52 protein-coding genes (1 of these 52 only partly in view) are annotated in these 55,661 nt (G+C 74.7%); 28 read left to right on the top strand and 24 right to left on the bottom strand.

The genetic code is table 11. The annotated features are described in order from the left end of the window. Window positions 1-667: the 5' portion of a GntR family transcriptional regulator gene (locus ACTJIY_RS03000; protein ID WP_439158530.1), read on the bottom strand. Its footprint begins 173 nt before the window's first position; 667 of the gene's 840 nt are visible here — the first part of the coding sequence; the start codon lies at window positions 665-667; the stop codon falls past the left edge of the window. Window positions 668-1,043: 376 nt separating this feature from the next. Here ACTJIY_RS03000 and ACTJIY_RS02995 point away from each other — a divergent pair, with 376 nt between their 5' ends. Next, a complete protein-coding gene (locus tag ACTJIY_RS02995; RefSeq protein ID WP_440673378.1) occupies window positions 1,044-2,441 on the top strand; it encodes a PTS transporter subunit EIIC in 1,398 nt (465 codons plus the stop codon). Further along, a complete protein-coding gene (gene ptsP, locus ACTJIY_RS02990) occupies window positions 2,438-4,171 on the top strand; it encodes a phosphoenolpyruvate--protein phosphotransferase (RefSeq protein WP_353707308.1) in 1,734 nt (577 codons plus the stop codon). The genes ACTJIY_RS02995 and ptsP overlap by 4 nt, the downstream gene beginning before the upstream one ends. A 169-nt stretch (window positions 4,172-4,340) precedes the next feature. On the opposite strand, the gene ACTJIY_RS02985 is transcribed toward ptsP, so the two are convergent. The 3 genes from ACTJIY_RS02985 to ACTJIY_RS02975 all read right to left on the bottom strand — a co-directional run bounded on the left by ACTJIY_RS02985 (window position 4,341) and on the right by ACTJIY_RS02975 (window position 8,426). Further along, the gene (locus ACTJIY_RS02985) at window positions 4,341-4,610 is read right to left on the bottom strand and encodes an HPr family phosphocarrier protein (RefSeq protein WP_253052202.1); all 270 of its coding nucleotides are present in this window, start codon (window positions 4,608-4,610) and stop codon (window positions 4,341-4,343) included. 97 nt (window positions 4,611-4,707) lie between these two features. Next, window positions 4,708-7,449, bottom strand: coding sequence for a pyruvate, phosphate dikinase (gene ppdK, locus ACTJIY_RS02980; RefSeq protein WP_440673379.1), 2,742 nt, complete (start codon window positions 7,447-7,449; stop codon window positions 4,708-4,710). Continuing rightward, window positions 7,446-8,426, bottom strand: coding sequence for a pyruvate, water dikinase regulatory protein (locus tag ACTJIY_RS02975; RefSeq protein WP_253052206.1), 981 nt, complete (start codon window positions 8,424-8,426; stop codon window positions 7,446-7,448). Before ACTJIY_RS02975 ends, ppdK begins: the two co-directional genes overlap by 4 nt. An 87-nt stretch (window positions 8,427-8,513) precedes the next feature. On the opposite strand from ACTJIY_RS02975, the gene ACTJIY_RS02970 reads away from it, so the two are divergent. From ACTJIY_RS02970 to ACTJIY_RS02955, 4 genes are all read left to right on the top strand, one after another. Beyond that, entirely contained in the window at window positions 8,514-9,476 is a 963-nt protein-coding gene (locus tag ACTJIY_RS02970; protein WP_440673380.1) for a sugar phosphate isomerase/epimerase family protein, read from the top strand. A gap of 102 nt (window positions 9,477-9,578) precedes the next feature. Continuing rightward, the gene (locus tag ACTJIY_RS02965) at window positions 9,579-10,898 is read left to right on the top strand and encodes an MFS transporter (RefSeq protein ID WP_440673381.1); all 1,320 of its coding nucleotides are present in this window, start codon (window positions 9,579-9,581) and stop codon (window positions 10,896-10,898) included. Between the two features lie 59 nt (window positions 10,899-10,957). Beyond that, the gene (locus tag ACTJIY_RS02960) at window positions 10,958-11,623 is read left to right on the top strand and encodes a pentapeptide repeat-containing protein (RefSeq protein WP_353707312.1); all 666 of its coding nucleotides are present in this window, start codon (window positions 10,958-10,960) and stop codon (window positions 11,621-11,623) included. A gap of 21 nt (window positions 11,624-11,644) precedes the next feature. After that, window positions 11,645-12,541, top strand: coding sequence for a carbohydrate kinase family protein (locus tag ACTJIY_RS02955; protein ID WP_439158524.1), 897 nt, complete (start codon window positions 11,645-11,647; stop codon window positions 12,539-12,541). A gap of 46 nt (window positions 12,542-12,587) precedes the next feature. Here ACTJIY_RS02955 and ACTJIY_RS02950 read toward each other — a convergent pair whose 3' ends face one another. Beyond that, window positions 12,588-13,652: an ABC transporter permease gene (locus ACTJIY_RS02950; RefSeq protein ID WP_440673382.1), complete on the bottom strand. Its 1,065-nt coding sequence runs from the start codon at window positions 13,650-13,652 to the stop codon at window positions 12,588-12,590. Between the two features lie 95 nt (window positions 13,653-13,747). Between ACTJIY_RS02950 and ACTJIY_RS02945 the strand changes: the two genes are divergently transcribed. Further along, window positions 13,748-14,341, top strand: a complete 594-nt coding sequence (locus ACTJIY_RS02945) for a TetR/AcrR family transcriptional regulator (RefSeq protein WP_353707315.1) — start codon at window positions 13,748-13,750, stop codon at window positions 14,339-14,341. A 12-nt stretch (window positions 14,342-14,353) separates the two neighbouring features. Here the strand turns inward: ACTJIY_RS02945 and ACTJIY_RS02940 are convergent, their stop codons facing one another. Both ACTJIY_RS02940 and ACTJIY_RS02935 read right to left on the bottom strand, forming a co-directional pair. Beyond that, window positions 14,354-15,133, bottom strand: a complete 780-nt coding sequence (locus ACTJIY_RS02940) for a response regulator (protein WP_253052220.1) — start codon at window positions 15,131-15,133, stop codon at window positions 14,354-14,356. After that, window positions 15,130-16,500 (bottom strand): sensor histidine kinase, encoded by a 1,371-nt coding sequence (locus tag ACTJIY_RS02935; protein ID WP_440673384.1) that lies wholly within the window; start codon window positions 16,498-16,500, stop codon window positions 15,130-15,132. Before ACTJIY_RS02935 ends, ACTJIY_RS02940 begins: the two co-directional genes overlap by 4 nt. 150 nt (window positions 16,501-16,650) lie before the next feature. Between ACTJIY_RS02935 and ACTJIY_RS02930 the strand changes: the two genes are divergently transcribed. Then, complete coding sequence (locus ACTJIY_RS02930) at window positions 16,651-17,529, top strand: GAP family protein (RefSeq protein WP_440673385.1); 879 nt, start codon at window positions 16,651-16,653, stop codon at window positions 17,527-17,529. A 95-nt stretch (window positions 17,530-17,624) separates the two neighbouring features. Here the strand turns inward: ACTJIY_RS02930 and ACTJIY_RS02925 are convergent, their stop codons facing one another. From ACTJIY_RS02925 to ACTJIY_RS02910, 4 genes are all read right to left on the bottom strand, one after another. Next, the gene (locus tag ACTJIY_RS02925) at window positions 17,625-19,094 is read right to left on the bottom strand and encodes a flotillin family protein (RefSeq protein WP_253052226.1); all 1,470 of its coding nucleotides are present in this window, start codon (window positions 19,092-19,094) and stop codon (window positions 17,625-17,627) included. A 168-nt stretch (window positions 19,095-19,262) separates the two neighbouring features. Continuing rightward, complete coding sequence (locus ACTJIY_RS02920) at window positions 19,263-19,733, bottom strand: NfeD family protein (RefSeq protein WP_440673386.1); 471 nt, start codon at window positions 19,731-19,733, stop codon at window positions 19,263-19,265. Between the two features lie 204 nt (window positions 19,734-19,937). Beyond that, window positions 19,938-21,260 (bottom strand): ATP-binding protein, encoded by a 1,323-nt coding sequence (locus ACTJIY_RS02915; RefSeq protein ID WP_440673387.1) that lies wholly within the window; start codon window positions 21,258-21,260, stop codon window positions 19,938-19,940. Continuing rightward, a complete protein-coding gene (locus ACTJIY_RS02910; protein ID WP_439158517.1) occupies window positions 21,257-21,913 on the bottom strand; it encodes a response regulator transcription factor in 657 nt (218 codons plus the stop codon). Before ACTJIY_RS02910 ends, ACTJIY_RS02915 begins: the two co-directional genes overlap by 4 nt. Window positions 21,914-22,033: 120 nt before the next feature. On the opposite strand from ACTJIY_RS02910, the gene ACTJIY_RS02905 reads away from it, so the two are divergent. The 4 genes from ACTJIY_RS02905 to ACTJIY_RS02890 are packed head-to-tail and all read left to right on the top strand — an operon-like array spanning window position 22,034 to window position 25,594. After that, entirely contained in the window at window positions 22,034-22,606 is a 573-nt protein-coding gene (locus ACTJIY_RS02905; RefSeq protein WP_440673388.1) for a hypothetical protein, read from the top strand. Between the two features lie 53 nt (window positions 22,607-22,659). Then, window positions 22,660-23,679, top strand: a complete 1,020-nt coding sequence (locus tag ACTJIY_RS02900) for a peptidoglycan-binding protein (protein WP_440673389.1) — start codon at window positions 22,660-22,662, stop codon at window positions 23,677-23,679. Beyond that, window positions 23,676-24,410 carry an ABC transporter ATP-binding protein gene (locus ACTJIY_RS02895; protein WP_440673390.1) on the top strand — a complete coding sequence of 245 codons (735 nt, stop codon included), beginning with the start codon at window positions 23,676-23,678 and terminating at the stop codon, window positions 24,408-24,410. The genes ACTJIY_RS02900 and ACTJIY_RS02895 overlap by 4 nt, the downstream gene beginning before the upstream one ends. Continuing rightward, entirely contained in the window at window positions 24,404-25,594 is a 1,191-nt protein-coding gene (locus tag ACTJIY_RS02890; RefSeq protein WP_440673391.1) for an ABC transporter permease, read from the top strand. The genes ACTJIY_RS02895 and ACTJIY_RS02890 overlap by 7 nt, the downstream gene beginning before the upstream one ends. A 63-nt stretch (window positions 25,595-25,657) precedes the next feature. On the opposite strand, the gene ACTJIY_RS02885 is transcribed toward ACTJIY_RS02890, so the two are convergent. The 4 genes from ACTJIY_RS02885 to ACTJIY_RS02870 form a co-directional block, all read right to left on the bottom strand. Then, window positions 25,658-26,713 carry a phosphotransferase family protein gene (locus tag ACTJIY_RS02885; protein WP_440673392.1) on the bottom strand — a complete coding sequence of 352 codons (1,056 nt, stop codon included), beginning with the start codon at window positions 26,711-26,713 and terminating at the stop codon, window positions 25,658-25,660. A 73-nt stretch (window positions 26,714-26,786) separates the two neighbouring features. Continuing rightward, window positions 26,787-28,583, bottom strand: a complete 1,797-nt coding sequence (locus tag ACTJIY_RS02880) for a pyruvate dehydrogenase (protein WP_440673393.1) — start codon at window positions 28,581-28,583, stop codon at window positions 26,787-26,789. A 203-nt stretch (window positions 28,584-28,786) separates the two neighbouring features. Next, window positions 28,787-29,779 (bottom strand): NAD(P)/FAD-dependent oxidoreductase, encoded by a 993-nt coding sequence (locus tag ACTJIY_RS02875; RefSeq protein WP_440673394.1) that lies wholly within the window; start codon window positions 29,777-29,779, stop codon window positions 28,787-28,789. An 84-nt stretch (window positions 29,780-29,863) separates the two neighbouring features. Then, window positions 29,864-30,763, bottom strand: a complete 900-nt coding sequence (locus ACTJIY_RS02870; RefSeq protein WP_440673395.1) for a class I SAM-dependent methyltransferase — start codon at window positions 30,761-30,763, stop codon at window positions 29,864-29,866. A 47-nt stretch (window positions 30,764-30,810) separates the two neighbouring features. Here ACTJIY_RS02870 and ACTJIY_RS02865 point away from each other — a divergent pair, with 47 nt between their 5' ends. The 3 genes from ACTJIY_RS02865 to ACTJIY_RS02855 all read left to right on the top strand — a co-directional run bounded on the left by ACTJIY_RS02865 (window position 30,811) and on the right by ACTJIY_RS02855 (window position 32,175). Next, a complete protein-coding gene (locus ACTJIY_RS02865) occupies window positions 30,811-31,386 on the top strand; it encodes a helix-turn-helix domain-containing protein (RefSeq protein WP_253052238.1) in 576 nt (191 codons plus the stop codon). A 148-nt stretch (window positions 31,387-31,534) separates the two neighbouring features. Further along, complete coding sequence (locus tag ACTJIY_RS02860; protein WP_253052240.1) at window positions 31,535-31,861, top strand: hypothetical protein; 327 nt, start codon at window positions 31,535-31,537, stop codon at window positions 31,859-31,861. Beyond that, window positions 31,858-32,175, top strand: coding sequence for a type II toxin-antitoxin system PemK/MazF family toxin (locus tag ACTJIY_RS02855; protein WP_353707332.1), 318 nt, complete (start codon window positions 31,858-31,860; stop codon window positions 32,173-32,175). The genes ACTJIY_RS02860 and ACTJIY_RS02855 overlap by 4 nt, the downstream gene beginning before the upstream one ends. A 64-nt stretch (window positions 32,176-32,239) precedes the next feature. On the opposite strand, the gene ACTJIY_RS02850 is transcribed toward ACTJIY_RS02855, so the two are convergent. Beyond that, on the bottom strand, window positions 32,240-33,514 hold the full coding sequence (locus ACTJIY_RS02850) for an MFS transporter (RefSeq protein WP_440673405.1): 1,275 nt from the start codon (window positions 33,512-33,514) through the stop codon (window positions 32,240-32,242). A 203-nt stretch (window positions 33,515-33,717) separates the two neighbouring features. Between ACTJIY_RS02850 and ACTJIY_RS02845 the strand changes: the two genes are divergently transcribed. Continuing rightward, on the top strand, window positions 33,718-34,023 hold the full coding sequence (locus ACTJIY_RS02845) for a GNAT family N-acetyltransferase (RefSeq protein ID WP_440673396.1): 306 nt from the start codon (window positions 33,718-33,720) through the stop codon (window positions 34,021-34,023). Between the two features lie 111 nt (window positions 34,024-34,134). Here ACTJIY_RS02845 and ACTJIY_RS02840 read toward each other — a convergent pair whose 3' ends face one another. After that, entirely contained in the window at window positions 34,135-34,863 is a 729-nt protein-coding gene (locus ACTJIY_RS02840; protein WP_440673397.1) for a hypothetical protein, read from the bottom strand. Window positions 34,864-35,091: 228 nt separating this feature from the next. On the opposite strand from ACTJIY_RS02840, the gene ACTJIY_RS02835 reads away from it, so the two are divergent. Then, window positions 35,092-36,996, top strand: a complete 1,905-nt coding sequence (locus ACTJIY_RS02835) for an FAD-binding protein (RefSeq protein WP_440673398.1) — start codon at window positions 35,092-35,094, stop codon at window positions 36,994-36,996. After that, window positions 36,993-37,907, top strand: a complete 915-nt coding sequence (locus tag ACTJIY_RS02830; RefSeq protein ID WP_440673399.1) for a 2Fe-2S iron-sulfur cluster-binding protein — start codon at window positions 36,993-36,995, stop codon at window positions 37,905-37,907. The genes ACTJIY_RS02835 and ACTJIY_RS02830 overlap by 4 nt, the downstream gene beginning before the upstream one ends. Before the next feature lie 39 nt (window positions 37,908-37,946). Here ACTJIY_RS02830 and pgm read toward each other — a convergent pair whose 3' ends face one another. Together pgm and ACTJIY_RS02820 are read right to left on the bottom strand one after the other, a co-directional pair. Further along, entirely contained in the window at window positions 37,947-39,641 is a 1,695-nt protein-coding gene (gene pgm, locus ACTJIY_RS02825; RefSeq protein ID WP_253052250.1) for a phosphoglucomutase (alpha-D-glucose-1,6-bisphosphate-dependent), read from the bottom strand. Window positions 39,642-39,786: 145 nt separating this feature from the next. Continuing rightward, window positions 39,787-40,716 (bottom strand): TetR/AcrR family transcriptional regulator, encoded by a 930-nt coding sequence (locus ACTJIY_RS02820; protein ID WP_253052252.1) that lies wholly within the window; start codon window positions 40,714-40,716, stop codon window positions 39,787-39,789. Between the two features lie 132 nt (window positions 40,717-40,848). Here ACTJIY_RS02820 and ACTJIY_RS02815 point away from each other — a divergent pair, with 132 nt between their 5' ends. From ACTJIY_RS02815 to ACTJIY_RS02805, 3 genes are all read left to right on the top strand, one after another. Further along, the gene (locus tag ACTJIY_RS02815) at window positions 40,849-41,859 is read left to right on the top strand and encodes an ABC transporter ATP-binding protein (RefSeq protein WP_253052257.1); all 1,011 of its coding nucleotides are present in this window, start codon (window positions 40,849-40,851) and stop codon (window positions 41,857-41,859) included. Beyond that, window positions 41,856-42,716 (top strand): ABC transporter permease, encoded by an 861-nt coding sequence (locus tag ACTJIY_RS02810; protein WP_374614844.1) that lies wholly within the window; start codon window positions 41,856-41,858, stop codon window positions 42,714-42,716. Before ACTJIY_RS02815 ends, ACTJIY_RS02810 begins: the two co-directional genes overlap by 4 nt. Before the next feature lie 200 nt (window positions 42,717-42,916). Beyond that, the gene (locus tag ACTJIY_RS02805) at window positions 42,917-44,041 is read left to right on the top strand and encodes a cytochrome P450 (protein WP_353707340.1); all 1,125 of its coding nucleotides are present in this window, start codon (window positions 42,917-42,919) and stop codon (window positions 44,039-44,041) included. A gap of 97 nt (window positions 44,042-44,138) precedes the next feature. Here the strand turns inward: ACTJIY_RS02805 and nrdG are convergent, their stop codons facing one another. Together nrdG and nrdD are read right to left on the bottom strand one after the other, a co-directional pair. Next, complete coding sequence (gene nrdG / locus ACTJIY_RS02800) at window positions 44,139-44,732, bottom strand: anaerobic ribonucleoside-triphosphate reductase activating protein (RefSeq protein ID WP_253052263.1); 594 nt, start codon at window positions 44,730-44,732, stop codon at window positions 44,139-44,141. Window positions 44,733-44,740: 8 nt separating this feature from the next. Next, complete coding sequence (gene nrdD, locus ACTJIY_RS02795; protein ID WP_440675021.1) at window positions 44,741-46,996, bottom strand: anaerobic ribonucleoside-triphosphate reductase; 2,256 nt, start codon at window positions 46,994-46,996, stop codon at window positions 44,741-44,743. Between the two features lie 258 nt (window positions 46,997-47,254). On the opposite strand from nrdD, the gene ACTJIY_RS02790 reads away from it, so the two are divergent. The 5 genes from ACTJIY_RS02790 to ACTJIY_RS02770 all read left to right on the top strand — a co-directional run bounded on the left by ACTJIY_RS02790 (window position 47,255) and on the right by ACTJIY_RS02770 (window position 50,279). Beyond that, on the top strand, window positions 47,255-48,028 hold the full coding sequence (locus ACTJIY_RS02790) for a YwiC-like family protein (RefSeq protein ID WP_440675020.1): 774 nt from the start codon (window positions 47,255-47,257) through the stop codon (window positions 48,026-48,028). Window positions 48,029-48,125: 97 nt separating this feature from the next. Further along, window positions 48,126-48,494, top strand: coding sequence for a MazG nucleotide pyrophosphohydrolase domain-containing protein (locus ACTJIY_RS02785; protein ID WP_253052269.1), 369 nt, complete (start codon window positions 48,126-48,128; stop codon window positions 48,492-48,494). A 59-nt stretch (window positions 48,495-48,553) separates the two neighbouring features. Next, the gene (locus ACTJIY_RS02780) at window positions 48,554-49,084 is read left to right on the top strand and encodes a DinB family protein (RefSeq protein ID WP_440675019.1); all 531 of its coding nucleotides are present in this window, start codon (window positions 48,554-48,556) and stop codon (window positions 49,082-49,084) included. A 122-nt stretch (window positions 49,085-49,206) separates the two neighbouring features. Next, entirely contained in the window at window positions 49,207-49,605 is a 399-nt protein-coding gene (locus ACTJIY_RS02775; protein WP_253052272.1) for a hypothetical protein, read from the top strand. Continuing rightward, window positions 49,602-50,279, top strand: a complete 678-nt coding sequence (locus ACTJIY_RS02770) for an HAD family hydrolase (protein ID WP_440675018.1) — start codon at window positions 49,602-49,604, stop codon at window positions 50,277-50,279. Before ACTJIY_RS02775 ends, ACTJIY_RS02770 begins: the two co-directional genes overlap by 4 nt. Window positions 50,280-50,342: 63 nt before the next feature. On the opposite strand, the gene ACTJIY_RS02765 is transcribed toward ACTJIY_RS02770, so the two are convergent. Then, window positions 50,343-51,128 carry an SAM-dependent methyltransferase gene (locus ACTJIY_RS02765; RefSeq protein WP_440675017.1) on the bottom strand — a complete coding sequence of 262 codons (786 nt, stop codon included), beginning with the start codon at window positions 51,126-51,128 and terminating at the stop codon, window positions 50,343-50,345. A 195-nt stretch (window positions 51,129-51,323) separates the two neighbouring features. On the opposite strand from ACTJIY_RS02765, the gene ACTJIY_RS02760 reads away from it, so the two are divergent. Together ACTJIY_RS02760 and ACTJIY_RS02755 are read left to right on the top strand one after the other, a co-directional pair. Then, window positions 51,324-52,148, top strand: coding sequence for a MerR family transcriptional regulator (locus ACTJIY_RS02760; protein WP_439158601.1), 825 nt, complete (start codon window positions 51,324-51,326; stop codon window positions 52,146-52,148). A 104-nt stretch (window positions 52,149-52,252) separates the two neighbouring features. Continuing rightward, complete coding sequence (locus tag ACTJIY_RS02755; protein WP_440675016.1) at window positions 52,253-54,370, top strand: elongation factor G; 2,118 nt, start codon at window positions 52,253-52,255, stop codon at window positions 54,368-54,370. Between the two features lie 23 nt (window positions 54,371-54,393). Here ACTJIY_RS02755 and ACTJIY_RS02750 read toward each other — a convergent pair whose 3' ends face one another. Next, entirely contained in the window at window positions 54,394-54,645 is a 252-nt protein-coding gene (locus tag ACTJIY_RS02750; protein WP_440675015.1) for a hypothetical protein, read from the bottom strand. A gap of 316 nt (window positions 54,646-54,961) precedes the next feature. After that, window positions 54,962-55,489 carry a hypothetical protein gene (locus tag ACTJIY_RS02745; protein ID WP_440675014.1) on the bottom strand — a complete coding sequence of 176 codons (528 nt, stop codon included), beginning with the start codon at window positions 55,487-55,489 and terminating at the stop codon, window positions 54,962-54,964. Window positions 55,490-55,661: the final 172 nt, after the last annotated feature.

The raw sequence follows: 55,661 nt of genomic DNA, 5'->3' as shown, positions 1-55,661 counted from the left end.
ACCGGGAGTACATGAGCGGCGCGTCGCCTGCGAACGTGCGGCGCACCGTGCGCATGACGGCTCGCGAGGCACGCAGCCCGAGGAGCTTCTGCTCCTGCACCGTGGCGTCGGACGCGGTGATGGTGTCCTCGCCCCAGGTGGGGGCCAGGCCGCGCTCGCGCAGGGCGCCGTAGAGGCTCTCGGGGACGCCGTCGTCGAGCAGGTCCGGGGCGAGGTCGACGGGGATCCACGCCTCCTCGACGCTCATGGGGGACCCGTCGGCGGAGCGCAGGCGCACCACGTGGTGCATGGGGTCGCCCGTCGCACGCCCGAGCGACTCGGCGACCGACGCCGGCGCGGGCGCCGTGCCGACCTCGAGCACCTCGCTCCCCGGCTCCATGCCACGGCGTCGCGCCTCCTCGCCGAACGTCGTGAGGCGCATCTCGAAGTCCGCGCGGGGCGGGGCGACGAACGTCCCGCGACCCTGCGCGCGCTCGAGCACGCCCTCGGTGACGAGCGCGTCGATCGCCTGGCGCACGGTCATGCGCGAGACGCCGAACTTCTCGGTCAGGCTGCGCTCCGAGGGCACCGCGTCGCCGACCGAGAGCTCGCTCGCCACGAGGTCGGCGAGGTAGGCGCGCACCGTGAGGTACTTGTGCTCGCTCGCCTGCGATCGTGACCTGCTCATCGTCGTGCCGCGTCCTCGTCGTCGTCCTGGTCCTTCGTCCGCGTCCGTGCCCTGGCCGGACGGACGACCCTGCGTCGGTGCCTCGATCTCCACGGGTGCATTGTCCGTCGTGCGACCTGCGGCGACGCGGGTCCTGGACCTGTCCGTGTGTCCCGGGTCACCTCCGGGGGTTGACACATCATGAGGTCTAGACCACTCTTCCTGCAAGTGGTCCAGACAACCTGGACCGGATGTCCGGCACGACGAGCCAGGAACGACCCCAGTCGTCCTCGGCGTGCCCGGAGACCGGCAACGACGCCCGTACGACGTCGCGCCACCGCTGCCGCACGACGCACCTCGGCCTGCGCCCCAGGCCCACCCAGGAGGAGAACGACACATGACCACCGTCGCCGAACCGACGAGGACGAAGAAGGGGGTGCCCGGCTTCGCGCAGCTCCAGCGCGTCGGGCGCTCCCTCATGCTGCCCATCGCGTCCCTGCCCGCCGCCGCGCTGCTGCTGCGGCTCGGGCAGCCCGACATGCTCGGCGCCGACGGGGTCGCCGGGACGTTCGCGTGGATGCAGCCCGTCGCCGACGTGCTCGGCGCGGCGGGCAACGCGCTGTTCGCCAACCTGCCGATCATCTTCGCCCTCGGCGTCGCGGTCGGGTACGCGAAGAAGTCCGACGGGACGACGGGCCTCGCGGCCCTCATCGGCTACCTCGTCTTCAAGGGCGTCAGCGACTCGCTCTCGCCCTACGTGCTCGGCAAGCCCGCCGAGGGAGACGCGCAGGAGCTCATCAACTACGGCGTGCTCGGTGGCATCGTCATCGGTCTCACCGCGGCTCTGCTCTACCAGAAGTACTACCGGATCAAGCTGCCCCCGTACCTCGCGTTCTTCGGCGGGCGACGCTTCGTCCCCATCATCACCGCGGGTGTGTCGGTCCTCATCGCCGTCGTCGGCGCCCTGATCTACCCGGCCTTCGACTGGCTGATCAACGACACGATCGGCGGGTTCGTCACAGGGTCGACGATCCTCGGGGCGTTCATCTTCGGCACGCTCAACCGCCTGCTCGTCCCGATCGGTCTGCACCACCTGCTCAACTCGCTGCCGTGGTTCCAGTTCGGCGAGTACACCTCGGCCGACGGCACGGTCGCGCAGGGAGACATCTTCCGCTTCCTCGCGGGCGACCCCACGGCGGGCACGTTCCTCACCGGCTTCTTCCCGATCATGATGTTCGCCCTCCCGGCCGCGGCGCTCGCGATCGTCCACACCGCCAAGCCGGCCCAGCGCAAGGTCGTCGCGGGCATCATGGGCTCCGCCGCGCTCGTCTCCTTCGTCACGGGCGTCACCGAGCCGCTGGAGTTCGCGTTCGTCTTCGTGGCCTACCCCCTGTACGTCATCCACGCGGTCCTCACCGGGACGTCGCTCGCCCTCGTCAACGCGCTCGGCATCCGCGACGGCTTCGGGTTCTCGGCGGGCGCGATCGACTACCTGCTGAACTTCCGGATCGCGGAGATGCCGCTCCTGCTCATCCCGATCGGGCTCGGGTACGCGGCGATCTACTACTTCCTCTTCCGCTTCGTCATCACGCGCTGGAACCTGCGGACCCCCGGCCGTGAGGACGACACCGACGGCGCCGTCGAGGCGACGGGTGCCGCGGGCGCGGTCGACGCCCCTGTGGTCGAGGGGTCGGCGTCCGACGTCCCGGCGACCGGGCGCGGCGACCGCGCTGCCGGAGGCACCGAGGCCGACGTCCCCAGCCGCACCGGCTCGGGCGGCGGAGGCACGGCGTGACCGTCGCCGACGACGCGACGCGCGCACCCGCGCGGGTCTCCGACCCGGGGCTGACCGGCGTGCCGGTCAGCCCCGGGCGGGGGGCGGGGACGGTCGTGCGCATGCCCGACCCGGTCCCCGAGCCCGACCCGGCCCCGCTCGCCGCGGACAGCACGGACGCCGACGTGGACCTCGCGGTGACGCAGGTCCTCGCGGCGGTCACCACCGTCCAGGAGGACCTCACGGCCCGCGCCGCGCGGGCCGAGGGCACCGCGGCGGAGGTGCTCGGCGTGACCGCCGCGATGGCGGCGGACCCGGCCCTGGCGCGCGACGCCGTCGGGCGGGTGCGCGAGCAGCGCTCCACCCCGGCGCGTGCGGTGTGGGACGCGGCGGGCGTCGTCGTCGGGCAGCTCGAAGCCCTGGGCGGGCTCATGGCCGAGCGGGCCCGAGACGTGCGCGACGTGCGCGACCGGATCGTCGCGACGCTGCTCGGCCTGCCTGCCCCGGGCGTGCCCGACCCGGGGTTCGCGTTCGTGCTCGTCGCGGACGACCTCGCGCCCGCGGACACCGCGCAGCTCGACCCCGAGCGCGTGCTTGCGGTCGTGACGCGCGGCGGCGGGCCGACGTCGCACACGGCGATCCTCGCGCGCTCCCTCGGCATCCCGGCCGTCGTGGCGGTCGAGGACGCGCTGACGCTGCACGACGGCGAGACGGTGCTCGTGGACGGCGGGCTCGGCACGGTCGAGCGCGAGCCGTCCGCCGAGGACGTGGCCGCCGTCGTCGCCGCGCGGGGCGCCCGGGGCGAGCGCCGCCGGTTCGACGGCGAGGGCCGGACGGCGGACGGTCGTCGCGTCGAGCTCCTCGCCAACGTCGCGAACGGGGAGGACGCGCGGGCCGCCGCGGAGGCGGGTGCGGAGGGCGTGGGGCTCTTCCGCACCGAGGTGTGCTTCCTGGGCCGCACGGTCGAGCCGACGATCGACGAGCAGGTCGCGGCCTACCGCGAGGTGCTCGCGGCGTTCGGCGGGCGCAAGGTCGTCGTGCGCACGCTCGACGCGGGCGCGGACAAGCCGCTCCCGTTCGTCACGCCCGAGGCCGAGCCCAACCCGGCGCTCGGCGTGCGCGGGCTGCGTACCGCCCGCCGGCACCCCGAGGTGCTCGACCGCCAGCTCACGGCGATCGCGCGCGCCGCGGCGGCGGAGTCAGCTGACGTGTGGGTCATGGCGCCGATGATCGCGACGCCGGACGAGGCGGAGTCGTTCGTCGCGCTGTGCGCGGAGCACGGCCTCGGCACCGCGGGCGTGATGATCGAGGTGCCGGCCGCGGCCCTCGGTGCGCGCTGGGTGCTCGCCAAGGCGTCGTTCGCGAGCATCGGCACGAACGACCTCACGCAGTACACGATGGCCGCGGACCGCGAGGTCTCCGACCTGGCGCGCCTGTCGACGGCCTGGCAGCCGACGGTCCTCGCGCTCGTCGGGGCCACGGGATCGGGAGCGGCGCTCAACGGTCGCCCGCTCGGCGTCTGCGGCGAGGCGGCCGCCGACCCGGTGCTCGCGCCGGTGCTGGTGGGGCTCGGCGTGACGTCGCTGTCCATGACGCCCCGAGCGCTCGCGGACGTCGCCGCGGTGCTGGCCGCGACGACGTCGGAGCAGTGCGAGGAGCTCGCGTTCCTCGCGCTCCAGCAGCCCACGCCCGACGCCGCCCGCGCGGCCGTGCGCGCCCGCCTCCCGATCCTCGCGGAGCTGGGCCTCTAGCCCGCGCCCGGCCTCGCTGCCGAACCCGGGGTTGTTCCTCACCGACTCGTCACGGTGGGGAGCAACCCCGGGTTCGGCGCACCCGGGGGTGTTCGTGCACCGCTGCAGCACCAGGTGGGCGTCGTTTCTCCTGAGCCTCGAGGCGCTCGCGGAGACGGGCCCGACCGGCTCAGGCGACCTCGGTCTGCTCCAGGAAGGACGCGAGCGCGTCGATCGACGCGCTCGCGTCGTCGCCGTCGGCGTCGGTCGACAGCACGACCTCGTCCCCGGCGGTCACGCCGAGCGTCATGACGCTGAGGATGCTCGCGGCCTCCACGGGGTCGCCGCCCTGCTTGGCGATGCGCACGGGGGCGGGCTGGGCGGCCGCGGCCTTGACGAACAGGGCGGCGGGTCGGGCGTGAAGGCCTTCGGTGATCGCGACGACGACGGCACGGTCCATGGGTGCTCCTCCGGCAGACAAGTGGTCTGGACCAGTGCATCCTAGGGGATCGCACGCCGAAAAGGGAGGGTCTGACGTCCTTCCGTGCCCGCGAGCCTCACACGTCCCGAGCGGCCCCTGCTCCGTCGCGCCGGTCGAGCGTCGAGCGCGCGGCCGCGAGCCGCGCGATCGGGACGCGGTACGGCGAGCACGACACGTAGTCGAGCCCGATCTCGTCGAACAGCGCGACGGACGCCGGGTCGCCCCCGTGCTCGCCGCACACCCCGGCGTGCAGCCCCGGCCGGGCGCGGCGCCCGCGCTCGAGCCCGACGTGCACGAGCTCCCCGACCCCGTCCCGGTCGATCGTCGCGAACGGGTTCGTGCCGACGACGCCCGCCTCCAAGTAGGCGGTGAGGAACGACCCCTCCGCGTCGTCGCGCGAGATGCCGAGCGTCGTCTGCGTGAGGTCGTTCGTGCCGAACGAGAAGAACTCCGCGTGCTCGGCGATGCGGTCGGCGACGAGCGCCGCGCGCGGCAGCTCGATCATCGTCCCGACGGCGTACGGCAGCGGGGCGTCCGCCCCCGCGAGCTCCTCCGCCATCGTCGCGTCGACGACCTCGCGCATGCGCCGGAGCTCCTCGGAGAACCCGACGAGCGGCACCATGATCTCGACGCGCGGGTCGTGCCCGGCCGCGCGCACCGCGAGCGCCGCGCGGGCGATCGCCCGCACCTGCATCGCGGCGATCTCCGGGTGCAGCAGCGCGAGCCGCACGCCCCGCGTGCCGAGCATGGGATTCGTCTCGCTCAGCCTGCGCACCTGCGCGAGGAGGCGACGTGCCCGGGCGAGTCGCGCCGTCGTCTCCCCGCCGCCCGCCGCGGCGGCCCAGCCCTCGGCGACGGCGTCCGTCCCGTGCAGGGGCGCGCCGGGGTCCCCGACCTCGTCCTCGAGCCGCTGCACGAGGAGGGACTGCTCGACGAGGTCGGGCAGGAACTCGTGCAGGGGCGGGTCGAGGAGCCGGATCGTCACGGGCAGCCCGGACATCGCGGCGAAGATCTCCTCGAAGTCGGCCTGCTGCATGGGCAGCAGGCGGTCGAGGGCCGCGGCGCGCGCGGCGTCGGTCTCGGCGAGGATCATCTCGCGCACCACGGGCAGCCGGTCGGGCGCCATGAACATGTGCTCGGTGCGGCACAGCCCGATGCCCTCGGCCCCGAGCTCGCGGGCCTTCGCCGCGTCCTCGCCGGTGTCGGCGTTCGCGCGCACGCCGAGGCGCCGCACGTCGTCCGCCCACCCGAGCACGGTCCGGAAGTCGTCGGTGACCTGGGGCGGCACGAGCGGCAGCGCGCCCGCGTAGACGTCGCCGGTCGTGCCGTCGAGCGTGATCGTGTCGTCCTCGGTGAGCACGTGGTCCCCGACGTGGACGCGCCGCCCCTCGACGTCGATCCGCAGCGCGCCGGCACCTGCGACGCACGGCTTGCCCATGCCGCGTGCGACGACCGCGGCGTGCGACGTCATGCCGCCGTGCGCCGTGAGCACACCCTGGGCGGCGATGACGCCCGCGATGTCGTCCGGGTTCGTCTCCCACCGCACGAGCACGACGGCCTCGCCGGCCTTGCCCCGCTCGGCCGCGGTCTCGGCGTCGAGCACCACGCGCCCGACGGCGGCCCCCGGCGACGCGTTGAGCCCGCGCGTGAGCGGGGTCGCGCCGTGGCCGGGGTCGAGCGCCGGGTGCAGCAGCTGGTCGAGCTGCGCCGGGTCCAGGCGCCGCAGGGCGGTGTCCCGGTCGATCACGCCCTCCTCGACGAGCTCGCGCGCGATGCGCAGCGCGGCCTGCGCGGTGCGCTTCCCGGTGCGCGTCTGGAGGAGGTAGAGCGCGCCGTCGTCCACCGTGAACTCGATGTCCTGCAGGTCGCCGTAGTGCTGCTCGAGCCGGTCCATGGTCGCGCGCAGCTCGCGGAACGCGTCCGGCAGCACGGTCTCCATCTCCGCGAGGGGCCGGGGCGTGCGGATGCCGGCGACGACGTCCTCGCCCTGCGCGTCCACGAGGAACTCGCCGTAGAGCTCCTTGGCGCCCGTGGCGGGGTTGCGCGTGAAGCACACGCCGGTCGCCGAGGTCGCGCCCTTGTTGCCGAACACCATCTGCATGACGTTCACGGCCGTGCCGAGGTCGTCGGGGATGCCGTTCGCCTTCCGGTAGACGGCCGCGCGCGGGTTGCCCCACGACGCGAAGACCGCGTCGACCGACTGCCGGAGCTGCTCGCGCGGGTCCGTCGGCAGGTCCTCGCCCGTGTGCTGCCGCGCGACGGCGCGGAACGTCGCGACGAGCCCGCGCAGGTCGTCCGCGTCGAGGTCGGTGTCCTGCGCGACGCCGCGGCGCGCCTTGAGCGCGTCGAGCTCGTCCGCGAACGCGTGGGCGGGCACGCCCTCGACCACCTCGCCGTACATCTGCACGAACCGCCGGTAGGAGTCCCACGCGAAGCGCGCGTTGCCGGACTCGGCCGCGAGCCCCTCGACCGAGTCGTCCGAGATTCCCAGGTTGAGGATCGTGTCCATCATCCCGGGCATCGAGAACACGGCTCCCGAGCGCACCGACACGAGCAGCGGGCGCTCGCGCGCGCCGAGGCGTCGCCCCGTGCGCTCCTCGAGCGCGTCGAGGTGCGCGACGACCTCGTCCCACAGGCCGTCCGGCCACGACCCGCCGCGCTCCATGGCCGCGACGCACGCCGTCGTCGTCACGGTGAAGCCGTCCGGCACGGGCACGCCGATGCGCCGCATCTCCGCGACGCCCGCGCCCTTGCCGCCCAGCAGGGCCCGCATGTCTGCGCGGCCCTCCGCGAGGTCGTAGACGTACCGGTCGCTCATGGCTGCTCCTCGTGGTCGGCGGCGGTGGCCGCGCTGTCTCCTGCCCGACGGCGGTCCGCCGGCCGGGTCTGGGGGGTCGCCCGGGCGAGGTCGTCTCCCGGGGGCCGTGCCGCGTCGTCGGGCGCGAGGGCACGACGGCGCGCGGCGACGAGCTCGACGACGCGCCCCGCCGCCTCCTCGAGCGCGAGCGTCGTCGTGTCGAGCACCGGGCAGCCGAGCCGCCGCTGCAGCCGGGCGACCTCGTCGAGCTCGTCGTGGATGCGCGCGAGGTCGGCGTACCCGCCGAGGGCTGTGCCGCCCGGGCCACCGCGGCCCGCGACGCCCATGGCATGCACGCGGCGCTGCCGGATCTCGAGCAGGCGCCCGGGGTCGATCGTCAGGCCCACGACCTTCCAGCGCTCGGCCTCGAACAGCTCGCGCGGGGGCGCGACGCCCGGGACGAGCGGGATGTTGGCGGTCGGGTAGCCGAGATAGCCGAGGTACATCGAGAGCGGAGTCTTGCCGGTGCGCGACGCCCCGACGAGCACGACCTGCGCCTCGTCGAGCCCGTCGGTGAGGTGGCCGTCGTCGTTCGCGACCGCGAACTCCATCGCGTGGATGCGGTCGAAGTAGTCCGCGGCGAGCCCGACGGGCTGCACGACCCGTGCCGGCTGCGCGCCCGTGCGCGCGGTGAACGCGTCGAGCGCGGGGGCCAGCAGGTCGGCGCACGGGACGTCGAGCGCCGCGCACGCCTCCAGCACGCGCGTGCGCAGCGCGTCGTCGACGACGGTGCAGAACACCACGGCCGCGGCGGGGTCGGCGCGCAGCTGGGCCACGACGTCGTCCACGCCTCGCGCGCTGTGCAGCCGCGGGTGCCGCACGACCCGGACCTGCTGCCCGGGGAACTGCGCCTGCGTGGCGCGCGCGACGCGGGTCCCGGTGTCTCCCGTCGAGTCCGCGACCACGTGGATGTCGATGACGCGCGCCGTCGCCGCCATGACCTCAGGCTAGGTCGGGCCGCGGGTTCTCCCCAGCGGAAGGCCTGCTGGGTGTGGGGCACAGCCGACGGGTCTAGGGTGACCGGCATGTCCGACGCGACGACGCCGCGCGCGGCGTCCCCCGAGGCGTCCCCGGTCCCCGGGGAGGCGCAGCGCATCCACGTCACGCTCTCGACGGCCAGCGTCTACCCGCGCAAGGCTCCGTACGCCTTCGAGGTGGCGGCCGACCTCGGGTACGACGGCGTCGAGGTCATGGTGTGGTCCGACGAGACGACCCAGGACGCCGCGACGCTCCGACGGCTCGCCGCCGAGCACGACGTCCCCATCCGCAGCATCCACGCGCCCACGCTCCTCGTGAGCCAGCGCGTGTGGGGGCGCTCGCCCGGACCCAAGCTCCGGCGCAGCGTCCGGCTCGCGCAGGAGGTCGGCGCGAGCACCGTCGTCGTGCACCCGCCGTTCCGCTGGCAGTACCGGTACGCCCGCGAGTTCGAGGACCTCGTCGGCGAGCTCGACGAGACCGACGGCGTGACCATCGCGGTCGAGAACATGTACCCCTGGCGCAGCCGCAAGCGCGAGATGCAGGCCTACCTCCCGGGCTGGGACCCGTCCGAGCACGGCTACGAGCACGTGACGCTCGACCTGTCGCACGCCGCCGTCGCGCAGCAGGACGCGCTCGCGCTGCTCGACGTGTTCGACGGCCGCCTCGCGCACGTCCACCTCGCCGACGGGTCGTCGTCGATCACCGACGAGCACCTCGTCCCCGGCCGCGGCGACCAGCCGTGCGACCGGGTCCTCGCCGAGCTCGTGCGGCGAGGGTGGGCGGGGGACGTCGTCGTCGAGATCTCGACCCGTCGAGCCCGGACCGCGGCCGAGCGCCGCGAGGACCTCGCCGCGTCGCTGTTCTTCGCGCGCACCTACCTCACGCCCGGGCCGCACCCGGGCTACGAGCCGCCGCCCGGGCACCCGCACCGCCACGCCGACGCCTGGGGCGAGGCCGACGCGCGCGAGGGCGCGGCGGACAGCACCCCGGACGACGCGGGGACGGCCTGACGCCCGACAGGACCGTCACGAGCCGAGGGACCCGCGCAGGGCCTCCGAGCCGCGTCGCCCGACGGACACGGGCGCGGCAGCGCTGACGTAGGCTCGGCGATCGTGGCTCGCGTCAACGGTCTCCTCGCCGACACGACGCCGCTGCGCACCTCCCCGCCGTTCCGTCGCCTCTGGTGGGGCCTCGGCGTCTCGAACCTCGGCTCGCAGCTCACGGTCGTCGCCGTCGGCCTCCAGGTCTACGCGCTCACGGGGTCGTCGCTCGCGGTCGGCGTGCTCGGCATCTGTGCCCTCGTCCCCCTCGTCGTGCTCGGCCTGTACGGCGGCGCGCTCGTCGACGCGTACGACCGTCGCAAGGTCGCGCTCGCGGCGTCGACCGCGCTCTGGGTCGTCACCGCGCTCATCGCGGTCCAGGCGTGGCTGCACCTCGACTCCGTCGGCGTGCTCTACGGCCTCGTCGCCGCGCAGTCCGCGGCGTTCGCCATCAACAACCCGGCACGCTCGGCGATCATCCCGCGGCTCGTCGAGCCACGGCTCCTGCCGGCCGCGAACGCGCTCCAGACGATCGCCTGGAACGTCGCGCTCACCGTCGGCCCGCTGGGCGGTGCGTTCCTCGTCGCGCTGTGGGGCTACCAGGTCGCGTACACGATCGACGCCGTCCTCTTCACCGCGGCCCTGTGGGCGGTGTGGCGGCTCCCCGACATCCCGCCCCTGACCGGCGACGACGCCCCGCGGCCCGCGGAGGCGGGGCGGCGACGTCGGGTCGCGGGGTGGCGGTCCGTCGTCGACGGCCTGCGGTACCTGGCGACGCAGCCCAACGTCCGCACGACCTTCCTCGTCGACCTCGCGGCGATGGTGCTCGCGTCGCCGCGCGTGCTCCTGCCCGCGGCCGGGGTCGTGTTCCTCGGCGGGGGCGAGGCGACGACGGGCGTCCTCACCGCGGCGTTCGCGGTCGGGGCCGTGCTCGCGGGGGTGTTCTCCGGCGGGCTCTCGCGCGTGCGCTGGCAGGGTCGCGTGATCGTCTGGGCGGTCACGGCGTACGGGGTGTCGATCGTGCTGTTCGGGCTCGTGCTCGTGGGGGTCGGGGCGACCACCCCGACGGCCGTCCTCGTCGGCGGTGTCGTCGCGGCGAGCGTCGCGCTGGCGCTCGCCGGCGCGTCCGACGCCGTGAGCTCGGTCTTCCGGCAGACCATCCTCCAGACCGCGACGCCCGACGACATGCGAGGGCGCCTCCAGGGCGTGTTCATCGTCGTCGTCGCGGGCGGGCCGCGGCTCGGCGAGCTCGTGCTCGGCGCCCAGGCGACGTGGGTGGGCGAGGCCTGGGCCGCCGTCGCCGGGGGAGTGGCGTGCGTCGTCGTGCTGTGGCTCGTCGTGCGGTCGCAACGGAAGTTCTGGCGCTACGACGCCCTGCACCCCGAGCCCTGAGGCGGGCTCAGCCGACGCGCTCACGGCAGCGCGTCGGTGGGGCGCCCTAGGCTCGGGGCGTGCCTCCGAAGAAGCCGACGACCGAGCCGCCCGTGATCGATCCCGTCGTGCTGGACGACCTCCAGCGCGGCGACGCCTACGACCTCGAGGCGGAGGCCGACCTCGAGGGGTTCGAGCTGGTCGACCTCCGCCTCGACCGGCTCGACCTGCACGGCGCGAGCGTGTTCTCGACGCGGCTCGACCAGGTGCGCGCCGACGAGGCGGACCTCGGGGCGGTGACGCTCACGGAGGTGGTGCTCGACCGGCTCGACGTGCCCGTGCTGCGCGGCACGCGCGGCCGGTGGCGTGAGGTCGAGGTGCGCGGCGCGCGTCTCGGGTCGGCCGAGCTCTACGAGTCGTCGTGGGCGGGGGTCCGGTTCGTCGGCTGCAAGCTCGGCTTCGTCAACCTGCGCGGCGCGACGCTGCGCGACGTGATGTTCACCGACTGCACGATCGACGAGCTCGACCTCGTCGCCGCGGACGCGCTGCGCGTCGCGTTCGAGGGGACGCGCGTCCGCCGCCTCGACGTGCAGGCCTCGACGCTGGCGCACGTGGACCTGCGCGGTGCGGAGATCGACGAGCTGAGCGGGATCGAGTCCCTGCGCGGCTCGACGATCGACTCCGCGCAGCTCGGGCGCCTCGCCGCGACGTTCGCGCACAGCCTGGGCATCACGGTCACCGACTGACCGGGGGATAGGGTGCGCGACGTGACCGACGCGACACACCCGTCCACCGCCCTGCCCGACCCTGCTGGGGCCGAAGTCCTCGTCGCCGGGCCGGCGTCGTGGAACCTCGTCGTGCAGCTCGACGAGCTGCCTGCCCCCACGCCCCACACGGTGTTCGCCCGCTCCCACCGCGACACCGTGGGCGGGACGTCGGCGGGCAAGGCGCTCAACCTCGCGCGCCTCGGCCGGTCGGTGCTGCTGCGCACCGTGCTCGGCGCGGACGACGAGGCCGCGCGCGTCCGGTCCGTGCTCGAGGGTGCGGGTGTCCGCGTGCTCGCCGAGCCGTCGCCGGACGGGCGTACCGAGAGCCACCTCAACCTCATGGACGACGACGGCGGGCGCGTCTCGGTCTACCTGCGCGCCCCCGGCGAGGTCCCGGCCCGGGGCTCGTCGTGGGACGTCGCCGTCGCGGCGCTCGACGCGGCGCGGGCCGTCGTCGTCGACCTCGCGCTCCCCGCGCTGCCCGTGCTCGACCTCGCCGTGTCGCGCGGACGCGACGTCTGGGTCGACCTGCACGACTACGACGGCGAGTCCGCGTTCCACCGGCCGTGGGTCGAGGCGGGGACGCACGTGTTCCTCAGCGGGGACCGGCTGGCGGACTGGCGCGGCTTCATGGCCGCGCGGATCGAGGCAGGTGCGCGGCTCGTGGTGTGCACGCACGGGTCGCGCGGCGCCGTCGCGCTCACGCCCGACGGCGGTTTCGTCGAGGTGCCCGCGGAGCAGGTGCCGCAGGTCGTCGACACGAACGGCGCGGGCGACGGCTTCTTCGCGGGCTTCCTCGACGCCCACCTGCGCGGGGCAGGTGTCGAGGAGGCGATGACGGCGGGCGCCCGGCACGCCGCGCGCGTCGTCCAGAGCCCGGACCTCGTGCCGGCCTGACCGACCGGGCGGACGGCGACCGCGCACCCGGTCGGCGGGCGACCGGTCAGTGCGCGGCGCCGACCGGGTCGGCCGCCGGCGCGACGTCGTCGGCCTCGCGCAGGGCGGCGACGGTCGCCGCGCCCCGGTCGCGGAAGTGGCCGACGAGCGAGAGCAGCAGCCCGAGCACGGCCCACCCGGTGAGCACGAGCCAGGGGAAGGTCGAGTCGGCGGCGGGGAAGTACGACAGGTCGCGCAGGAGCGTCGCGGACGCGCCCGGCGGGAACCACTGCCCGACGGCGCCCCACGGGCTGAGGAGGAACTCGACCGGCATCGCGGACGCGGAGAGCGGGTTCGCCACGAGCAGGAACAGGACCGGCCCCACGGCGATGCCGGGGCGCCCGAGCACCGCGACGGCGCCGACGATCGTGCCCCCGATGCCGAGCAGTGTCAGCCCCACCGCGAGCGAGTCGGCGAGGTACGTCCCGTGCAGCCCGCCGAGGCCGTGCAGGATCCCCGCGATCGCGAGCCCGCCGACCACCGCGTAGACACCCAGCGCGGCGACGCGTCGCCAGACCCCGACGACGGCGAGCGAGATCGCGATGCCGCCGACCATGCCGCCGAGCACGAGCGGGAACGACGCCGCGGCGAGCGTGGAGCCGCGCGCGTCGTCGGCCGAGAGCGGGACGACGTCGGTCACCGCCACGGTCGGGACCGCCTCGGCGGGCACGCCCTGCGCGGCCGCTGCGGCGGAGACCTGGGCCTGGAGCGCGGGCTGGAGCCCGGCGAGGAGCTGCGCGACGGCGGGGCTCGCCGCCGAGGCCGTGAGCACCTCCGGCTGCTCGCCGAGGACGAGCGCGCCGTACGCGTCGCGCGACTCGACGAGGTCGACGGCCGCGTCGCGGTCGGTCACCGGGGCGAGGTCGATCGCGCCCTCGGCGTTCTGGTCGAGCCCGGCCTGCACCTGGGCGACGACGGCGGGGTCGCCCACCGCCGCGACGGGCAGGTCCTTCGGGTCGGCGGTGACGGACGGCCAGAGGAACGCGAGCACGACGACCGCGACGACGGCGACGAGCCCGACGGCGGTCGTGACGACGCGCGGCCAGTGCGTGTGCGGGGCGGCGGAGCTCATGGGGAGACCTCTCCTAAAACGAATGTTCGTTCTCTATAGGGTCGACCTGCCTGTCGCTTCCTGTCAAGAACGATCGTTCGGTTTAGGGTGGGCGGGTGCCCCGGGTGAGTGACGAGTACCGAGCGCAGCGGCGCGATGACATCGCCGCCGCGGCCCTGCGCGTGTTCCGCCGCAAGGGTTTCGCCGCCACGTCGATGGCGGAGATCATCGCCGAGTCCGGGCTGTCCGCCGGGGCGATCTACGGCTACTACGACTCCAAGATGGCGATCGTGCACGACGTCGCGGGCCGGATCGTCGGCGGGCGCATCGCGGATGTCGAACGGCTCGCCGAGCGCGACCCGCTCCCTCCGCCGTCCGACCTGGTCGCCGTCCTCATGCACGGGGTGGTGCGCGAGATCGGCAGCACCGCCATCCTGCTCCAGGTGTGGGGCGAGGCCGTGACCGACCCCCGCATCCTCGAGTTCGCCTCGGCCGTCCTCGCCCGGCTGCGCGCGGTCTTCGCCGACTACGTCGCCGCCTGGCACGAGCGCACCCACGGCCTCGACCCCGCACGCGCGGCAGAGCTCGGCGACGAGCAGGCACCGCTGTTCGTCGCCGCGTGCCAGGGCTTCATCATCCAGAGCGCGCTCATGGACGACTTCGACCCCGACGCCTACCTCGACCGCACGACCCGCCACCTCCCGCGCTGACGCCGCGACCGGTCAGGCGAGGCCCGTGTCGCGGGCGACGATGGCGGCCTGCATGCGGGTCGCGACGCCGAGCTTGGCGAGGACGCGCGAGACGTGGGTCTTGGCCGTGGCCTCGGTGATGTAGAGGTCCGTGGCGATGCCCTGGTTGGAGAGGCCGCGCCCGAGCGCCGCGAGCACGTCCACCTCGCGGGGCGTGAGGTCGGCGAGCCGTGCGTCCCGGTCCGGGCCCATCGCGGGGTCGTTCCGCCCGGCGGCGGGCGCCGGGAGGCCACCGGCCGTGCCCGACGTCGGCCCCGCGGCCGAGGGACCCGGCTCGCCCGGGTGGGCGGACGGTCGCGGGCGCGGGGCGTCGTCGGGGGCCGGGCCGCGGGCGAACGCCGCGAGGAGGCGGCGCGTGACCTCGGGTGCGAGGACGCCGTCGCCGTCGGCGACGCGGCGCACGGCGTCGAGCAGCGCGGCGGGCTCCGCGGACTTGAGGAGGAAGCCCGCGGCGCCCGCGCGGAGCGCGCCGTCGACGTACTCGTCCAGGTCGAAGGTCGTGAGGACGAGGACGTCGGCGAGCCCTTCGCCCGTGATGACGCGCGTGGCCTCGATGCCGTCGACACCGGGCATGCGCAGGTCCATGAGCACGACGTCGGGCCGCAGCGCCCGGGCGTTGGTGATCGCCGCGGTGCCGTCCGACGCCTCGCCGACGACCTCGACGTCGTCGGCGGCGTCGAGCAGGAGGCGCAGGCCCGCGCGGATCGCGGCGTGGTCGTCGGCCAGCAGGACCCGGACCGGTCGTGGCGTCACGCGGACTCCTTCTCGCTCGGACCTCCGGCGACCGGGACGGCCGCGCGCACGACCCACCCGCCGGCCGTCGTCGGCCCGGCGTCGAACGTCCCGCCGAGGCCGTCCGCCCGTTCCCGCATGGTCAGCAGCCCGGTTCCGGCGCTCAGCGGTGCCTCGACCGGCGCCGCCGAGCCCGGCGCGCCGTCGTCGCGCACCTCGAGCACGACGGCCGACCCGTCGCGGACGACCCGCACCGCCACGGGCGAGCCCGGCGCGTGCTTGAGCGCGTTGGTGACGGCCTCCTGCGCGATCCGGAACAGCGCCTGGTCCGCCGCGGCGGGCAGTGCCGACTCGACGACGCGGTCGGGGTCGTCGAGCGTGACCGCGGTGGTCGCGCGCGCGGCGTCGAGCAGGGCGTCGAGGCCCGCGAGCCGGCCGGGCGCGGCCACGGCGTCGGGGACGTCGTCGCGCCGCCCCTCCGTCCGGAGCAGCAGGATCATCGACCGCATCTCGTCCAGGGACGCGACGGCGCTGGAGCGCACCTGCTCGAGCGCGGCCCGGTCCTTCGCGGCGTCGGGCGGGAGCGCGAGCGCGGCACCGGAGTGGATCGCGATGGTCGACAGGTGCGACGCGATGACGTCGTGCAGGTCGCGCGCCATCGCGGCGCGCTCCGCCTGCACCGCCTCGTGCCGGTCGAGCTCGGCGATGCGCTCGAGGTCGCTCGCGCGCTGCCGCTCCAGGTCGGCCGTGCGCGCCGCGGCCTCGGCCTCGCGCGCCGCGAGGTCGGCGCGCTCGCCCGCGATCTCGGCGAGCTCGCTCTTGGTGCGCACGTTGGTCGCCCACCACATCGGCACGAGGAGCACGGCACCGAGCTGGAGACCCATGTAGACGAACTGCCGCACGTCGCGCGCGGCCTCGCCCGCCGCGACGGAGCCCAGGACGGCGACGGTCACGGCAACCCCCCAGAGCCACGCGCGTGCCCGCGGCCCCGACCACAGCGCGGCGGCGTAGAGCAGGTCCCACAGGACGAGCGTGATCGCGAGGCTGCCGCCCCACCGCACGTCGACGGCGGTGACGGCGACGCCGCCGAGGAGCGCCAGGACGGGGTGGGCGCGCTTGACGAGGATGAGGAGGCAGCCGACCCCGAGCAGGGCGACCCGCCACCACGGCTCCGCCGGCTCGACGACGAAGGGCGCCCGGACGAGCCCGACCAGACCCACCTCGAGGAGGACCCACCCGAGGACGAACGTCGTGATGGCGGAGAAGAGGTCGTTCCGGCGGTCCTCGATGCGCCACACCTGGGGGATCGACCGGCTCGCGGCCCGCCACCCGCTGCGTCCGGGCGCGACGCGCCGCGCGTCGTCCGCGTCGCCCGCCTCCGTCCTCACGCACCCATCCCAGCACAGCGCGCCGTTCCGCGGATCGGTCGAACGGTGTACGACGACGGCGTCACCGTCCCCGCGGGCGGCGCGCCGAGGGCGCGGGGTCGGTCGTTCGCCCGACGACGGGACGGCGCCCCGGAGGCGAGGCTCGACGCCATGGACATCCCTCTCGACCTCGACGCCGTCGGTGGGCCCGGCCTGGGGCTCGCCGCGATGGCGGGCGTGCTCGTCGTGCTGGCCCTCATCGACTCCACGAGCTTCGGCACGCTGCTGATCCCCATCTGGCTGCTGCTCGCCCCGGGTCGCCTGCGCGCCGGGCGCGTGCTCGTCTACCTCGGCACGGTCGCGGCGTTCTACCTGGCCGTCGGGATCGTCGTGCTGCTCGGCGCGGGCGCGTTCCTCGACCGGTTCGGCGACGCCCTGGACACGCGTGCCGCCGCGATCGTGCAGCTCCTCCTCGGCATCGGGCTGTTCGCGCTGAGCTTCCGCTTCGACAGCAAGCGCGCGGCCCGGCGGGACGCCCGGGCGTCCGCCGCGGCGCCGGCGACGGTCGGCGCCCTGCCCGCCGGCCGGGGCGACGCGACAGGCGTGACGCGGGGAACGACGTCCGCCCCGCGTCCCGGGCGGCTGTCCCGCTGGCGCGAGCGCGCGCTGGGCATCGAGGCGGACGCGGCCGGTGCCGGTGCGGAGCAGGCCCGCCCCTCCGTGCTGCCGCTCATGGGGCTCGCGCTCGGCGCCGTCGCGCTCGAGGTCGGGACGATGCTGCCGTACCTCGCGGCGATCGGGCTGCTCACGACGTCGGACGTCGGCTGGCCCGCGACCGGCGGCATCCTCGCGGCCTACTGCGTCGTGATGATCGCGCCCGCGCTCCTGCTGCTGCTCGGGCGCCTCGTCGCCGCGCGCGCGGTGGACCCGCTGCTGCGCCGGCTCGACGCGTGGCTGACGAGGAACGCGACCGACATGACCGGCTGGGTGCTGGGGATCCTCGGCGTCCTGCTCGCGCTGAACGCGTTCGGCCGCCTCGGCTGGACCTGAGCGGGCCGCGCCGGTACCGCGCCCCGCACGGCGACGGCCCGCCGGGTGATCCCGGGCGGGCCGTCGTCGTACCACCGGCGTGGCCGGTCAGCCGGTCAGTGCGAGGTGCCGTTCGACGCCTTCTCGCCCGGGCCCGTGAGCTGCGTCCCCGCGAGGTTGGCGATGAGCTGGTTGATGTCGACGCCGGTGAGCTGCTTGATGACGCCCTGCCCCTCGCCGAGGACGGACGCGACGTTCTTGGTGACCGCGGACGCGCCGTCGGTCGAGACGACGGTCATGCCCTGGATGTTGCCGATGGGCTCGGCCGCGGCCCGCACGATCTCCGGCAGGCGCTCGATGAGCTCCTGGACGAGCGCCGCCTCGCCGTACTTCTGGAGCGCGTCGGCCTTGGCGTCGGTCGCCGCCGCCTCGGCGCGACCCTCGGCCTCGATCGCCGCGGCGCGGGCCTCACCCTCGGCCTTGATACCGGCCGCGAGAGCGACCTGGCGGTCGCGCTCGGCCTCACCGGCGCGACGCACGGCCTGCGCCGACGCCTCGGCGTCCTGGATCGCGGCCGTCTTGTTCGCCTCGGCGATGACGGTGCGCTTGTACGCGTCGGCCTCGGTCGCGGCGTTCGCGGCGTCACGGCGCGCGTTCGCCTCCTGGACCTCGGCGTACGCCTTGGCCTCGGCGGGCTTGCGGATCTCGATGTCGAGGCGCTCCTGCGTCACGCGGGCCTGCTCGGCGAGCGCCTCGCGCTCCTGCTGCGCGACGAGACGGTCCTGCTCGGCGCGGGCGAGCTGGCCCGCGGCCTCGGCCTCGGCGTTCGCGCGGTCGGTGTCGGCCTTGATCGCGGCGCGCTTGAGGTCGAGCGCCTTCTGGCGCTCGGCGATCTGCTCGGCCGCCTCGATGACGGCGAACTCGGACGCGCGCTGCGCCTCGGCCTCGGAGACCTCGGCGACCTGGCGGGCGCGGGCCGACTCGGCGCGGCCGAGGTTGGCCAGGTAGTCCGAGCCCGGCGTCGAGATGTCGGAGATGTTGAGCAGGTCGACCTGGAGGCCCTGCTCCGAGAGGTCGGCCTTGGTGGACTCGACGACGCGGTCGGACAGGCCCTTGCGGTCGGAGATGATCTGCTCGATCGTCATGTCGCCCACGATGGAGCGCAGCGAGCCCTCGAGGGACTCCTTGATGATCTCCGTCAGCGTGCCCTGCTGGGAGAGGAACCGCTGGGCCGCGCGACGCACGCCCTCCTCGTCGCCGCGGACCTTGAAGTTGATCGACGCCTTGATGGCGATCTTGATGCGGTTCTTGTCCACGCCCTCGACCGTGATGCCGATCTGGCGCTGCTCGAGCGAGATGGAGAAGCCCTGCTGGAGGATCGGCCAGACGAACGTGCGGCCGCCGACGACGACCTTCTGCCCGCTGCCCGCGGCCTCCTTGCGGCCCGCGCCGCGGCCGACGATGACCAGGGCCTCGTTCGGCGGGACGCGGCGGATGCGCTTGCTGATGAAGATGACCACCGCGAAGAACGCGATGACCAGGGCGACGATCGCCAGGGTCGTGATGAGGTTCGTGTCGTCGAACATGGTCCGCGCCGGGGCGCGTCTCCTTCCGTGGGTGCGTGCAGGTCGGGGCGTGCGGCAGTGCTCGGTGGACGGTCCGGGCGGTGCCCGGCCGGCCCGTCGGTGGTGCGTGCGGGTGCGCGGCACCCACGGGTCGACGCGCGGGGCGTCGCGGTCGGTCCTCGGAGGACCTCAGTCGTTGGGGTAGTGGCGCTGGACGCGCACGCGGCTGCCGGACTGCTCGAGCACGACGACGCGCGCGCCCTCCGGGATGGGCTCGTCCGCCCAGGCGAGGCGGCGCTCGAGCTCGTGCGCGGCGTCCAGCGAGACCTCGCCGCGGGACGGGTCGATCGCGGTCGTCGCGGTGCCCTGCACGCCCACCAGGGAGGCGGGCACACCGTCCTCCGACTCCCGCAGGTGCTTCACCAGGGCCTGGACGAGCACCATCACGATCAGCGCCACGACGAGCGACCCCACGTACGCGAGCCACGTCGGCAGGTCGTTGGACGCCACGATCACGCCGACGGCGCCGAAGACCACGCCACCCACGCCGAGCGTCGTCCCGGACACCGCGCCGTCACCCAGGTCGACGATCTCGCCGACGAGCAGCGAGAGGAGCAGGAGGGCGAGTCCGGCGATGCCGATGACGATGAACGCGATCATGCGAGGTCCCCTTGCTGCGGCGGGCGGCCGTGCGTCTGGCTGTGCCGTGGTGGCGGTCGTGTGGACTTGTCGTTCCCGACGTGGCGTGTGGAGTTGTCGTGAACGTACGCACACCTTACCGTGACCCGACCATGCCGTGGGGCGATCCGGGCGTTCGTCACATGGGGAGCACTCCCCGTCCTCAGGCGCCTCTCGCGGCGCCCGTCAGGCCGCGGCGAACCGGGCGCGCACGACGAGCCCGCCCCCGTCGCGCGGCACGGCCTGCACGGTGCCGTCGTGCGCGGAAGCGACCGACCGGACGATGGAGAGCCCGAGCCCGACACCGCCCCGGACGAAGCCCGCGCTGCGGTCCGCCGCGGCGCCGTCGCGGCCGAGCCGCCGGAAGGGCTCGAACAGCGACTCGACCGCGGAGGACGGGACCACCGGCCCGGAGTTCTCGACCCGCACCTCGACCGCCCCGTCGACGCGGCGCGCGGACACCTCGACGAACCCGCCGGGATCGTTGTGGCGGACCGCGTTGTCGACCAGGTTCTGCACGAGGCGCTCGAGCAGGACCGGGTCGCCGGACGTCGTGGCGCCGCCGTCGTCGGGCACGGTCCCGGCGCCGCCGTCCGGGACGACCCGCAGCTCGACGCCCGCGTCCCGCGCCGTCGCGGCCGAGGCGCGCCGGACCTGGTCCACGACCTCGGCGAGGTCGACGGGAGAACGCTCGCCCGGTGTCTGGTCCGCGGCCGCGAGCGTCAGCAGCCCTTCGATGAGCCGTTCGTGCCGCGCGTTGACGGCGAGCAGGGTGTTCCCCAGGTGGCGGGTCGGAGCGGGCGCGTCCGGGTCCTGGAGCGCGACCTCCAGCACGGTCCGGTTGATGGTCAGGGGCGTGCGGAGCTCGTGCGACGCGTTCGCGACGAAGCGCCGCTGCCCGTCGAACGAGCGGTCGAGGCGGTCGAGCATCTCGTCGAAGGTGTCCGCGAGGTCCTTCATCTCGTCCTCCGGACCGTCGAGCGCGATGCGCTCGTGGAGGTTGTTCTCGGCCACCCGGCGCGCCGTCGCCGTGACCCGGTGCAGCGGAGCCAGGACCCGCGTGGCCATGACCCAGCCGAACGCCACCGCGAGCACGCCGATCACCGCGAGCGCGACGACGGACCACAGGAGCACCGAGCCGAGGGTCGCGTCACGCGCCTCGCGGTTCTGGGCCACGACTAGATCGCGGACGTCCTGGAGCGTCTCGGCGTCGGTCGCCTGCACGGCGGCCCACGAGTCGATCGGCGAGTCGAGGATCGCCTCGGCAGGTGCGGCCGTCCCGGTCGTCGTGCGTGCCGGGGCGCCGCTCAGCGGTGCGGCCGTGGCGAGGGGTGCCGTCGTCCCGTACGTGACCTCGTAGGCGGCGATCCCCACGGTGTCGAGCGGCTGGCGGTCGATCGCCGCGGCGACGAGGACGTACATGACCGTCACCAGCACGGCCCCGGCCAGTGCAAACGCGCCGCCGTAGACGAGGGTGAGCCGGGCGCGGAGCGTGAGGCGCGCCTTCACGGGACCCGGTACCCGACGCCGGTCACGGTCTCGACGAGCCCGGGATCGCCCAGCTTCTTGCGCAGCTGCATCATCGTGAACCGCACGACGCCCGTGAACGGGTCGATGTTCTCGTCCCACACCTTCTCCAGGAGCTGCTCGGCGGACACGACCCCGCCGTCGGCGCGCAAGAGCTCCTCGAGGACGCCGAACTCCTTGCGGGCGAGCGGCACGTACCGCCCGTCCCGGTAGACCTCGCGCCGCGTCGTGTCGAGCCGGAGCCCGGCCCGCTCCAGGACCGGGGGCGCGGCCGGGCGGGCCCGCCGCCCGAGCGCGCGGACCCGAGCGAGCAGCTCGACGAACGCGAAGGGCTTCGCGAGGTAGTCGTCCGCGCCCAGGTCGAGCCCGTCGACGCGGTCGCGGACGTCGGCGGCCGCGGTGAGCATGAGGACCCGCGCGTCGAGGCCCGAGGTGACAATCGCGCGGCAGACGTCGTCGCCGTGGACGCCGGGCAGGTCGCGGTCGAGCACGACCACGTCGTAGTCGTGCACGCCCACGCGGTCCATCGCGGCGCGCCCGTCGAGCGCGACGTCGACGGCGATCGCCTCGCGGCGCAGGCCCGTCGCGACGGCGTCCGCGATGAGCTCCTCGTCCTCCACCACCAGTACCCGCATGGCGACGATGGTGGGCCGCACCCCTGTGAGGTCTCTGTGAGGTGCCGCGCTCACGGCTGCCTCACGGCGATCCGGATGTCCTGGGACGCGTCACCCAGACCTCCCAGGACAGGAGCCACCATGACTGCACGCACCCGACGACCGGCCGGAGCGGCACGCACCCTGCTCGCGCTGGTTCCCCTGCTCGCCCTCGTGGCGTGCGGACCCGTCGACGACGGCCCCGACGTCGCGAGCCTCGACGGGTCCGGGACGTCCGAGGGCTCGGGGACGCCCGGGGCCCCGGGCGGGGGCGACGACGCGGCGGCGGACCTCGACGACGACGAGCTCGCGCTCGAGTTCGCCGCGTGCATGCGGGACAACGGCGTCGACATGCCCGACCCGGACACCGAGGGCGGCGGGATGGCCGTCACGCTCGGCGGCGACGGCACCGACCCCGCCGACGTCGATGCCGCGTTCGAGGCGTGCAAGGAGTTCCTCCCGAACGGCGGCGAGCCGGTGGAGATGAGCCCCGAGGACCTCGAGGCGATGCGTGAGTACGCGCAGTGCATGCGCGACCACGGCGTCGACATGCCCGACCCGGACCCCGAGGGCGGTGCCGTCGCGATGCCGGCGATGCCCGCGGGCGACGAGGAGTTCCAGGCCGCGATCGAGGCGTGCGACGAGGCGGCGCCGATGCTCGGGGCCGACGAGTGAGGCGGCCGGGCGGACGGGCACGCCGCACCGTCGTGGCGGGGAGCGCGACCGCCGTGGCTCTGCTCGCGGCGTCGGCGTTCGCGCTCTGGGGGCCCGGGCGCGACTCCGGGCCCGACGACCCCGGCGCGACGGCCGCGCGCGAGACCGCGACCGTCGCGCGCGAGACGCTCGTCGAGCGGACGAGCGAGAAGGGCACGCTCGGCTACGGCGAGACCGCCGTGCACGGCACCCAGGCCGGTGGGACGGTCACGTGGCTCCCCGACGTGGGCACCGTCGTCGGGCGGGGCGAGCCGCTCTTCCGCGTCGACGAGCGTCCCGTCGTCCTGCTCCTGGGCGACCTGCCGATGTACCGCGACCTCGGGCCGGGGGCGCGTGGGGAGGACGTGCGCCAGCTCGAGGCGAACCTCGCCGCCCTCGGCTACGGGGGGTTCACCCAGGACGACCGCTTCACGGACCGGACGAGCGCGGCGGTCCGGCAGTGGCAGAAGGACCTGGGGGTCGAGCGGACGGGCCGGGTCGGGCCGGACCTGGTCCTCGTCCAGCCCGGGCCGCTCCGGGTCGCGGAGCACGAGGTGCCGCTCGGCGCGCCGGCCGGCCCCGAGCTCGTGGCCACGACCGGGACGGAGCGGTCCGTCGTCGTCGACCTGGACCTCGACCGGCGGCAGCTCGCGGTCGAGGGCGCGACGGTCTCGGTCCGGCTCCCCGACGGGACGACGGTGGACGGCACGGTCACCGCGGTGGGTCCGCCCGAGACGAGCGAGGACCCGAGCGGGGTCCCGGGCTCGGAGTCGACGACGGTCCCGGTCACCGTGGTGCTCGTCGACGGCGCGGACGCCGCCGAGGACGGCCCGGTGAAGGTCGAGCTCGTGTCGGCGGAGCGCGCCGACGTGCTGACGGTCCCGGTGGCGGCGTTGCTCGCGCTCGCCGAGGGCGGCTATGGCGTCGAGGTCGTGGACGACGGCGCGTCGGGACCGGGCCGGATCGTGGCGGTCGGGACGGGCATGTTCGCGGACGGCCGCGTCGAGGTCACGGGCGAGCTGGCCGAGGGCGACACCGTCGTGGTGCCGTCATGAGGGACGACTCGCCCGTCGTCACGCTCCACGACGTCTCCCGGACCTATCCCGGCGGGGTCACCGCGCTGCACGACGTGCACCTCGACGTCGCGCGCGGCGAGCTCGCCGCCATCGTGGGCCCGTCGGGGTCGGGGAAGTCGACGATGCTCAACGTCGTCGGCACCCTCGACCGCCCGACGTCGGGCCGCGTGCTGGTCGACGGCTTCCTCGTCGCCGACCTCACGGACCGGGAGCTGTCGGCGCTGCGCGCGAGCCGGATCGGCTTCGTGTTCCAGCAGTTCCACCTCGCGGCGGGCGTCTCGGCGCTCGACAACGTCGCCGACGGGCTCCTGTATCGCGGGGTCGGGCGGCGCGAGCGCCGTCGGCGCGCGGCCGAGGCGCTGGAGCGGGTCGGCCTCGCGCACCGGCTCGACCACCGCCCCCACGAGCTGTCGGGCGGGGAGAAGCAGCGCGTCGCCATCGCGCGCGCGGTCGTCGGGGAGCCGCCGCTGCTGCTCGCGGACGAGCCGACCGGCGCGCTCGACACGGCGTCGGGGCGGGGTGTGATGGACGTGCTGCGCGGCCTGCACCGCGACGGCACGACGGTCCTCGTCATCACGCACGACCGGGAGCTCGCCGCGTCGCTGCCCCGGCAGGTGGTGATGCGCGACGGCGGCGTGGTGGACGACGCCGGACCTGGACGCCCCGTGCCGCTCGCCGCCGCCTCGGCGAATGCGGAGGAGGCGTGCTGAGGCCGGCGCGGCTGCGGTCCGTGGACCTGCTGCGCGTGGGCGCCACGGGGCTGCGCACGCGGCCCCTGCGCGCGGTGCTGTCGGCGCTGGGCATCGCGATCGGGATCGCCGCGATGGTCGCGGTCGTCGGGATCTCCACGTCGTCGCGCGCCGAGCTGGACCGGACACTGGAGGCGCTGGGCACGAACCTGCTCACCGTCGCCCCGGGCCAGACGTTGTTCGGCGAGGACGCCACGCTGCCCGAGGAGTCCGTCGACATGGTGCGGCGCATCGGACCGGTCCTCTCCGCGACGTCCGTGGGGCGGCTCGACGCGCACGCGTACCGGAGCGACCTCGTCCCCGAGGAGGAGTCCGGGGGCATCGGCGTGTACGCCGTCGACCTCGACCTCCTCGACACCGTCGGGGGCCGCGTGCGCGACGGCTCCTGGCTGACGGAGGCCACGGGACGGTTCCCTGCCGTCGTCCTCGGCCACAAGACCGCGGAGCGGCTGGGCATCGCCGAGCCGCGGCCCGACGTCCAGGTGTGGGTCGGAGACCGCTGGTTCACGGTCGTCGGGATCCTCGACCCGGTGCCGCTCGCCCCCGAGATGGACCTCGCCGTCCTCGTCGGGCGCGACGCAGCCGCCACGTACCTCGACTGGGACGGGAGGCCGACGCGCATCTACACCCGGACCCACGAGGCCGCGGTCGAGCAGGTGCGGGCCGTGCTCGGGCAGACCGCCAACCCGGCGGCGCCCAACGAGGTGGACGTCTCGCGCCCGTCGGACGCGCTCGCCGCCCAGGAGGCGACCGACCGGACGTTCACGGGGCTGCTGCTCGGGCTCGGCGCCGTGGCGCTGCTGGTCGGCGGGATCGGCGTCGCCAACACGATGGTGATCTCGGTGCTCGAGCGCCGGGCGGAGATCGGGCTGCGGCGTGCGCTGGGGGCCACACGAGGGCAGGTCCGGGGCCAGTTCCTCGTGGAGTCGCTCGTGCTCTCGGCGCTCGGCGGCGCGGCGGGCGTCGCGATCGGGTACGCCATCACGGCCGGCTACGCCGGCTCGCAGGGCTGGCCCGTCGCGGTGCCGCTCGTCGTCGCGCTCGGGGGCGTGGGCGCGACGGTCGTGATCGGTGCCGCGGCGGGCCTCTACCCGGCCGTCCGTGCCGCGCGCCTCGCCCCGACGGAGGCGCTCGCGACGCCGTGACCGGCGTGTCCCGTCGTGCGCGTCGTCGTCCCCGGGCGGCGGCGCGCACGAGGGGCCCTCGGGTCAGGACCCCAGGGCGTCCAGCATCCGACCGAGGTTCGCCCGCGCGGTCGCGGCGTACCCCTCGACCCAGTCGCCCTCGTAGGCGCGCGGCACGACCTCGACGACGAGCAGGCACGCGAGGTACGCCCGGTACAGGCGCAGCCGCGTCCACGCGTCGGCGTCGCCCGACCCCGGGGTGCCGTCGCCCAGGCCGAGGTCGCCGCCCGCGGCGGCGTAGCCCGCGAGGAGGTCGGGGTCGACCGGTCCGGTCCCGAGCTGGTCCGCACCCGCGAGCTCGAACAGCGGGTCGCCCCACAGCGACCGCTCCGCGTCGAGCACGCCGACGATCGTGGGTCCCGCGTCGACGTCGGCGACGGCCGCGCCGTCGTCGGCGCGGCCGAGCAGCACGTTCCCCGGCCACAGGTCCGCGTGCACGAGCCGGGGGACCGTCACCCGGGCGAGCAGGTCGCGGTGGCGCGCGACGGCGTCGAGCACCCGGGTCTCGGGGAGCTCCACGCCCCACCGGCGCGCGTCGTCGAGCACGGCCCCGACCATGCGCGCGAACGCGTCGGGCCACGTCGCCGCGGCCAGGTCCGACGCCGGGGCCGGGTACCCGAACCGGTCGCCCGTGATGCCGTGCAGCCGGGCCATGAACGACCCGAGCCCGCGGCGCACGACCGCGGTGGCCGCGGCGTCGAGCTCGCGCCCGCTCCACAGGGCGCCGTCGAGGAACGTGACGACGAGCGCGTCGCCGTCGACGTGCTCGTGCGTGAGGTCGGCGTGCAGGACGCGCGGGACGGGCAGCCCGGCCGCGTGCGCGGCCCGGTACGCGGCGTCCTCCGTGGTGAGGATCCCGTGCTCGTAGCGCAGCAGGCGCGACGTGTCCGCCCCGGTGACCTTGACGACGACGCGCACGGGCGCGCCGTCGGGCGCGTCCCCGCCGGGGCGCGGGGCGAGGTCCACGGCGAAGACGCTCGCGAACATCCCCCCGCTCAGCGCCTCGCTCCGCACGGCCTCGCCGAGCGGGGCCACGATCGCGGCGAGCTGGTCGTGCGTGACCGACGTCTTGGTGAGCACCGCGCGAGCCTAGCGGCGCGCCGACGGGCGGGGCGACGGCCGTCCGGCGCTCGCCCCGCCGGGACGCGTCCGGCTACGGGCGCGGCACGTTGCGCAGGTTCGCGCGCGCCATCGACACGACCTCGCCCATGCCGCCGCCGAGGATCTCCTTGCTCATCGCGACCGCGAACCCGCGCACCTGGCCCGCGGTGATGTTCGGCGGGATCGAGAGCGCGCGGGGGTCGGTCACGACGTCGACGAGCGCCGGCCCGGGGCGGTGCAGCGCGTCCTGGAGCGCGCGGCGCAGGTCCTTGGGCTTCTCCACGCGCACCGCGGGGATGCCGATCGCGTTCGCGACCGCGGCGTAGTCGACCTGGGGCGACTCGGTGCCGAACATCGGCAGGCCGTCGACGAGCATCTCGAGGCGCACCATGCCGAGGCTCGCGTTGTCGAACAGGACGACCTTGACCGGGAGGTCGTAGTGCTTGAGCGTCACGAGCTCGCCGAGCAGCATCGAGAGGCCGCCGTCCCCGGCCATGGCGACGACCTGCCGGCCGGGCTGCGAAGCGGCGGCGCCGATGGCGTGGGGGAGCGCGTTGGCCATCGACCCGTGGATGAACGACCCGATGACGCGGCGCTTCCCGTTGGGCGTGATGTACCGCGCCGCCCACACGTTGCACATGCCCGTGTCGACGGTGAACACCGCGTCGTCGGCGGCCACCTGGTCGAGCGTGTCCGCGACGAACTCGGGGTGGATCGGCGTCGTGCGCTCGACCTTCTTGGTGTACGCCCCGACGACGCCCGTCATCGCCTTCTCGTGCTTGGCGACCATCGCGTCGAGGAACTTGCGCGACCGCGCCTTCTTCACGAGCGGCAGGAGCGCGCGCACCGTCTCGCCGACGTCGCCCACGACGGCGAGGTCGAGGCGCGTGCGCCGCCCGAGGTGGGTCGGGTCGACGTCGACCTGGGCCGTGCGGACCGATTCCGGGAGGAACTGGTCGTACGGGAAGTCGGTGCCGAGCAGCACGAGGAGGTCGCAGTCGTGCATCGCGTCGAACGCGGCGCCGTAGCCGAGGAGGCCGGACATGCCGACGTCGAACGGGTTGTCGTACTGGATGAACTCCTTGCCGCGCAGCGAGTGGCCCACGGGCGCGGCGATCTTGTCGGCGAGCGCGATCACGTCGTCGTGCGCGCCGCGCACGCCCGCGCCGGCGAAGATCGTGACCTTCTTCGCGGCGTCGATCGCGTCCGCGAGCTGCTGGACGGCGGTCGCGTCGGGGACGACGCGCGGGGGAGCGGGCCGGCACGCGACGTCGGGCACGGCGGCCGGGGCGTCGAGGTCGGCGACGTCGCCCGGGAGCGTGAGGACGGAGACGCCGCGGGCGCCGTAGGCGTGGTGGATCGCGGAGTTGATGACGCGCGGCGCCTGCTCGGCGCTCGAGATCATCTCCGAGTAGACGGAGCACTCGGTGAACAGACGGTCGGGGTGCGTCTCCTGGAAGAACCCGGTGCCGATCTGCTTGCTCGGGATGTGGCTCGCGATGGCGAGCACGGGCACGCGCGACCGGTTGGCGTCGTACAGGCCGTTGATGAGGTGGAGGTTCCCCGGCCCGCACGACCCCGCGCACACCGCGAGGCTGCCCGTGACCTCGGCCTCCGCGGCCGCCGCGAACGCCGCCGCCTCCTCGTGGCGCACGTGGATCCACTCGATCCCCTTGCCCGCGTTCTCGCCCGTGTTGGACCGGTGCACCGCGTCGACCACGGGGTTGAGGCTGTCGCCGACGATGCCGTAGATCCGCCGCACCCCCGCCTCGATGAGCTGCGCGACGAGCAGGTCCGCGACAGTCCGGTTGCGCTTGTCGACGGGAGAGCGACCGATTCCGAACGGCATGACGTACCTCCACGGCTGGGCTGGGGTCGTCTCCCATCGTGCGCCGGGCCGGCGTGGGCCGCAGCGCGAGCCGACGTCTCGTGCGTCACGGTCGCCGCCGACCCCGGCGTGTCGCACCCCAAGGTGCCGAACCCGGGGTTGTTCCCGGGTTCGGCACGATCCTGGGGAACAACCCCGGGTTCGGCGGGTTGACCGTGGGGGTCTCAGACCGCGGGCTCGGCGTGCGCCGCGAACGGGGTGCGGCGGCGCGCCACGGCCAGCGCCGCGTCGGCCTGGGCGAGCTCGCCGTGGATCCCCGCGCCCGCCATGACGCCGGCCGCCGCCGACGCGCCGACCTGGGCCATGAGGTCGCTCGAGTTGCCGGCCGCCCAGACGCCCGGGACGGCGGTCATGCCCCGCGGGTCGGCGGGCACGAACCGACCGGCCGGGTGGTCCTCCAGCGACCCGCCGAGCTGCTCGAACAGCTCGCCGCGCGCGACGAACCGCGGTCCGACGACGACCGCGTCCACCGCGAACGACGTCCCGTCCGCGAGGACGACCGACCGCACGGCCCGACCCTCGACGTCGAGCCGCTCGACCTCGCCCTCGACCACGCGCACGCCGAGCGCCGAGAGCTGCTCCCACGTGGCGTCGTCGGGCTCGGGGGCGGTGTGCTGGTAGAGCGTGACGTGCGGGGTGAGCTGGCGGAACAGCAGCACCTGGTGCGCCGCCGCCGGGCCGGTCGCGAGGACCGCGACCCGCTGCCCGCGCACCTCCCAGCCGTGGCAGAACGGGCAGTGCAGCACGCTCGACCCCCAGCCCTCGCGGACCCCGGGGACGTCGGGGAGCTCGTCGACGAGGCCCGTCGCGAGCAGGACGCGCCGTGCCCGGACGGTCGCGCCGTCGTCGAGCGTCAGCGTGAAGCCGGACTCGGCGTCGCCGGCCGCGTGGGCGACGCGCGCGTCGCGGACCTCGGCGCCGTAGCCCTCGGCCTCGGCACGGCCCGCGGCCAGCAGCTCGCGCGGGGGGACGCCCTCGCGCCCCAGCAGGTTGTGCGCGCCCTCCGCGGGCGCGTTGCGCGGCTCGCCGGCGTCGAGCACGACGACGGAGCGCAGCGACCGCGCGAGCGTCACCGCGGCGCTCAGCCCGGCGGGCCCGCCGCCGACGATCGCGACGTCGTAGGTGTGGTGGTCAGGGGTGGAGGTCGTGGCGGTCATGGCTCTCCTCAGCAGTGACGGGGGCTTCGCCGAGTGCGTGAAAGAGTCGCGGGGATCGGCCCGGACGGCGACTGCGTCACGCGCTCAGCGGGGTCGGCGGGCGGCCCAGACGATGCGGCCGCCGCGCGCTCCGACGGTGTGCGTCGAGGGGTCGTCGGTCGCCGCGAGCACCGCGTCGAGCGCGGCGAGATCGGCGGGGTCGAGGTGCTCCGCGAGGTGCTCGCGCTGGCGCGCGGCGGTGGCGCGCGCCCAGCGGGACGCGTCCGGTCCCGGCGGCACGACGGCGGTCGGCGCGCGCCGGTCGACGACCTCCAGCCCGGCGTCGGTCAGGTAGGGCGTCCAGTCGGGGTAGCGGTTCCAGCCGGCGTGGGCCATCGCGCTCTCGAGGTGCGCGGCCAGGTCGGCGTGCGCCGCGTCGTCGGGCAGGACGGGCGACGTCGCCGTCATCTCGACGACGACGAGCAGGCCCCCGGGCGCGAGCGCGTCGTGGGCGTCGCGCAGGACGCGCGCCGGGTCCGCGACGTGGTGCAGCGACGCGGACGCCCACACGACGTCGGCGGCGCCGACGTCGGACCACCCGGCGTCGAGGTCGGCCTCGACGGTGCGCACGCGTGCCTCGAGCCCGGGACCGGCGAGCCCGTCGCGCAGCCGTTCGAGCATCGCGGGGTCCGCGTCCACGGAGACGACCTCCGCGTCGGGGAACGCGCGGGCGAGGGCGCGCGTCCCGGTGCCGGTCCCGGCGCCGAGGTCGACGACGATGCGCGTGGGGGCCGGTGCGTGCTCGACCGCGACCGCGACGGCCTGGTCGAGCAGCACGCCGAACACGGACGCGTCGAGCTCGAGCAGCTCGGCCATCCCGTGGCCGTCGTGCGCGTGGCCGTCGTGCGCGTGGCCCGCGGCATGCCCGTGCCCGGTGGCATGCCCGTGCCCGACAGCGTGGTCGTGGCCGTGGTGGTGCGCGCCGTGGTTCGCGGGGGAGTCCATGCCTCCACGGTAGGACGGTTCTGCGCCGGAGGCATAGGATCTTGCTCATGACGCAAGAAGTCGATCTGGACGCTGTCGTCCGCCAGCGCATCCGCGGGCTGCGCCTCGCGCGCGGCTGGACCCTGGACGCGCTCGCGGCGCGGTGCTTCCTCAGCCCGTCGACGCTCAGCCGCCTCGAGACCGGGCACCGACGGATCGCGCTCGACCAGCTCGTGCCGATCGCCCGCGCGCTCGGCACGACGCTCGACCAGCTCGTCGAGCCGGTCGACGACGAGGACGTGGTCATCCGGCCCGAGCCGCAGCGCCGCCCGGGGGAGACGACGTGGCTGCTGTCCCGCGACCGTCCCGGGACGATGGTCGCGAAGATGCGCCTGACGCCCGAGCGCGCCGTCGGCCCGGAGCACCAGCGCGTCCACCCGGGTCACGAGTGGTTCACGGTCCTGTCCGGGACGGCCGTCGTCTACCTCGCCGACCGCCGGATCCTCGTGCAGGAGGGCCAGGCAGCCGAGTTCTCGACGATGGTGCCGCACTCGTTCGGCGCGCACGAGGGCCCGGTCGAGATCCTCACGATCTTCGACCAGGAGGGCGAGCGCGCCCACCTCTCGGGGACCGACCCGGCCTGACGGATGGCGCGACCAGCGGCGTCGTGGACCCCGCCGATCCCGCGGAGTGCTCGTCGACCCGAGGGGGCGACGCTGAGAGGACGTGCGGGCGTCAGTCGAGCCGGGCCGTGTCTGACAAATGTGGGACAGAAGGCGTAGTGTCGTGATCATGGCGATGAGAACCCGCAGCACCGCGCACGAGAGAACGGCCCCCCGAGGCTCGACCTCGCGGGGCGGGAAGAACGTGCCTGCCGGGGGGACCCCGCGGGCCGGGAAGGGCGAGGGCGCCTCGGCGAAGCGCGACTCCGTCACGTTCCGACCCACCCCCGAGGAGCGCCGGATCCTCGACCGCCTCCGCGACGAAGGCGTCACCGCCAGCGACGCCGTCCGCCGTGGCCTGCACCTGGTCGCGCACGAGAAGTGGGTCGACCAGGCCCGCGTCGATGCGGAGAATCTCGCCCACGAGAACCTCGACGACGAGCCGGACGCCTGGTGATCCGCGGCGCCGTCTACCGCGTCGACCTCGGTGACCCCCGGGGCCACGAGCAGGGCGGTCGGCGGTACGGGGTGGTCCTGTCCCCGACGAACATGCCGTGGTCCGTCGCGACGATCGTGCCGACCTCGACCAGCGCGCAGCGTGCGATCTTCCGGCCCGTCCTCGAGATCGCCGGCCAGGAGACCGTGCTCCTCGTCGACCAGCTCCGTGCGATCGACACCGACTACGTCGTCGGGGAGCCGGTCGACTTCCTTCTTCGAGACGACCTGGACGCGCTCGAGCGGACCGTGCAGAGCTACCTCGGCATCATCTGAGGCCGAGCCGTCCCGTCCGTCGTCCTCGGGGGCCTCGACGTCGATCGTCTCGCGGTACCCCGCGTCAGTGGGCGGGCGTGCCGTCCGTGACGTCCTCGCGGTCCGCGCTGCGGCGCAGCGACCGGAGCGCGGCGAGCACGAGGACGACGCCGAGCGCCGCGGCCGCGACGACGACCTCGAACCCGGCGTGCGCGCCGCCCGCGTCGATGCGCGACCCCGCGACGGACGACCCGATCGACACGCCCACGCCGAGCGACGTGCCGACCCAGGCGAGGCCCTCGGTGAGCTGGTTCGGCGCGACGAGGTTCTGGACGAGGTTGTTGCCGTTGATGAGCGTGGGCGCGATGGCGAACCCGGTCACGAACATCACCGCGGCGAGGACCGGGATCGAGGTGACGAAGAAGAACAGCGAGACACCCGCGGCGAGCGCGACGATCCCGATGACGAACCGGCGCCACAGCGGCGACACCCAGTGCCGCGCGCCGTACACGAGGCCGGAGATGAGCGAGCCCATGGCGAAGACGGCGAGGATCAGCCCGGCCGCGCCCTTCTGCCCCTGCTCCTCGGCGAACGCGATGGTCGACACGTCGGTCGCGCCGAACACGATGCCCATCGCCACGAAGATCACGGCGAGCACGATCATCCCGGCCGACCGCATCGCGGAGCGCTGCTTCACGCCGGGCTCCGGGACCACGACCGGCGGCTCGGTCGCGCGCTGCGACAGGAACCAGAGCCCGCCGACGACGGCCGCGACGAGCGGCACGAGAAGCCCCGCGGACGGCGACACGCTCGTCGCGAGCACGGTCGCGAGCACCGGGCCGACGACGAACACGAGCTCGTCGAGCGCCGACTCGAGCGAGTAGGCGGTGTGCAGGCGACGCGCGTCGGGCACCGTGTGGGTCCAGCGCGCGCGGACCATCGACCCGTACGACCCCTGCGTCGCGCCGGCGAGCGCCGCGAACGCGTAGAGCGTCCACTCGGGCGCGCGCAGCACCGCGCACAGGATGAGCCCGCCCAGGCCGACCGTCGCGGCCGCCAGCATCGGCAGCATGACGGCGCGCTGGCCGGTCCGGTCCACCAGCCGCGCGATCTGCGGCGACACGATCGCCTGCGCGACGACGAGCGCCGCCGCGACCCGGCCCGCGAGCGCGTACTCGCCGTAGATGCCCTGGATCATGAGGATCGTGCCGATGCCGACCATCGACATCGGCAGGCGCGCCACGAGCGCCGCGGCGGAGAACCGCCACGCGCCGGGCAGCGCGAGCACGGCGCGGTAGGGGTTCCGGGACGTCGTCCCGGCCTCCGCGGGGGTGCCCGACGTCGTCCCGTCGGTCGTCAGGTCGTCCCGCCGGTGCTCGGGGTGCTCGGGGTCGTCAGCGCGCGACGGAGAATCCTGGACCACCGTCCCAGTGTCGCACCCGGAAGCCGCCCGCCCGGTAGCGATTTCGCGGCGCGCGGCCGGACGTGACGACCGTCTCGCCACGTGGCCCGGCTGGTCCGCGCCGGTTGTCCGACGGCCGTGCGGCGGCGACGATGGGCGCCATGACCGACAGCCCCGCACCCCGCGCCACGACCGTCACCGTCACCGACGAGGGCGACCGCTTCGAGGCCCGCACCGACGACGGCGTCGTCGCCGGGTTCGCCGCCTACGTCCGCGAGCCGGGGAAGGTGATCTTCACGCACACCGAGGTCGACCCCGCGTTCGAGGGCCAGGGCGTCGGCTCCGCGCTCGCCGTCGGTGCGCTCGACCAGGTCCGGGCGTCGGGGGAGCGCGTCGTCCCGCTGTGCCCGTTCATCCGCGCGTACATCGAGCGCCACCCGGACTACGCGGACCTCACGCGGCGGTGAGGCGACACCCGGCGGCGGTGCGACGCTCGCCGGTGGGACGACGGAGCGCCCCGGTCCCGAGGGACCAGGGCGCCCGCGCGCGGCGAGGAACCGGCGAGGGTTCGCCAGGGGTCAGGAGATGGTGCCGGTCCCCTCGCCCTCCATGCGCTCGTCGTGCAGCAGCTCGCCCTCGGCGTCGACCGGGACGATCGTGCCGTCGAACGTGATGGGCGAGCCCGGCTGGTAGCGGAAGTTCGTCGCGTACGAGTAGGACTGGCCGGTGCCGAACGTGTAGACGGTCGGCTCGCGGTACGCGCCCGGCGCCATGCCGTCGTCGTTCACGCCCTGCGCCTCGTACAGCTCGTCGTCGACGATGGTGTCCATGCCCTGCATGTAGGGCCAGTCGTCGTAGCGCTCGTCGATGCTCACGAGGCTCGAGCCGAGGTCGATCGGCGCGCCCTCGTTCGTGATGACGTAGTTGACGAAGACGATGTCGTCGCCCTCGGCGATGATCGGCAGGTTGTTCTCCGGGTCGACGAACAGGCCGTCCTTCGTCGCCTGCGTGACGCCCACCTGGTAGACGTCGACGCGGACGTCGCCGATGGTGAAGGACGAGATCTGCTCGCCCGGGGTCGTGACGGGGTTCGCCCAGTCGGGCAGCTCGCCGCTCGAGCCGGTCTCCTCCGCCGCGGCGTCGTCGACCTCCTCCGCGTCGTCGACCGGCGCGGTCTCCTCGGCGGACGTCTCGTCCGGCGTCGGCGTCTCGGGCGTGTCGCCGCCGACGTTGATGGTGCACGCGGTGAGGCCGAGCGCGAGCGCGGCGGCGACGGTCAGACGTGCGGCGGAACGGACGGGACGCATGGTGAGCTCCGGGTGTCGGGGAGAGGTGCCGGACGGACCTTACCTACAGACGAGCGCGCGCTTCGATGGGGAGCGGTGCCCATGAGACGGCCCGGGACCTTCGCCTGTTGCGCCGCGGCCGGGGCGCGAGGACCCTTCCCCTATGCCTCGCCGCTCCTTCTCCCCGGCCCCTCCCGCGTGCGCGGACCTGCGCGTTCGCCCCGCGACGTCCGCACCGTGGGGGTGCGCGTGAGTGCCCTGCGGGTCGAGCGCGCCGACGTCGTCGTCGTGGGTGGCGGTGGCGCAGGTCTCAGTGCCGCGCTCGCGATCGCGGAGGCCGCGGGCCAGGACGACCGCCGCTCGCCCGTCGTCGCGCTCGTCTCGAAGGTCTACCCGATGCGCTCGCACACCGTCGCCGCGGAGGGCGGGGCCGCGGGCGTGGTGGGCGACGACGACTCGCTCGAGCAGCACGTCGCCGACACCCTCGCCGGCGGCGCGGGGCTGTGCGAGGAGGAGTCCGTCCGGTTCGTCGTCGAGCGCGCGGCGGGCGAGCTGTACCGCCTGGAGCGCTGGGGCCTGCCGTGGTCGCGCACGGACGACGGCGACGTGGCCGTCCGCCGGTTCGGCGGCATGAGCCGGGCGCGCACCTGGTTCGCGGCCGACAAGACCGGCTTCCACCTCCTGCACACCCTGTTCCAGGCGTCGCTGCGCTACTCGGGCGCGGACGGCCCGGTCCGCCGGTACGACGAGCACCACGTGCTCGACCTCGTGGTCGACGACCCGGACGGGCCGGACGCGCGGGTGCGCGGCGTCGTCGTGCACGACCAGCACCGCGGCGAGCCGCTGCTCCTGGAGGCGCCCGCGGTGGTCCTCGCGACGGGCGGCTCGGCGCGCGCGTGGGGGACCAGCACGAACGCGGGCATCTGCACGGGCGACGGCACCGCGATGGCGCTGCGGGCGGGCGTGCCGCTGCGCGACATGGAGTTCCTCCAGTTCCACCCGACCGGCCTGCCGGGCAGCGGCATCCTGCTCACGGAGGCCGCCCGCGGCGAGGGCGGCGTGCTGCTCGACGCCGACGGCCGCCGCTACCTCGCCGACTACGGGCTCGGCCCGGAGACGCCCGTCGGGGCGCCGGTGCCGCGCACCATGGAGCTCGGGCCGCGCGACCGGCTCTCGCAGGCGTTCTGGCACGCCGACCGCGACGGCCGCACCATCCCGACGCCCGACGGCGGCGTCGTCCTGCTCGACCTGCGCCACCTCGGCAAGGAGCGCCTCGCCGAGCGGCTGCCGCTCGTGACCGGCCTGGCCCGACAGTTCGCGGGCGTCGACCCGGTGACCGAGCCCGTCCCCGTCCGCCCGACGGCGCACTACACGATGGGCGGCATCCGCACCGACGCGCGCGGCACGACCGCCGTCGCCGGGCTGTTCGCCGCGGGGGAGTGCGCGTCCACCGGCCTGCACGGCGCCAACCGGCTCGGGTCCAACTCGCTCGTCGAGACCCTCGTCGTCGGGCGCGCGGCGGGCGAGGCGGCGCTCGCGTGGGCGCGGTCGGTCGGGCACCCGGGGGCCGACGGCGGCGCGGCGGGTGCCGGGGCCGGCGTCGGTCCGGCGTCGGCGGACGGGGCGGTGGTCGACCGAGCCGCCGAGATCGCCGACGGCTACCTCGCGATGCGGGGCCGCGGGACCGAGCCGCCCGCCGCGATCCGGGCCGAGCTCGGGCGCGTCCTCGACGCCGACGCCGGGATCTACCGTGACGCCGACGGGCTGCGGCGGGCGCTCGCGGCGGTCGAGGACCTCCGCGCCCGGTACGCCGACGTGCGCGTCGCCGACACCAGCGCCGTGCTCAACACCGACTGGGCGACGACCGTCGAGCTCGGCGCGACCCTGCTCGTCGCGCACGCGACCGTCGCCGCCGCGCTCGCGCGCGAGGAGTCCCGCGGCGCGCACCAGCGCCTCGACTTCCCGGAGCGCGAGCCGGTGGCACACCACTCGGAGGCCCGGCTGGGCGTGGACGGCACGCTGGAGGTAGAGCACGTCCCCGTGGGTGCGGTCGCCGCGCCGCGCCCCGTGGGAGCCGAACACGACCTGAGGGTCGGAAAGAGCCCGAGAACGACCCCCACGTCGTTCTCGGCGGACGAGGGGGCGGGGTTGTGAGCGAGGCAGAGTCGCCGGTCGAGGGGCGCAGGGTGCGGCTGGAGGTCGCGCGGACGTCGCCCGACGGCGCGGACACCGGGCGGCGGGACGTGTTCGACGTGCCCTACGACGACCGCACCTCCGTGCTCGACGCGCTCCAGTGGGTCAAGGACCACGCCGACCCCACGCTGACGTTCCGGTGGTCGTGCAAGATGGCCGTCTGCGGGAGCTGCGGCGTCATGGTCAACGGCCGCCCGGTGCTCGGCTGCGAGACGTTCGTGCGCGGCTACCGCACGTCCGGCCTCGTCGTCGAGCCGCTCGCGCACGCCGAGGTGCTGCGCGACCTCGTCGTCGACACCGACACGTTCCTCGGCAAGCTCGCCTCCGTGCAGCCCTGGCTCGTGCCCGACGGCGCCACGCGCCTCCCGCTCGTCGACCCGCCCTCGGGCGCAGCCGGGGCGGGGGCCGGGGCCGGGGCTGGAGCCGCCGGGGCGGGGGCCGGCGTCGGGGTCGAGGTGGGCGAGGGCGTCGACGGCTCGCGGACGCCGGACGGCGGCGATGTGCTGCGGGCGCACGGACCGGCGTCGGGTCACCGGCAGACGCCGGGCGAGCTCGCCGCGTTCAAGGGCTTCGCCGAGTGCATCGACTGCATGCTCTGCTACGCCGCGTGCCCGCAGCTCGACGTCGCGCCCGACTTCCTCGGCCCGGCCGTCGTCGCGACGGCGCGTCGCTGGGACGAGGACTCGCGCGACGCGGGCGAGCTCGACCGCGCCGACGTGCTCGACACCGAGTTCGGCGTCTGGCCGTGCATCCAGGTCGGCGCGTGCACGCAGGTCTGCCCGAAGGGCGTCGACCCCGCCCGCGCGCTCCGCGACGCCCAGCGCGTCGCGACGGACACGTGGGACGCGCGCGAACGCCGTCGCGCGACCTAGCCCCTCGCGAGGTAGAGCCCTGGTACCTCGGCGGGGTCGTCAGCTCCCGAGAGCCGCGGAGACGACGTCCTTCGCCTCGGCCTGGACCTGGGTCAGGTGCTCGGCGGAGACGAACGACTCGGCGTAGATCTTGTAGACGTTCTCCGTGCCCGACGGCCGGGCCGCGAACCACGCGTTCTCGGTCGTCACCTTGAGCCCGCCGATCGGGGCGTCGTTGCCGGGCGCGTTCGTGAGCTTCGCGGTGATCGGCTCGCCCGCGAGCTCGGTCGCGGTGACCTGCTCGGGCGAGAGCTTGCCGAGCGTGGCCTTCTCCTCGAGCGTGGCGGGCGCGTCGACGCGCGCGTACCAGGACTCGCCGTAGCGCTCGACGAGGTCGCGGTGGTGCTCGGACGGCGTGCGACCCGTCGTCGCGATGATCTCCGACGCGAGCAGTGCGAGGAGGAGGCCGTCCTTGTCGGTCGACCAGACGCGGCCGTCCTTGCGCAGGAACGACGCCCCGGCCGACTCCTCGCCGCCGAACCCGACGGTCCCGTCGAGCAGGCCGGGCACGAACCACTTGAACCCGACCGGCACCTCGACGAGGCGCCGCCCGAGGCCGCCCGCGACCCGGTCGATGAGCGCGGACGACACGAGCGTCTTGCCGATCGCGGCGTCGTCGCGCCAGCCCTCGCGCGCGCCGCCGTAGAGGTACTGGATCGCGACGGCGAGGTAGTGGTTCGGGTTCATGAGCCCGGCGTCGGGCGTGACGATCCCGTGGCGGTCGGAGTCGGCGTCGTTCCCGGTCGCGACGTCGAACGGCGCGCCGCCCTCGGCGTCGCCGGAGTCGCCGGTCATCCCCGCGACGAGCGACGCCATCGCGTACGGCGACGAGCAGTCCATGCGGATCTTCCCGTCCCAGTCGAGCGTCATGAACGCCCAGCGCGGGTCGACCTGCGGGTTCACGACCGTGAGGTCGAGCCCGTACCGCTCGCCGATCTCGCCCCAGTACTCGACCGACGCGCCGCCCAGCGGGTCGGCGCCGATCCGCACGCCGGAGTCGCGGATCGCGTCGAGGTCGAGGACGTTCGCCAGGTCGTCGACGTACGTGGTGAGGAAGTCGTGCTTGTGCACGTGCTCGGACGTGAGCGCCTGGGTCAGCGGCACGCGCGGCACGCTGCCGACGCCGGTGCGCAGGATCTCGTTGGCGCGGTCCGCGATCCAGCCGGTCGCCTCCGAGCCGGCGGGGCCGCCGTGCGGCGGGTTGTACTTGAAGCCGCCGTCGCGCGGGGGGTTGTGCGACGGCGTCACGACGATCCCGTCCGCCAGCCCGGGCCCGGTGGTGCGGACGCCGTCGACCGTCGTCGCCTCGTTGTGCAGGAGGATCGACTGCGAGACGGCGGGGGTGGGGGTGAACGAGTCGCGCGCGTCGACATAGGTCTGGACGCCCGCGGCGACGAGGACCTCGAGCGCGGTCTGCCACGCGGGGAGCGACAGCGCGTGCGTGTCGCGCCCGATGAACAGCGGCCCGTCGGTGCCCTGCGAGCGGCGGTACTCGACGATCGCGGCGGTGATCGCAATGATGTGCGCCTCGTTGAACGCGTGGTCGAGGCTCGACCCGCGGTGGCCCGACGTGCCGAACACGACCTTCTGGGCAGGGTCGTCGACGTCGGGGGTGAGGTCGTAGTAGGCGCCGACCACGGCGTCGACGTCGATGAGGTCGCTGGGCTGGGCGGGGGTGCCGGCGCGGGGATCCATGGGTCGATCCTGCCAGGGGTGGCGCCCGCGCGTCAGCCGCTACCGCGGTGCGACCAGACCTCTACCTCGGCGGACCAGACCTCTACCTCGGCGGACCGGGGCTCTACCTCGGCCGACCGGGGCTCTACCTCGGCGGACCAGGGCTCTACGTCGGCTCGGGGGTGTTCGCGCGGTCGATCGCCATCTCGACGGCGTCGAGGAGGCGGTCGAGGCTCGCGTCGAAGGGGCCCTGCGGGGCGTCGAAGCCGCCCGCGACGTAGACGCGGGTCATGACGGGGTAGCGCTCGACGTCGAACCAGTCCTCCCAGAAGCTGCCGAGGGTCGTCCAGTACTCGTCGTTGCCGACGCCGGTCGCGTCGCGCTCGGTCCGCTCGGCGATCGTGGCGCGCGCGAGGCCCTGGACGTAGTTGTCGACGAGGCCGAGCGTGTCGACGACCTGGAGCTCGGAGAGGCCGGTGTCGACGATCGTGCGCAGCCCTGCCTCCTGGGCGTCGAGGACGTGCGGCGCGAGCGGGGCGCGCCACATGTTGGTCTGCAGGATCCAGGGGTGGCGCAGGTAGAGGTTCCACAGCTCGTGCGCGTACTGCGCCAGCGCGGGCCGCCACGGGGCTCCCGCCGCCGGCAGGTCGAGCTCGGCGTACGCGCGGTCGATCATGAGGTCGACGAGCTCGGTGCGGCCGGGTACGTAGGTGTACAGCGACATCGCCCCGACGCCGAGCTCGGTCGCGACGCGTCGCATCGACAGCGCGTCGAGCCCGCCCTCCTGCGCGACGGCGGTCCCGGCCTTCACGACGTCGTCGAGCGTGAGGCGCGGCTTGCGCCCGCGCGTCGCGGGCGCGGGCGGGTCCCACAGGAGCGCGAGGCGGCGCGTGATCTCGGGCGTCCGGACGACCTCGGTGAACTGGGCCCGTGCGTGCTCCGCGGCCTGCACGGCGGAGGCGACCCCGGCGTCCGCGGCCGCGACGACGCCGCGCGGTCGCTCCGGCTCCTCCGGCTCCGGGGGCGCGGGCGAGGTCTGCGGGGTGCCCGACGGCGCGAGGTCGCCGTCGCGCTCGTCGGTGCGGTCGGTCGTCACGTGCGTATCCTCCCCGACTTCGGTCGCGTCCCGCCCGGAGGAGCCCGGCGGGACAAAAGCTTGCCTGTTCCCGTACACCGTATGCTAACGTGGATCGTCAATTTCGGTACGGCGTACGAAAGGGTGGCTCCGGTGATCCGAGCCCGTGGCCTGACCAAGACCTTCCATCGCAAGAAAGAGACCGTCGAAGCCGTCAAGGGCATCGACGTCGACGTCCGGGAGGGCGAGCTCGTCGCCTTCCTCGGTCCCAACGGGGCCGGCAAGTCCACGACCCTGAGGATGCTGACGAGCCTCCTCGAACCGACCGCCGGGACCGCCGAGGTCGCCGGCTACGACGTCGCCCGCGACCCGGCCCGGGTCCGCTCCCGCATCGGCTTCATCGGCCAGGGCAACGGCGGCGGGTACTCCTACCGCGTGCTCGACGAGCTGCACAACCAGGGCCGGTTCTACGGTCTGCCGCCCGCCGAGTACGCGCGGCGCGCCGCCGACCTGCTCGCCGCGCTCGACCTCGGCGGGCTCGAGAAGCGCACGGTCCAGTCGCTCTCCGGCGGGCAGCGGCGCCGGCTCGACGTCGCGCTGGGGCTCATGAACCACCCGCCGCTGCTGTTCCTCGACGAGCCGACGACCGGCCTCGACCCCCACGCCCGCGCCAACCTGTGGGAGCACATCGCCGCGATGCGCGAGCGGTACGGCATGACGATCGTCCTCACCACGCACTACCTCGACGAGGCCGACAGCATGGCCGAGCGCGTCGTCGTCATCGACCACGGCGAGATCATCGCCGACGCCACGCCGGACGCGCTCAAGCACAGCCACGCCGACGACGTCATCACGCTCGCGGTGGTCCCCGCGGCGGGCGGGAGCAGCGTCCCCGGCGAAGGGCCGGTCGCGGTGCCCGACGTCGTCGGCCGCGTCCGCGCGTCCCTCGCCGAGGACGTGGGCCAGGTCGAGAGCACGAGCGGCGCCGACGGCGTCGTGTCCGTCCGGATCTCCACGACCCACGGCGCCGACCGGCTGCCCGAGGCCATCGAGGCGCTGCGCGTCGGCGGCCTGGCCGTCCGCTCGGCCGAGCTCAAGCAGGCGAGCCTCGACGACGTGTTCCTCAACCTCACCGGGCGCAGCCTGCGAGAGGAGGCCGCATGAGCACGCGCACCGACCTGTCGTCCCCGGCGAGCCGGACGACGCCCGGCACCGACGCGGTGATGCGGACCGGGGCCGCGAAGTTCCTCGCCGACACCTGGGCCGTCTTCACGCGCGAGATCCTGCTCGTCCTGCGTGATCCCTTCACGCTGATCTTCTCGCTGCTGCAGCCGCTGATCTTCCTCGGCCTGTTCGGCCCGCTGCTCACGGGCGCGGTCGGCGGGTTCGGGGGTGGAGCGCCCGGCGGCGGCGGGTCGACGGCGGAGACGCTGCAGTGGTTCGTGCCCGGCGTGATCGTCATGATCTCGCTGTTCGGCACCTCCATGAGCGGGTCGAACCTGCTGTACGAGATGATGACCGGCTCCTACGAGCGCGTCCTCGCGACCCCGCTCGACCGGTCCGCGATCCTCGTCGGCCGCTCGCTCAAGGAGTTCGCGCCGCTCGTCGTGCAGGGCCTGCTCATCGCGCTCGTCTGCGTCCCGTTCGGGTTCACGCTCTACCCGCTGCACCTGCTCGTCGGGCTGCTGCTGCTCGGGCTGTTCGGCATCGGCGTGGGCGCGCTGTCGATCGCGCTCGCGCTCGCCGCGAAGAACCGCGAGTGGCTGTTCTGGGGCGTGCAGCAATCGTTGCTGTTCCCGCTGCTCATCCTCTCCGGGATGATGCTGCCGCTCGAGGCCGGGCCGGCGTGGATGCGCACGGCGGCGCTGTTCAACCCGCTGACGTACATCGTCGACGCGGAGCGCGCGCTGCTCGCCGGGAGGTTCGCGGACCCCGACGTGCTGTGGGGCTTCGTCGCCGCGGCGGTGACGTGCGTCGTCGGCCTCTGGATCGGCATCCGCCGCACCCGCAAGACGGTCTGACCCTCGCGGCGAACCCGGGACCGCTCCCCACCGCGACACCGTCGTGGGGAGCGACCCCGGGTTCGACCGAGGACGTTCGTCCCGGGTCGGGCGGACGTCGTGCCCGTCCTCGCGGTGTTCGCCGCGAGGCGCTACTCGGGCGGTCGTACGCTCGCAGGGGCCCGGCCGATCCGGGCGGACGGCGCGACAGGAGGCCACAGGTGAGCGACACCCGGACGGCGCAGGGGACGCGGGACCGCGCGGGGAGGGTGGTCGTGCGGCGGCACGCCGAGGTCGTCGCGGCGGCGCAGGACCCCGTCCTCTTCTCCAGCGCGGCGTCGGCCCACCTGCAGGTGCCCAACGGGCTCGACGGCGCGGAGCACGCGCGGGCGCGCCGGCTCCTCGACCCGTTCTTCGCCCCGGACGAGCTCGCGTGGCTCGCCCCGGTGCTCGACGACCTCGCCGCCGGGCTGGTCGACGACGTCGCGGGCGGCCCGTTCGACGCCGTCGAGCTCGGCGCCCGCTACGCCGTGCGCGCCCAGTCGGCGTGGCTCGGCTGGCCCGCCGACCTCGAGGCCGAGCTGCTCGACTGGGTCGCGGAGAACCGTGCCGCGACCCGCTCCGGCGACCGCGCCTGGACGGGTCGTGTCGCCGCGCGCTTCGACCGCATCGTCCGCGGCCTGCTCGACGCGCGCCGCGCCGGCGCGACGGTCGGACCGGCACCGACCGGCCCGGAGCGCGACCCCGCGACCGGTCCCGACGTCACCGCCCGGCTGCTCGCCCAGCACGACGACGGCCGCCCGGCCTGGACGGACGAGGAGCTCGTCTCGATCCTGCGCAACTGGACCGGGGGAGACCTGTCCTCGCTCGCCCTGTGCGCGGGCGTCGTCGTGCACTGGCTGACCGAGCACCCCGAGCACCAGCGCCACCTGCGCGACGCCCCGGACGCCGCGCTCGACGCGGCGGTCGACGAGATCCTGCGCCTCGACGACCCGTTCGTGTCCAACCGGCGCGTCGCGACGCGCGACACCGTCGTGGCCGGGTGCCCCGTCGCCGCGGGCGAGCAGGTCGTGCTCGACTGGCGCGCGGCCAACCGCGACCCGGAGGCGTTCGACGACCCGGCCGCGTACGACCCGGAGGGCCACGCCGACCGCAACCTCGTCTACGGGACGGGTCCGCACGCGTGCCCGGGCCGCCTGCTCGCGACGCTCGAGCTGCGCGTCCTCGTCCGCCGCCTCCTGCGCGCGGGCACGGTCGTGCACGACGACGCGCGGCCGGCCGAGCGCGAGACCGCGCCCGTCGCGGGCTTTCGCACCGTCCCGGTGCGCGTCGTCACCGCTCCCTGACCCGCCCAGCCCCGACGGCGCCCGAGCCCCGACGAGACGGGAGAAGTGGCCCCTCCGACACCGGCCGGAGGGGCCACTTCTCCCGTCTCGTCGGTCGCTACGAGGCGAGGTCCGCACCCGCGGCGGGTCCGGCGTCGGGCACGCGCGGCCACGGGACGGCGTGGCCCGACGCGAGCGACGCGCGCGCGTCGAGGACGCGCTGGTTGGTGCTCCCGCGGAACGCGAGGGTGAGGTCGCGGCGCGCGAGCTCGAAGCGGCCGTCGACGAGCACGTCGACCTCGGCGAGCAGCGCGCGCTGGTCGGGGGAGCCGGTGCGCAGCTCCTCGAGGGTGTAGCCCGTCCAGCACCACACGTCCTTGCGGTCGCCGTGCTCCGCGCGCAGCCGGCGGACGAGCCGCAGGCACACCTCCGTGTTGAGGAACGGCTCCCCGCCGAGCAGGGAGAGGCCCTGCACGGCGGGGTGCGCGAGGTCGGCGAGGACGCGCTCCTCCAGCGCGTCGTCGTAGGGGCGTCCGTAGCGGAAGCTCCACGCGGCCTCGTTGAAGCAGCCCTCGCACGCGAACAGGCAGCCGCTCACGTAGAGCGAGCAACGCACGCCCTCGCCGTCGACCATGACGAACGGCTTGTAGTCCGCGACGTACCCCCGGCTGACGCGGTCCGAGCGCCAGCCGGGGCCCGGGGTGCGTGCCACCGTCCCTCCTACGCGGTGCCCGACGGCGCAGCCCGGCCCGGTGCGGTCGGCGCGCCGTCGTCCGCGGTGGACAGTGTCGGTCCTGCCAGGTGCTTGACCCGCGCGGAGATCTCCGCGTGGCGGCCGTGCACCATGGGGCGCTGCTGCGGGTTGCCGAGGTACCCGCACGTGCGCTTCACGACGTCGCACGTGCGCGGGTCGGCGTTGCCGCACGACGGGCACGCGAAGCCGCGCGCGGTCGGGTCGAAGTCGCCCGTGAACCCGCACGCGTAGCAGCGGTCGATGGGCGTGTTCGTGCCCAGGTAGCCCACGCGGTCGTACGCGTAGTCCCACACCGCCTCCAGGGCCTTCGGGTTCTGCTGGAGCACGGGGTACTCGCAGTAGTGGATGAACCCGCCGGATGTGTACCGCGCGTACTCGGCCTCGAAGTCGAGCTTCTCGAACGGCGTCGGGCTCTTGCGGACGTCGTAGTGGAAGCTGTTCGTGTAGTAGTCCTTGTCGGTGATGTCGGGCACCGCGCCGAACCGCTCCCGGTCGAGGCGGCAGAACCGGTCGGTGAGGCTCTCGCTCGGCGTCGCGTAGACGCTGATCCGGTAGCCGAGCCGCGCCGTCCACCCGGCGGCGTGCGCGTGCAGGGACCGCAGCACGTCGAGCGTCAGCTCCTTGGCCCGCGGGTCGTGCTCCCAGGCGCCGCCGTAGAACGCGGCGGCCACCTCGTACAGCCCGATGTACCCGAGCGACACCGTGGCGCGGCCGTCGCGGAAGAGCCGGTCGACGTCGTCGTCCGGTGCGAGGCGCTCCCCGAAGGCCCCGTGGACGTAGAGGATCGGCGCGTTGCCCGGCGTCGCCTCCTTGCAGCGCTCGATGCGGAAGACGAGCGCGTCGTGCACGGTCTCCAGGCGCTCGTCGAGCAGTCGCCAGAACGTGTCGAGGTCGCCCGCCGCCTCGAGCGCGATGCGCGGCAGGTTGAGCGTCACGACGCCGAGGTTCATGCGCCCCTCGGAGACGTCCTGGCCGTGCTCGTCCTGCCAGCCCTGGAGGAACGACCGGCACCCCATGGGCACCTTGAACGACCCGGTGAGCTCGACGATCTTGTCGTACGACAGCACGTCCGGGTACATGCGCTTCGTCGCGCACTCGACCGCGAGCTGCTTGAGGTCGTGGTTGGGGTCGCCGGGGTCGAGGTTCACGCCGCGGCGCAGCGTGAAGATGAGCTTGGGGAAGATCGCGGTGCGGCCCTCGCTCCCGAGGCCGCGGATCCGGATCTGGAGGATCGCGCGCTGGATCTCGCGCTCCAGCCAGCCCGTGCCGAGCCCGAACCCGACCGACGTGAACGGCGTCTGCCCGTTCGACGTGAACAGGGTGTTGATCTCGTACTCCAGCGACTGCATCGCGTCGTAGATGTCCTTGCGCGTCTTCTCGCGCGCGTACTCCTCGTGCGCGGCTTCGTCGGCGATCCAGCGGCGCGCGTCCGCGAGGTGCTTCTCCAGGTTGCGCTCGGCGTAGGGAGCGAGGAGCTCGTCGATGCGGTTGACCGAGCACCCGCCGTACTGGCTGGAGGACACGTTGGCGATGATCTGGCTGATCTGCGCCGTCGCGGTCTGGATCGAGCGGGGAGGCTCCACCTGCGCGTTCCCGATCCGGAAGCCGCTCGACAGCATCGACCGGAAGTCGATGAGGCAGCAGTTCGTCATGGGCGCGTAGGGGTGGTAGTCGAGGTCGTGGTAGTGCAGGTCGCCCTTCTGGTGCGCGTTGGCGACGTGCGGCGGGAGCATCCGCAGCCCGATCGCCTTGCCCACGGTCCCGGCCGTGAGGTCGCGCTGGGTGTTGAAGACCTCGCTGTCCTTGTTCGCGTTCTCGTTGACGACCGTGGAGTCCTTGTCCAGCAGCCGCACGATCGAGTGGTTGAGGTCCGTCGCCCGGCTGCGCGCGAAGTCGCGCTGCACGCGGTAGTCGATGTAGGCGCGGGCGACGTCGTACTCGTGCGACCCGAGCAGCACGTGCTCGACGACGCCCTGGATCTCGTAGATCTTCACGGTGCCGACGAACCGCGCGGCGATCTCCACGTCGACGCGGTCCACGACCTCGTCGACACGGCTCCGGTGCGCGGCCGTGAGGTCGCCGTGCACCTCCGCGAAGGCCCTCGTCACGGCGGCGCGGATGCGGCCGTCGTCGAACGGCCGCCGACGGCCGTCGCGCTTGAGGACCTCCAGCGTGGCGGTCGTGCTGCGCGGTGCTGCCTGGTCGAGCTCGATGGTGGTCATCGCTCGTCCCCTCTGCCCACCGAGTTCTCGTCTGCGTCCCGCAGGGGTTGCGAGACGGACCGCACCCCAACATGTGGGGTCTAGATCACGGCTGCGCCACCATATCTAGTCCGCGGGGCCCGTGCGACGCGGATCCCCGGCGTGGCGGGGAGCGCGGGACAGGTCGGGACCTTGGTCCCGTCGGGGCGGGTCCTGAGGCCCGGCGCGACGGGGATTTCTCGCGGTCGGGACCGTGCGTCGCGGCGCTAGCCTCGGGGCGTGTCCCGACGTCCCCCCGGCTGGGTGCCGAACCAGCACGGCGCGTGGCCGATGCTGCTCCTGCCGTTCGTCGTCGGGTCGGTCCGGGGGATCCAGGACGCCGGGTTCCGGCCGGTGACGGTCGCGCTCGGTGCGCTGTGGCTCGTCGGCTACCTCGCCTACTTCGCGGCCGGGCTCTGGCTGAAGTCGCGTCGTCGGCCGCGCTACCGGCGCCCGATGCTCACGTACGGCGCGACCGCCGCGGCGCTCGGGCTGGTCGTGCTCGTGCTCGACCCGGCGCTCGTGCTCTGGGCGCCCGCGTTCGTCCCGTTCCTCGCGCTCGGGCTGTGGGCCTCCGCCCAGCGCACCGAGCGGTCGGTCGCCGCGGGCGGCGCGATGACCGTCGCGGCGTCGCTCATGACGGTCGTCGCGTACGCCGCGTGCCGGCCCCCGGGCGCGCCCGTGCTGGCGGTCCCCGTGGTGGTGTGGCTCGTCGCCGCGCTCCTGCTCGCCTACCTGTTCGGGACCGTGCTCTACGTCAAGACGATGATCCGCGAGCGCGGCGTGCGGTCGTACGTCGTCGCCTCGGTCGCATACCACGCGGCGGTCACCGTCGCGGCGGGCGTGGTCGCCGTCGTGCACGACCCCTCGTGGTGGTGGGCGACGGCGTTCCTCGCCGCGGCGACGGTGCGCGCGGCCGCGCTGCCGGGACCGCCCCTGAGCCCGCGGGCCGTCGGGATCGGGGAGATCGTCGCGACCGTGCTGCTGCTCGTCGTCGCGCTCGCCGTGCGGTAGGGCTGCCGTCCGTCTCGCGCGGGTCCTGCCCCCCGTGCTGCCGGGTGCGGACGACGGCTGCCGGACGGTCGGCGGCGTCCGGTGGTTCACTGGCCCGATGGACGACGACGCGCCTCTCACGGTCTCCGGCCTCGGCGAGCGCGTCGAGGCCGTCTCGGCGCTCTACGCGCGCAAGTTCGGCGTCGAGCGCGACCCGGACTGGTTCATGCTCAAGCTCGCCGAGGAGGTCGGGGAGCTCACCCAGGCGTTCCTCGTCACGACGGGACGCACCCGCCCGCGCGGGGACGCACCGCCGTCCGGAGCCGCCCCTGACGGGGCCACCGGGAACGACGGCGGGGCCTCGCCCCTCGCGGACGAGGTCGCCGACGTCCTGGCGCACCTGCTCCTGCTCGCGCGCTCCCAGGGGGTCGACGTCGACGCGGCCGTACGGCGCAAGTGGCTCGCGTGGGAGGCGGAGCTGCCGTGACCCGCCGCGGGGCCGGCGACGTACGGCCGGGGCGCTACCGGCGCCGCTAGGGTGGCGCCGTGACCGACCACCGCACCGATCCGCCCGTCAGCGCCGACGAGGTGGCTACGCTGCGCGGCTTCCTCGACTTCCACCGCGACACGCTGCGCTGGAAGACGGCGGGCCTCGACGCGGCCGAGCTCTCCCACCGGCTCCGGCCCTCGTCGATGACGCTCGGCGGGCTGCTCAAGCACCTCGCGTTCGTGGAGTCGAACTGGTTCTCCGAGGTGCTGCTCGGTGACCCTCTCATGGCGCCGTTCGACACCGCCGACTGGGCCGAGGACCGCGACTGGGACTGGACGACGGCGGCGGGCGACTCCCCGGAGGAGCTGCGCATGCTGTTCGACCGCGCCGTCGCGGCGTCCGACGCGATCCTCGACGACGCGCTCGCCGACGGTGGCCTCGACCGGCTGAGCGTGCGAGCGGACCGCCACACGGGCGAGCGATGGAACCTGCGCTGGATCCTCGTCCACATGATCGAGGAGTACGCCCGGCACAACGGCCACGCCGACCTGCTCCGCGAGGCGATCGACGGAACCGTCGGCGAGTAGCGCGACCAGCGCCGTGTGCACGACAGGGTCGCGGTCGCCGGGTCCGGACGCGGTCGTCTCGTGGAACCGGCGGGGTACGGACGACGGTTGCCGCGAGCGGCGTCGCCCGGGACCATGGCCGCGTGACCGCTCCTGAGCAGCCCTCGTCCGTCCCTCCCTCGCGCCGTCCGAGCGTCGCGACCGTGGTCCTCGCGGCGCTCGTCCTGGTCGGGGTCGCCCTGCTGGCCGTCGCGACCTGGGTCGCGAGCCGCCCGACGGCGTCCGGATGGTTCGCGTACGCGCCGCTGTCCGGCACCACGTTCGTCCCCGGCGGGGCGTACCCGCTGGGTACCGCGGCGCTCCTCGCCGGCGCAGGCGCGCTGCTCGTCGGAGGCGCGGTCGGGTTCGTCGTGGGCCGCCGCAGCGGCCCGGCTGCGGTGGTGGGCTCCGGGACGACCGGACCCGGCACCTCCGGCCCCGGCGGTGCCGCGGGCCCGGGCGAGACCTCGGGTCACGGTGCCGACGAGGCGCCTGCCGGATGAGCGCGCGCGACGACCTCGTCCTGCTCGACCTCGACGGCACGCTCACGGACTCGGCCCCCGGCATCCTCGCGTCGGTGCGGCACGCGTACGGCGTCCTGCGGCTCCCGGTCCCCGCCGAGGCGGTGCTCCGCGGCTTCGTCGGCCCGCCGCTCGGGGACTCGTTCGCCGCGCACGGCGTGCCGCACGACCGCGTGGCCGACGCCGTCGCCGCCTACCGTGACGTGTACGCGGCCGGGAACCTCCTCGACAACGCGGTCTACCCCGGCATCCCCGCGTGCCTGACGGCACTGCGCGGCGCCGGGCTGCGCCTCGCCGTCGCGACGTCGAAGCCGGAGCCGATGGCGCGGCGGATCGTCGCCCACTTCGGGCTCGACGCGCACCTCGACCGCGGCCTCGACGACGTGTTCGGCGCGACGCTCGACGGCTCGCGCAGTGCCAAGGCGGACGTCGTCGCGCACGCGCTCGCGTCGCTCGACGCCGCCCGGCGCGTGGTCATGGTCGGCGACCGCGAGCACGACGTCCTCGGCGCCGGCGTCCACGGGATCCCGTGCGTGGGGGTCGCGTGGGGCTACGCGCGCCCGGGTGAGCTGACCGCGGCGGGCGCGACGGCGGTCGTCAGGACGCCGGCCGAGCTCGCGACCGTCCTGCTCCGCCGGGCGCCGCTCGTCGCCTGACCGGACACCGCCGGCCGTCGGCGACGCGGGCCGATCGTGCCGGAGCGGACGGTGGGTCGCCGCTCAGGCGCGGGCGACGACGAGGACGGGCGCGAGCAGACCCGCCCTCGTCGCGGCGACGTTGTTGCTGATCCGCGTGACGAACTCCGCACCGAACACGACCACGAGGCCGTCCTGCCGGGGCCCGCCCCCGGCGGCGAGCGCCGCGCGCCGGTCCTCGACGCGCAGGACGTCGAACCCGGCGGCCGCCAGTGCGCGGCTGTAGTCGTCGGGGGTCTCGACGAACGACGACCCGGCGTCGACCGCCCACGGCAGGGGGAAGGGCAGGTCACCCGGTCCGACCCGCATCTGCTCGAACAGCCCGAACGGGCTCCCGGGGCGCACCACGCGGTGGACCTCCGTGAAGAGCGCCGCCTTGTCCGGCACGTTCATGCCGACGTGGACGAGCATCGCGCGGTCGTGCGAGGCGTCCGCGCACGGCAGCCGGTCGCCGTCGCCCAACGTGAACGTCACGAGGTCGGCGAGCCCCGTCCGCGCGGTGAGCTCGCGCGCGGCGTCGACGAAGTCCGGGCTGAGGTCCACCCCGGTGACCTGGCAGCCGTGCCGGTGCGCGGCGAGCCGCGCCGGGCCGCCGAGCCCGCTGCCGACGTCGAGCAGCGCCGTGCCCGGCGCGAGCCCGAGGAGGTCGAGGAGGGCGGTGGTCGACGTCGCGCCCCCGGCGTGGAGCTCGTCGTACGGGGCGAGCGCGTCGACCGTCACCGGCCCGTCGCCGGCTCCCGCCGCAGCGAGGAGGCGGGCCGCGAGGTCCTTGCCGGCGTAGTGCTGCCGTACCTGCTGCGTCGTGGCCATGGCGGCCTCCGTGCTCGTCGCGCCCACCCGCGGGCGCTCTCCCTCGACGGTACGCCCGTCGGCCCTGCCCTGCCGTGCCGGAAGGCCATGTCCGAGGCAACCTGTTGACATTGACGTAGCGTCAACTTCTAGCGTGGTGCTCGTTGCCGCACGAGGCGACCGCCGAGCCACCGAGACCGTGAGAGGAGACAGGAGATGCGTGCCGCCGGAACGACGAGCGAGCGCACGGCCGACTGGTCCATCCAGGAGGTCGCGCGACTCGCCGGCACGACGAGCCGGACCCTGCGCCACTACGACGCGGTCGGTCTGCTGCGCCCCAGCCGGGTCGCGTCCAACGGCTACCGCCACTACGACGCCGACGCGCTCGTGCGGCTCCAGCGGATCCTGCTCCTGCGCGACCTCGGCCTCGGGCTCCCCGCGATCCAGGAGGCGCTCGACGGCGACCCGGGGGAGCGGGGCGACCGGCCGCCGTCGGGCAGGGACGCCCAGGTGCGGGCCCTGCGCGGCCACCTCGAGTGGCTGCAGGCGGAGCGGCAGCGGCTGGCGCGACAGATCGCGTCGGTCGAACGGACGATCACCACGATGGAAGGAGGTGGCGAGCTCATGGCGGACGACATGTTCGACGGGTTCGACCACACGCAGTACAAGGACGAGGTCGAGGACCGCTGGGGCAAGGACGCGTACGCGCGCGGCGACGCCTGGTGGCGCGGGATGTCCGACGACGAGCGGGCGGCGTGGCAGGCCCGCGCCCGCGAGCTCGGCGAGGACTGGGCCGCGGCGGCCGCGCGGGGCGTCGACCCGGCCTCCGAGGAGGCGCAGGCGCTCGCGCGCCGCCACGTCGAGTGGCTCGGCGCGATCCCCGGCACGCCGGGCGCCGGTGCGGCACCGGTCAAGGAGTACGTCCTCGGCCTCGGCGACATGTACGTGGCGGACGAGCGGTTCGCGAAGAACTACGGCGGGGTCGAGGGCGCGACGTTCGTGCGCGACGCCCTGCGCGTCTACGCGGACCTGCACCTGTAGGGCTCGTGCCCGGGCCGGGACCTCCGGCCCGGGCACGAACCGCGCGACGTCACTAGCCTGGAACGTGGCGGGACACGGCGCCCCGCCGCCGCCAGGAGGCAGCCATGGCCACGACGTCGACGTCCACCGGCCCGGCCACGACCCGCAACGTCGCCCTCGTCGGGCACAGCGGGTCGGGCAAGACCACGCTCGCGGAGGCGTTCCTCCATCGCGCGGGCGCGATCCCGCGGGCCGGGTCCGTCGCGGAGGGCACGACCGTCTGCGACCACGAGCCCGAGGAGGTCGCGCGCGGCATCTCGGTGAGCCTCGGCGTCGCGCACCTCGACTGGCGGGCGCCCGACGGCGTCACGCACCAGGTCACCCTGCTCGACACCCCGGGGGCCCCGGACTTCGCCGGGTCCGTGGACGCGGCGCTCGCGGTGGCCGACCTCGCGGTCGTGGTGGTGAGCGCCGTCGACGGGTTCCAGTCGGGCACGGAGGAGGTCTGGCGGCGCTGCGACGAGGCGGGGATCCCCCGCCTCGTCGTCGTCTCCCAGGAGGACCGCGCGCGGGCGAGCTTCCGCACCGTCCTCGGCGCGCTGCGCGGCGCGCTCGACGCGCCGTTCGTGCCGCTCGAGCTCCCGCTCGGCGAGGAGCAGTCGCTGCACGGCGTGGCCGACGTCCTCACCGAGCGCGCCCGGGAGTACGACGGCGACGGCCGCACCCACGAGGAAAACGTCCCCGCGGACGTGCGCGACGAGGAACACGCCCTGCACGACGAGGTCGTGGAGGAGATCGTCACGCACGACGACGACCAGCTCGAGGCGTACCTCGCGGGCGACGAGCCCGGGGCGGCGGACCTCGAGCGCACGCTCGCGCACGAGGTGCTCACGGGCGAGGCCGTGCCCGTCCTGCTCGCGTCCGCGGTGACGGGCGTCGGCGTCGACCGCGTGCTCGACCTCGTGTGCGAGCTCGGCCCCTCGCCCGCCGACCGCGCGGCCGTCGTCGCGCTGCCCGACGGCGCGGGGTCGGCGGGCGCCGACGGCTCCCCGTCGGACGCGACGACCGAGGTCGCGGCCGACCCTGCCGGGGACGCGCTCGTGCACGTGTTCCGGACGGTCGTCGACCCGTTCGTGGGCCAGGTGTCGGTGTTCAAGGTGCTCTCCGGGTCCGTCGCGACGGGCGACCGCCTCGTGAGCACCGCGACCGGCGCCGAGGACCGCGTGCACGGTCTGTTCCGGCTGCGCGGGCGCGAGCACGTCGCGGTCGACCGCGTGGTCGCCGGTGACGTGGCCGCCGTCGCGAAGCTCTCCGCCGCCGCGACCGGGACGCTGCTCGCAGGGCGACGGATGCCCGTCGCCGCGCGCGACCTGCCGTCGCGCGCACCCGTCTACGCGCTCGCGCTGCGGCCGGTGTCCCAGTCCGACGACGACAAGCTCTCCGCCGCGCTCACCCGCCTGCGCGCCGAGGACCCGACCCTGCACGTCGACCTCACCGGGTCGCAGGCCGTGCTCGGGGGCCTCGGCGACACGCACCTCGCCGTCGCGGTCGAGCGGCTGGAACGCTCGTTCGGCGTGCGCGTCACGACCGAGCCCGTCCAGGTCGCGTACCGCGAGACCGTCACGCGCGCCGTCGAGGTCGAGGGCAAGGTGAAGAAGCAGTCGGGCGGGCACGGGCAGTTCGCGGTCGTGCAGCTCCGGGTGTCGCCGCTCCCGCGCGGTGACGGGTTCGAGTTCGTGAGCTCCGTCGTCGGCGGGTCGGTGCCGCGCCAGTACCTCCCCGCCGTGGAGCGCGGTGCGCGCGAGGCCATGGAGAGCGGCGGGCCGCACGGCTACCCGGTCGTCGACCTGCGCGTCGAGGTGCTCGACGGAAAGGCGCACTCCGTCGACTCCTCCGACATGGCGTTCCGCACCGCGGGCGGGGTCGGGGTGCGCGAGGCGCTCGCGGCCGCGGGCACCGTCGTCCTGGAACCCGTCTCCGCCGTGTCCGTGACCGTCCCGTCCGACGCGCAGGGCGACGTCATGGGCGACCTCTCCGCGCGCCGCGGCCACATCACCGCGACCGACTCCCTGCCCGACGGCCGCGTCCGCGTCGACGCGCTCGTCCCCGAGGCCGAGCTCACCCGCTACGTCATCGACCTGCGCTCCCTCACCGGCGGGCGCGGGACGTTCACGGCAGTCCCCGACCGCTACGAGGCCCTCCCGGGCGGTGTCCTGCCCCGTCACGAGAGGTCGGAGGCGTAGCGACCTCAGACGCGAGACGCCCTCTAGTCGCCATCGCCGCCGTGCTTGCGACGCATGGTCTCGATGAGGCGCCACGTGTCGTCGTCGAAGGCTGTGACGTCGCCGACGAGTGCGAGGGTGCTGAGATAGAGGGCTGCGTCGCGCAGGAACCCTGCGTCGTCGCGGCCCTTCTGTGCGGTGACCCGGCTCATGCCGTCGTTCACGAGTGCCCGTTGCTCAGGTGTCATGGGTCCGAGCGACTCGATGTACGCGCTCACGTCGAACGGTTCGCGCATCTGACCCCTCCCCCCAGAGGCCGTCATCGTAGCGATGGCGGGTCCTACCCACGTCATGGTCGTGCTCACCACGTTCTGTCCGGTGCCGGTTGCTGGTCACGACCGCCGGCTCGGCGCTTCCGGTGGGCGCGGCGGGTACCGGTCGTCCGGCGTGCGCGCAGTGAACTGTACGCAGTTGGACGGCCGTCCAGAACCGCTCCTGGTCGCGGCCCAGTGAGTTCTTGCAGGTCGAGGGAGGGCGCGGTCCGGCAGGGTGATGCACGCAACGACGCGAATTCACCCGTGGTTCGTCAGGGAATTCGTCGACGCGCGGGGTTCAGGCCTGGTCGAGGGCCTCGGTCGTGCTACCCGAGGTCTCGACGGTGATCAGGTTTCGCAGCGCCTCGGCGGCGTGCAGGACCTGGGCGACCTCGTGGTCGCGTGCCGCGTGGATGCCGCACCACACGAGCTGACGGGCAAGAGCTTCCTGGGTATCGCGGAGACGGGCGTCGCAGGCTCGACGCATGGTGCGGGCCAGTGTGGCGAACGCGAGGTCGTGCGAGGTCGGCGCCACGGTCGTGCGGTTCAGCGTCAACGCGCTGGTGGTCCGGACGTCCACGGCGTGCCCGAGGAGCCGGCATTGTCCGACGGCCGCCGCGGCTGCTCCGGGGCGGCGCTGGTGGGCGGGGCGCAGCACGAGCCGGGCATGGAAGTCGAGGAGCTCGTCGGCGCTGAGGGTGGGCGGCAGGACCGTGTCGATCCGGCGGGTCCTGCCGGCGAACGGGTTCGTGACGTCCCTGATGCGGACCAGGGTCGCGTAGCCGAACAGGGTGGGCAGGACGATGCGGTGGGCGTCGCGGTGCATGGGGACCTCACAGGCGGGGCGTGCGCGTCGGCGGTGACGGGCGACGGGGCGTCATGCGGTGGGAGTGCCGGAGAGTGCGTGTTAGCAACGAGGCCGTCGAGCAGTGTCGTCGGCCTTCACGGGGTGGTCGTGGGGTGTCGACCCTGAGAGCCGCCGGTCGCCCCGCCCCGCG

Source organism: Cellulosimicrobium sp. 22598 (assembly GCF_052044445.1).
GTDB classification, from domain to species: Bacteria; Actinomycetota; Actinomycetes; order Actinomycetales; family Cellulomonadaceae; genus Cellulosimicrobium; species Cellulosimicrobium cellulans_G.
The sequence above is the reverse complement of the archived record's forward strand: the minus strand, read 5'-3'. Positions and strand labels throughout refer to the sequence as shown.

Bases quoted from the DNA above. Each gene is read 5' to 3' on its own strand.
- ACTJIY_RS02985 (WP_253052202.1), bottom strand. From the start codon at position 4,610: ATGGACCGTGCCGTCGTCGTCGCGATCACCGAAGGCCTTCACGCCCGA.
- ACTJIY_RS02770 (WP_440675018.1), top strand. From the start codon at position 49,602: ATGAGCGCGCGCGACGACCTCGTCCTGCTCGACCTCGACGGCACGCTC.
- ACTJIY_RS02870 (WP_440673395.1), bottom strand. From the start codon at position 30,763: ATGGACTCCCCCGCGAACCACGGCGCGCACCACCACGGCCACGACCAC.
- ACTJIY_RS02930 (WP_440673385.1), top strand. From the start codon at position 16,651: ATGGACATCCCTCTCGACCTCGACGCCGTCGGTGGGCCCGGCCTGGGG.
- ACTJIY_RS02750 (WP_440675015.1), bottom strand. From the start codon at position 54,645: ATGCGCGAACCGTTCGACGTGAGCGCGTACATCGAGTCGCTCGGACCC.
- ACTJIY_RS02995 (WP_440673378.1), top strand. From the start codon at position 1,044: ATGACCACCGTCGCCGAACCGACGAGGACGAAGAAGGGGGTGCCCGGC.
- ACTJIY_RS02895 (WP_440673390.1), top strand. From the start codon at position 23,676: ATGAGGGACGACTCGCCCGTCGTCACGCTCCACGACGTCTCCCGGACC.
- ACTJIY_RS02865 (WP_253052238.1), top strand. From the start codon at position 30,811: ATGACGCAAGAAGTCGATCTGGACGCTGTCGTCCGCCAGCGCATCCGC.
- ACTJIY_RS02745 (WP_440675014.1), bottom strand. From the start codon at position 55,489: ATGCACCGCGACGCCCACCGCATCGTCCTGCCCACCCTGTTCGGCTAC.
- ACTJIY_RS02920 (WP_440673386.1), bottom strand. From the start codon at position 19,733: ATGATCGCGTTCATCGTCATCGGCATCGCCGGACTCGCCCTCCTGCTC.
- ACTJIY_RS02875 (WP_440673394.1), bottom strand. From the start codon at position 29,779: ATGACCGCCACGACCTCCACCCCTGACCACCACACCTACGACGTCGCG.
- ACTJIY_RS02810 (WP_374614844.1), top strand. From the start codon at position 41,856: ATGAGCACGCGCACCGACCTGTCGTCCCCGGCGAGCCGGACGACGCCC.
- ACTJIY_RS02975 (WP_253052206.1), bottom strand. From the start codon at position 8,426: ATGGCGGCGACGGCGCGCGTCATCGACATCCACGTGGTCGCGGACTCG.
- ACTJIY_RS02840 (WP_440673397.1), bottom strand. From the start codon at position 34,863: ATGCGTCCCGTCCGTTCCGCCGCACGTCTGACCGTCGCCGCCGCGCTC.
- ACTJIY_RS02845 (WP_440673396.1), top strand. From the start codon at position 33,718: ATGACCGACAGCCCCGCACCCCGCGCCACGACCGTCACCGTCACCGAC.
- ACTJIY_RS02765 (WP_440675017.1), bottom strand. From the start codon at position 51,128: ATGGCCACGACGCAGCAGGTACGGCAGCACTACGCCGGCAAGGACCTC.
- ACTJIY_RS02880 (WP_440673393.1), bottom strand. From the start codon at position 28,583: ATGCCGTTCGGAATCGGTCGCTCTCCCGTCGACAAGCGCAACCGGACT.
- ACTJIY_RS02860 (WP_253052240.1), top strand. From the start codon at position 31,535: ATGGCGATGAGAACCCGCAGCACCGCGCACGAGAGAACGGCCCCCCGA.
- nrdD (WP_440675021.1), bottom strand. From the start codon at position 46,996: ATGACCACCATCGAGCTCGACCAGGCAGCACCGCGCAGCACGACCGCC.
- ppdK (WP_440673379.1), bottom strand. From the start codon at position 7,449: ATGAGCGACCGGTACGTCTACGACCTCGCGGAGGGCCGCGCAGACATG.
- ACTJIY_RS02970 (WP_440673380.1), top strand. From the start codon at position 8,514: ATGTCCGACGCGACGACGCCGCGCGCGGCGTCCCCCGAGGCGTCCCCG.
- ACTJIY_RS02905 (WP_440673388.1), top strand. From the start codon at position 22,034: ATGACTGCACGCACCCGACGACCGGCCGGAGCGGCACGCACCCTGCTC.
- ACTJIY_RS02785 (WP_253052269.1), top strand. From the start codon at position 48,126: ATGGACGACGACGCGCCTCTCACGGTCTCCGGCCTCGGCGAGCGCGTC.
- ACTJIY_RS02950 (WP_440673382.1), bottom strand. From the start codon at position 13,652: ATGAGCTCCGCCGCCCCGCACACGCACTGGCCGCGCGTCGTCACGACC.
- ACTJIY_RS02760 (WP_439158601.1), top strand. From the start codon at position 51,324: ATGCGTGCCGCCGGAACGACGAGCGAGCGCACGGCCGACTGGTCCATC.
- ACTJIY_RS02755 (WP_440675016.1), top strand. From the start codon at position 52,253: ATGGCCACGACGTCGACGTCCACCGGCCCGGCCACGACCCGCAACGTC.
- ACTJIY_RS02925 (WP_253052226.1), bottom strand. From the start codon at position 19,094: ATGTTCGACGACACGAACCTCATCACGACCCTGGCGATCGTCGCCCTG.
- pgm (WP_253052250.1), bottom strand. From the start codon at position 39,641: ATGGATCCCCGCGCCGGCACCCCCGCCCAGCCCAGCGACCTCATCGAC.
- ACTJIY_RS02910 (WP_439158517.1), bottom strand. From the start codon at position 21,913: ATGCGGGTACTGGTGGTGGAGGACGAGGAGCTCATCGCGGACGCCGTC.